The following is a 57,671-nucleotide window of genomic DNA, read 5'->3' on the forward strand; positions in this document are numbered from 1 at the left end:
AAGCGAAACCCGTTACAGCAATGTGACGGGTTTTTTGCTGTCTGGAGAAAAGCAATATTCAACATTCTCTTCTCTAAAGCGCAGCGTCTCCAAAGCGAAGCGCCTCTTTGTGAATAGTGTTTTGACTATCAAATACATTGAGCGATGGTAGTGCAACACTTTATTGTGACTCTCCACTGCTGTGGGCACCACGACATTTCTAGGCTTCAAATAAGCGAAACCCGTTAAAGCGATGTGACGGGTTTTTTGCTGTTTGGACTAAAGCAGATAGATCAAACGAAGCCATATTCGCACATCTATTTCATCATAACTACTAAATACATAACATAATTAGATGTAGAGTATTGCCCTAGTCAACTCCATATTTCTCAACTGGACTAAATGCAGCAAGGTAAAAAAGTGTATGGCATTAAAAATAGAGCGCCTGCTTTAGATGCTCTATTTTAGATTTCAACACGTTCCTTATATCTATCATCGACTCTTAATAGTTATTGATTTAAGCTAATTAAAATTTAATCGTGCGTACTACGTTTTAAGAGTATGCCTAATATAAAAATAACAAAGGCTTCAATATGGATAATTATCCACAAGGTATTTTTTGCTGGTCAGAGCTATGTACACATAATTGGAAAGAGGGTAAAGCTTTTTATACGTCTTTATTTGACTGGGGTACTGATGATCAACCTATAGGCGATGATCTATTTTATACTATGTTACAAAAAGAGAATGACGACATTGCCGCCATGTATGAAATGCCAAAAGAACAAATTCAAGAGGGTATTCCAAGCAGTTGGTTAACTTATATTGCGGTAGACGATGTGGATGAATGTGCATTAAAAGCGAAGGAACTCGGAGCAGAAATAATTGCAGGTCCTCATAATGTTATGAATGCTGGCCGGATGTTAATGCTTACTGATCCGGGTGGAGCAACAGTTGCTTTGTGGCAAGGTAGAGAACATAAAGGGTGCAAGCGTCTCTCAGAGCTATCAACGCCTTATTGGCATGAGTTAGCTACACGCAACAGTAAAATTAGTAACGAGTTTTATTGTGCTTTACTGGGATGGAAAAGTGAAATAAAACCAATGGATGGTATGGATTACACATTATTCATGGTGGATGATAAGCCTGTTGCTGGAATGCTTGAAATGAATAATGAATGGCCTGAGGAGGTTCCTCCTCATTGGATGATTTATTTTTTAGTTGATAATTGCGATTCAACAGCCAACAAGGCACAGGAACTGGGAGCTCAATTATGTGTACCTTCTACTACAGTACCTGAAGTTGGTCGGTTTGCCGTTCTTTGCGATCCTCAAGGTGCTGTTTTTTCGGTGATCCAAACGAAAGATTAAAGCGTTTACAATGTGTTGATAAGTGCATGAGAGGATTGTCTTGCACTTAGCTACTTTGGGTATTGGCATTAACGTTTTATTTTTTGTTATTTTGTTATAATGCCAGTTATATAAATTATGCATGTTGAGTAGACAATGGAATTTGAACAAGATAGCAATTTAACCCTTCCTTTATTTCTATTAAATGAGTCTTTAAGTGATAGAGATTTAGAACAGCCTGATTTTGAAATATTAATACCACTTGATGATGATTTACTTGCTCAAATTTGCCAAAACCCTTCAGAGGATAGCAGCATAGCTATTACAGTGACAGATTATGAATTATTGATTACAGACCCTGCTTATACTCCTGTGTTAGAGCAACCACACAGTGTGCAAATAACATTAATTCATGGTCCTGTTCTAAGTGTTGTGCTCAATACTGAGAACCAAGATGTATTTATATCTCCGCAAATGGATATGATGCCGACCTTTGATTTGGGTGATGAAGACGAATGAACAAACTCATAGGTATCGTTATATTAGTTATTCTCAGTGGTTGTGCGTACTTAGGTAATGCCCACTACAATGAGATATTTGGCACTGAACAACCTCAGCAGAGAATTGTTTCTCATACTACTGGCGAAGGGGCTAATTTTTTACAGAATGTAAAACCGGTGCTCGATACTCGGTGTGTTGTGTGTCATGGTTGTTACGATGCACCTTGCCAGTTAAAGCTATCCTCCCCTGAAGGGATAGATAGAGGGGTAAGCAAAGACCTTGTCTACGACGGAACTCGTTTACTTGCTACAACGCCGAGTAGATTGTTATTTGATGCTACAACGACAGAGCAATGGCGTGAAAAGAACTTCACCCCTGTTTTAAATGAGCGAATCCAAACCCAAGAAGCTAACTTGGCTGGTAGCGTGCTGTTTAATAGTTTAGTGCTAAAGCAAAGTCATGAATTACCTGCAAATGAAATATTAGGTGATGAGTTTGATTTTTCGCTGAGCCGCTCTCAAACCTGCACCACTATGGGTGAGTTTGATCAATTAGCGAGTGAGCAACCTCATGCTGGTATGCCTTATGGATTACCGGGTGTATCTCGTGATGAGTTTAATCATTTGCAGAAATGGCTCAAAGCAGGCGGAAAGATGGCGCATATCGACCCGCCAACTGAGTTTGAGCTTGAGCAGGTTAAGCGTTGGGAAGCTTTTTTAAACCAAGATGCTTTGAAGTATCAGTTATCGGCTCGCTATATATACGAGCATTGGTTTTTAGCTCACATATATTTTGACCAAAAGACCCCAGATAACTTTTTTAAGCTTGTTCGCTCGAGCACACCACCCGGTGAAAAAATAAAATTAATAAGCACACGCCGACCTTATGACGATCCTAAGGTTAACCGTGTTTACTACCGATTACTGCATGATCGCAGCACTATTTTATCTAAAACTCACTTACCGCTTAAGCTAAATGATGAAAAGTTGGCCCGTTTATACCAACAGTTCATTGCACCAGAGTATACGGTTAAAAGCATGCCAAGCTACAAGGCAGAGTCTGCATCTAATCCGTTTAAAACGTTTGAAGTGATCCCTATTGATTCTAAATATCAATTTATGCTTGATGAAGCTGAGTTAATTATTATGGGCTTTATAAAAGGGCCAGTTTGCCGTGGTCAAATTGCGTTAAATGTGATTAACGACCACTTTTGGGTTGCTTTTGCTGATCCCAAAAAAGTGGCAACCCCAGCGGTTGGACAAATGATAATGCAGCATGAGGACGCACTTGAATTACCCGCCGCAGAGGAAAGTAATGCATTTCCTATTGCTAACTGGGTTAAATACTCAGCTCTGGAGCAAAAATATTTAAAAGCAAAGGTCAATTTAGCTAATGAGATGTTTAAAGGTGGCGAGCATTTAACAACAGATCTATTGTGGAAAGGAGATGGCCACAATAAAAATGCAGCACTGACTATTTTTCGTCATTTTGACAGTGCCACTGTGGTGAAAGGTTTTATTGGTCAAGAGCCAAAAACAACTTGGATTTTAGATTATGCCTTATTTGAGCGAATTCATTATTTGCTGGTTGCTGGTTTTGATGTTTACGGCAATATTGGGCATCAACTGGTAACGCGTTTGTATATGGATTTTTTACGCTTAGAAGGAGAGCAAAACTTCTTAGCATTATTATCTGAGAGTAAACGAGATAAAATTAAAGGCCAGTGGTATCGAAAATCACCCCCAAGCCTTGCTGAGTTTTTTAAAAATAATCGTGAGTTTAGTCAGCCAAGCGGTATAACTTATAAAACAAACAATCCTCAAAAAGAGTTATATGCACTAATTAAAGAGGCGCTAAGCCCAGTGCTAAGCGAGCACTACGATTATAAACAAGTACCTAAATCACTAAGCGCCATTAATGCTATGCCTGCAAAAGCAGTAAACTTACTACCGCAGTTATCGTTTGTGTTAGTAAAGCAAGATGACGATAGCCATAAGGCTTATACGATTATTCATCATAACGCACATTACAATATTTCGAGCTTATTAAATGAAGACGGTCAACGAGCTTTTGACGAAGACACGGCAACAATCGTCCCCGGTTTTATAGGTGACTACCCAGCTTCCATTTGGTATTTGAATAATGAACAACAGGTTGAGGCTTTTGCTGAACAGTTACCTATGATGCAAGTTGAAGCTGACTACGCAGCTTTAAAAACTAAGTTTGGTATTAGACGTTCTCATCCACAGTTTTGGCAATACAGCGATATTTTGCACGCTACAGCAAAAAAATACCGTGGTATTGAATACGGGTTGTTCGATTACAATCGTTTAGAAAATAGATAGTAAATCCTCTTATATAGCCCAGCTTTGAGTTGGGCTTTTTTATATTTATAGATTAAGCATAGATATTGATGTAATTGGACTACACTTAAACCAAAAAGTTAGGCTAACTATGTTTGAAATTGTTGCAAATATTCGCCTACGTAATCGGTGGGCATTAATCGCTATTGCGCTATTAATTAGTGTTTCTGTATTACTAATGCAGTACTTTTTTTCAGTACAAAAAAATGATGCAAACATTATTAACATTGCTGGTAAACAGCGAATGCTGTCGCAAAAAATTGCATGGCATGGTGATAAGTTATTAACCTCGCAAGTACCTAGTACAGATCATCAGCAGTCTTTAGATGCATCGCTCAGCCTATTTAAAGCAAACCATCAATATTTATTGTTAAAAAACGATAATGGTCAATATAAATACCTCAGCCCTGAGCTTATCAAGTTATATATACAATCACCTATTGAGCTAGATTTGCGCGTGCAAAAATTTATCCAGCAGGTAGAAGGGCTACTGTATAAACAGGAAAAAATAGACCCCAATGTGTTTTCTGTTAAGCGAATGGAAGAGTTACTAAAGTATTTAGATCAAGCTGTTGGCTTATTTGAAAAAGAGTCCGTAAAAAAAGTGGCGTGGGTGTCTTCAGCCGAGCTATTTTTTTGGTTGCTAACTATGTTATTGCTTATTGGTGTATTGCGCTTTGTGTTCATACCGATGGAAAAGCAGATCACTAAGGCGTTATCAAAGTATCAACAGCAAAAAGATTTTGCGCAGCAAGTGAGCAAAAATAAAGAACACTTTATAGCTCGAGCAAGTCATGAGTTTAGAACGCCTCTACAAGGCTTTATTGCCTCGATTGATTCGTTAGAGGTCAGTAATAGCCAAAAATTGATTAAAACACAGGCCTCTTATTGCGCATCAAGAATAATAGCAATGCTTGACGAGCTACAAGATTTACAGGCGCTTAGTTTAGGTCGTTGGGCATTGAAACCGTCAAATGAAAACTTACTTCAGTCATTCAATAAAGTGCTTTTAGGGTATGAATTTGGCTACAGCCAAAAAGGCATTACCTTAGTTACAACTCTTGATTCGACACTTGAGCAAGCTATAAAGCTAGATCATCAACGCTTTCAGCAAGTGTTAGCTGAGTTAGTTGGCAACGCATTAAAGTTTACAGAAGAGGGGGCTGTTACTGTTAAGGCTTGTGTTAGCAATAAGCAATTAACAGTAACAATCACGGATACAGGTTCAGGATTAACCAAGCCAGTCAGCAGGTTAACCTTTGATTCATCTAATCAAAATAATCACTTTCAAGGGTTAAGAACAGGCCTTGCAAGGGTGCAGTACATTGTTGATGCTTTTGACGGAAATATTGTGTTTGAAAATACATCGCCAAATGGGGTGCGCGTTACGCTGAAAATGCCCGTTGTGATTGATGAAAGTGCACCTTCGTTAAGTGCGCTGTTACCTAAAAATCTGCATTGTTTAGTTGTTGAAGATAACCCGTTAAACATGCACTTATTAACGCGAATTCTTTCACAACTTAACTACAGCTATGAATGTGCAGAAAACGGAAAGGTCGCCTGTGAGATGGCCACTAAAAACGAATACCAGGTTATTTTTATGGATTTAAATATGCCAATAATGGATGGCTTTGAGGCTATTAAAAAAATACGCATTTTTGACGCTAATACGCCTATTATTGTGGTTACCGCTAATACATCTACAGAGGATATGAAGTTAGTATATGAGTATGGCGCCAGTGGGCATATTCATAAACCAATTGGCAAGCAAGCAATTGTCGATGCGCTAGTTAATGTATGTGTGAGCAGTGAAATAAATTAAAAATGTGTAAAATACGCTGACTTACATAATTAGCCTTATGTTAACTTGGCAGTACAGTAAGTGCTATGATGTAGGCAAATCGACACTGTTTGCAGTGCTAATTGATAAGGTTAAATTAGTACTGCAAGCATAGAAGCACCTTACCCAAATGAAGTTATTGCTACCTGAGATACAATTTTTTTAGGTTTTAGAATGTTTTTTATATTTTTTATTAATACTTTCTATTGCGTAAATAATAATTTCGATCACAAGAAGTAAAGAAGCAATGATTAACCCACCACTTGGTTTAAAGTGTCCCTCTTGATAGTAATATATTCCACTTATAAAAAGCATGGAGAGAAAAAATAAAATCTCGAATTGAATACGTTTCATAATCCACCTAAATATTATTAGCTTACGCAGGGTAACTATTTACGTAAGCTTTATTGGAGTTCTTAGTTTTAAAGACGAGTAACACTAAACCCTTTGTCTTTTAGCTGCTTAATTAAGCCATGCTGCTCTGGTAAGTGCAGTGCACCTACCGCAATAAATAGTTTTTCGTTACTTAAGCGAGGCACTAATTGCTCAACCCATTTATTATTTCGACTAACCAGCATGACTTGCTCGCTTATTTCACCGTAATTACTATCGTCAAAGCTCATATTGTAGTACTCGGTAAGCGTATCCATATCGCCATTTTTCCACGCGTTTACTAGCTTAATAAAGTAAGTATTAATGTCGGCAAGCTGCTCGAAGGTTTCTTCAATCATTTCGTTACTTAATAGCGCCATACCATCAAACATTTGTAACTGCTGCTCTAGGGTTTCTAGTTCGCTTATTTTTATATTTTGCTCTTTAGCGTAAGCAAGTACTTGCTTGTCTATGCCTGTTTGATCAGAAAATCCTGCATTTTGAAATTCAATTTGCATCATAGTTACCATTACAGCCCACGGTTTGAAGGTGTTAAACATGGCAATATCAATCGACTTTTTTGCAAAGTAATCTTTAAGCTTTTTGTAGTTTTGTTTTGATAGTTCTGTTTGTAATGTTTTGCCATTTTTAAGCATCATTAACGGCATAGAGCGCTGTTGCATCTCAAATGGAGTAAGTTTACTAATATCCACTTCCACAACCACTTCATTACTCTGTTCAATGGCTTGAGTTATATTTTCAGGTAAGCCTTTCATACTGGCATCACCTACGTGAACAGTGCCAAATAAATAAGATGTTGTGCCGTTTTTTTCTATTTTATATAAAGCCGGTTTTGCAAGGCTATTGAAGCTAAGTGCTATAAGCAGCACCATAATGAAAAAGTAACTAATACGAGGTATCGGTTTCATGGTTTGTCCTTCAAATCCTGTTGTTGAGTTAAACAAATACTAACCTAAATTTGCCTATACAGCAGTGCTAAATTCAGTATTTATCAAACGTCTTTTGTGAGGGTATTGGTACTAATGTGCGCTGAGTGGAGTGTCTGTTCTATTTACGTTTTTTGATTTTGTACAGTCGCAAGCCATAATCATTAAAACTATTCGGAAGAGCTAAATACTATCTGTATAAAAAAATTAATTTAATTTTTACTAAAACTCAAAAATTAATCAAACCATAAATGGGGAATATAAGAATAGTGAATTTCTATACTTTAAATTAAAACATAAAAATTCCTTTATGGTTGTATTTAGTGAATTTTAAAACCACTTAATTTGGGTTTTAGTGCTTTTTTTGAATTGAGTTTGGTGTTGACTTAAGCCGCTCAGCGCGGTACTAATACATAACAGAGCGAAAGATGAGCTTTCGCAACAGATTATTTAAATTTGGTGTTAATTACATGCTTACAACTGCACTTAAACTAGTCCTGATTATTATCGTGGTGATTATTCCCGCGAGGGCTTTGTAGTGCTGTAAACTTGAGCATTAAAAAGCCCTCCGCACTTAACAGTTCGGAGGGCTTTTTAGTTTTAAGGGTAAAAATTAATTAGGTTGTCACTGAAGAATGAGGATTTATTAATGACAGGCGCAGAACTCACAATCGACTTATTAGCCAAACACGGCGTAAAAGAGGTATTTGGCTACCCTGGTGGAGCCATTATGCCAATTTACGATGCTCTGTATGGTGCGCCAGTCAAGCATTACCTCACTCGCCACGAGCAAGGTGCTGGTTTTGCTGCTGTAGGTTATGCCCGCAGCACAGGTAAATTAGGCGTATGTTTAGCAACATCAGGCCCTGGGGCAACTAATCTAATAACAGCACTTGCCGATGCAATGATGGACTCAGTACCATTATTAGCAATTACTGGCCAAGTACCTACTGCAGCTATTGGCTCTGATGCATTTCAAGAAGTAGATGTGCTAGGTATGTCACTTTCGTGCACAAAACACAGTTACATGGTAGAGCGTCCAGGAGATTTAGCCGAAATACTGCAAGAGGCTATGCACTTAGCCCAAAGTGGTCGCCCAGGTCCTGTACTTGTCGATATTCCAAAAGACATTCAAATGGCGCAAGTGCCTTTTAAACCTTGGCTCGCCGCTGATGAATACTTACCACAGCTTGATTTAAACCAAGTTGCTATTGCAAATCAGTTATTAAGTGAAGCAAAGCAGCCAGTTGCATATGTTGGCGGCGGCGTGCAAGCCGCTGATGCGCAAAATGAGTTAATGCAGTTTTTAAATAAAACGCAAATGCCAGCAGTATCAACACTTAAGGCATTAGGCAGTGTATTACCAGATTACGAACATTACTTAGGTATGCTAGGTATGCACGGTACACAAGCCGCTAATATAGCCGTGCAAGAGTGCGATGTATTAGTGTGTATAGGCGCTCGTTTTGATGACCGCGTAACGGGTAACTTAGCTAAATTTGCAGCCAAAGCAAAAGTAATCCACTTAGATATAGATGCAGCTGAAGTAGGTAAACGAAAACCTGCTAAGGCCTCGTTAGTTGCAGACTTAAAAACATCATTACCGGCACTTGAGTGCTTTGTAACCCCTAAAGCATGGTGCGATACAAATAAGCAGTTAAGCGTAAAACATGCGTGGCGCTACGATTACCCAGGCGAAAAAGTATTTGCCCCGTATTTATTGAACCAATTAAGCCTGCGTATGCCAAAAACAGGCGTAGTGTGCTGTGATGTGGGTCAGCACCAAATGTGGGTAGCGCAACACATGAAATTTAGCCACCCGAGCAACCATTTAAGTAGTGGTGGTGCAGGCACAATGGGCTTTGGTTTACCAGCAGCCATAGGTGCACAAGTAGCGCGCCCGGATGATTTTGTAATAACGGTCTCGGGTGATGGTTCAATCATGATGAATATCCAAGAACTCGCCACTATTCGCCGTAACAATTTACCAGTAAAAATACTGATATTAGATAACCAACGCTTAGGTATGGTTCGCCAATGGCAGGAGCTATTTTTTGAAGGACGTTACTCTGAAACAAACCTTTCAGATAACCCTGATTTTGTTCAGTTAGCCGCTGTATTTGGTATTCCTGGGCAAACAATTACACATGCAAATCAAGTTGATGATGCAATAACCGCATTAGTTAACAGCAAAGGGCCGTACATAGTACATGCCTGCATAGACGATAAAGAAAACGTATGGCCACTTGTACCACCAGGGGCTGCAAATGACGAAATGATTACGGAGAAAGCACAATGAAACACAGCCTAACTATTGCATTAAAGAGCCAAAGTATAGCGGTCGAGCGTTTTTTGCGTGTAGTGCGTCACCGTGGTTTTGATCTTACGCATTTTCAGCTCAATATGGATGATGGCCACTATAATGTAGCGATGACAGTAGATAGTGATAAACCAATCCACCTTTTAACAAGCCAGTTAAATAAGCTGGTGGACGTTAAAGAAATCACTTTACAAAATTTACAGCAACAAGCTGTGTAATTGCTAACAACACAAATTTACGAGTAATTGAACAACAGTTACTCACCAATTTTTAGAATGAGGAATGCCCGCATACAGAGCGGCAAAACAGAGGTAACTATGGCTAAATTAAGAAGTGCAACAACAACTGAAGGACGTAAACGCGCAGGCGCACGTGCATTATGGCGCGCAACAGGCATGACCGACACAGACTTTGGTAAACCAATTATTGCTGTAGTTAACTCGTTTACGCAATTTGTACCAGGGCATGTTCACCTTAACCAGCTTAGTGAGTTAATGGCTGAAACAATCACACAAGCGGGTGGTGTACCAAAAGAATTTAATACCATCGCTATTGATGACGGCATCGCAATGGGCCACGGTGGCATGCTTTACTCACTGCCATCACGCGACCTAATTGCCGACTCGGTTGAGTACATGGTTAACGGCCACTGCGCTGATGCGATGATCTGTATTTCTAACTGTGACAAAATCACCCCAGGGATGATGCTTGCAGCGCTACGCTTAAACATACCGGTTATTTTTGTATCGGGCGGACCAATGGAAGCGGGTAAAACAAAACTTGCTAACATTGATATCAAATTAGATTTAGTAGATGCCATGGTTAAAGGCGCTGATGAGTCGGTAAGTGATGCTGATTCAGAGCAAGTAGAGCGCTCTGCATGTCCTACTTGTGGCTCGTGTTCAGGCATGTTTACTGCAAACTCAATGAACTGCTTATTAGAGGCTATTGGCCTTGCACTACCGGGTAATGGTACAACGCTTGCAACCCATAAAGACCGTAAGCAGCTATATGTAGAAGCGGGTGCTCGCATTGTTGATTTATGCCGTGAGTACTACCAAAAAGATAACCAAGACGTGTTACCTCGCGCTATTGCTAACAAAACAGCCTTTATGAACTCTATGGTTGTTGATATTGCCATGGGTGGTTCATCTAACACTGTATTGCATTTATTAGCAGCCGCACAAGAAGCCGGTGTAGACTTTGATATGTCGCACATTGATGAGTTATCTCGTAAAACTCCATTTTTATGTAAAGTAGCTCCAGCTACACCTGAGTACCACATTGAAGATGTTCACCGCGCTGGTGGCATGATGGCAATTGTACGTGAGCTAGGCAAAGCCGGTTTAGTTGATTTATCGGTAAACCACGTTGCGGGTATGACAATGGGTGAGCTTGTTAAAAAGTGGGATGCGACTGATCCAACAAACGAAGCCGCACAAAAGTTTTACCGCGCTGGCCCTGCTGGTATTCGTACTACAAAAGCAATGAGCCAAGAGTGCCGTTGGGATGAAGGCGATAACGACCGAGAGCATGGTTGTATTCGTAGTGTTGAGCACGCATTCAGACAAGATGGCGGCTTAGCTGTACTTTCAGGTAACTTAGCGGTTGACGGCTGTATTGTTAAAAGCGCAGGCGTTGTTGACGAAATGCTACATTTTGAAGGCACTGCCGTGGTGTACGAATCACAAGATGATTCCGTAGAAGGCATTTTAAACGACGAAGTAAAAGCCGGTGACATTGTTGTTATTCGTTACGAGGGCCCTAAAGGCGGCCCTGGTATGCAAGAAATGCTGTACCCAACGAGCTACTTAAAATCAAAAGGCTTAGCTGAAAAGTGTGCATTGATCACCGATGGTCGTTTCTCGGGTGGTACATCAGGCTTATCTATTGGCCACGTATCGCCAGAAGCGGCAAGCGGTGGTGCCATTGCGTATGTTGAAAATGGCGACAAAATTATTATTGATATTGCAACGCGTGAGATTACGCTTGCATTAAGCGATGAAGAACTAGAAGCGCGTAAGCAAAAGCAACTAGCACGTGGCAAGCTGGCGTACAAACCGGTTGATCGTGAGCGCTATGTATCGTCGGCATTAAAAGCGTATGCATTACTTGCAACCAGTGCAGACAAGGGTGCAGTGCGTGACTTAGAAAAGTTGGAGGAGCTTAGCTAATTATGGTTTCTCAAGAGCTCGATTATTTCCGCGCAATTATTCAAGCAAATATGGAGCCCTTGGCTAAAGTCACTGAGGTCAGCAAAATGCCTGACCTCAGTGCGAAGTTAGGTAACTATGTTTGGTTAAAGCGTGAAGATCAGCAGCCGGTGTATTCGTTTAAACTACGGGGTGCTTTCAATAAACTTAATAAGTTGCCCAAAGGCTCGGTTGTCATTACTGCATCGGCTGGTAACCATGCGCAAGGTGTGGCACTTAGTGCTTCACATCTTGGTCATAAAGCCACTATTGTTATGCCAGTTACAACGCCTGAAATAAAAGTAAGCGCAGTACGCGCGCTTGGTGGCGAAGTGGTATTACATGGCCATCATTTTGATGCGGCAAAAGCACACGCTCTAGAACTGACAGAGCAGCGAAGTGGTGTATTTGTTCCGCCGTTTGATGACCCTGACGTGATTGTTGGGCAAGGCACTGTAGCCCGCGAGTTAATGCAACAACTCAACGAGCTTGATGCGGTATTTATACCTGTTGGCGGTGGTGGTTTACTTGCTGGTATGGCTGTTTATATCAAGTCGTTACGCCCTGATATCAAAGTCATTGGCGTTGAAGCCGATGAGAGCGCATGTTTACAAGCTGCACTTAAAGCAGGAGAGCCGGTAGAGCTTGACCGAGTTGGCAGTTTTGCCGATGGTGTTGCGGTAAAGATTATCGGCAGTGAAACATTTCGCTTAGCGCAAAAATTTTGTGACGAAGTAATCACTGTGAGTAGCGATGAAATTTGTGCTGCTATGCAAGATATTTTTGTCTCTACCCGCGCAATTGCAGAGCCCTCTGGTGCCCTTGCAACGGCAGGGCTTAAAAAGTGGAGCCAACAATCGGGCTTAAAGGGGCTTCATTTAGCGGCTGTGCTTTCGGGTGCTAATTTAAACTTTGATCGTCTTCGTTATGTAGCAGAGCGCACTGCGCTAGGTGAAAAAAACGAAGCGTTATTAGCGGTTACCATTAAAGAAGAGAAGGGTAGTTTTAAGCAGTTTTGTGCGTCTTTAGGTGGCCGTGCTATTACTGAGTTCAACTACCGTTATGCAGGGCCTGGTGAAGCGCAAATTTTTGTAGGTATTGCACTGCGTCAAGGAGAGCAGGAACTCAATGAGCTTAAACAAGATCTAACTAAAAATGATTACGCGTTTTGCGACTTATCAGACAACGAGCTCGCTAAATTGCACGTACGGTATATGGTTGGTGGTAAAGCACCTGAAAAACTGCATGAACGGTTGTTACGTTTTGAGTTTCCCGAATATCCCGGTGCATTAGCGCGTTTTTTAGATACACTTGGTAACGATTGGAATATCACGTTATTTCATTATCGGAGTCAAGGTGGCTCAATGGGCTATGTTTTAGCTGGCTTTGCTATTGAGCCTGAGCAGTTTGAGACCTTTAACGAGCATCTAAATGACTTAGGTTATAGCGTGCAAGATGAAACGCATAACCCGTGTTTTACACAATTTTTAACGACGCAATCTCTCTCAGACAAAACCGCAAAGCTCGCTTCAGTTTAACAGCGACTCAACAGTAAGCCCCTTACAAGGGGGCTTGCTTTATCATTTGTTTTACATATAGTTACAGGTAACCACTATATTTTTGAGGAAACTTGGTTGCTACTTAAAGGATTAATACTTGGATTGTGTTGTTTTTGTTGCCAAATCGCGGCGCAAGAATCGGTCACTTTACAATTAAAATGGACACATCAGTTTCAGTTTGCTGGTTACTACATGGCCAAAGAAAAAGGGTTTTATAAAGATGTGGGTCTTGATGTAACCATAAAGCCCGCAGATCTAACAATACCTGATGCGTTTAGTGCTGTGGCTAATGGCAAAGCAGAGTTTGGTGTAGGTCACTCGGGTATTTTAAAAGAACGTATAAACGGCCAACCTTTCGTAGCAATGGCGCCTATCTTGCAATATTCACCTTATTGTTGGATGGTAAAAGACACTTCTGATATTTTTCATCCTCGTGATTTTGTAAATAAGCGCATTAGTAAAGTGAGCCACAACGATAGCAATGAGTTAATGGCTATGCTTACTCGCAGCGGAGTAAATACGCGCTTGCTTAGCGTATATAACGGTGACAACCCAAGCCAAGCCTGGATTGAAAATAGGCTTGATGCAATGCAAGTTTATTTATCTACTGAGCCCTACAATATGACTCAGAGAGGTATATCACATCGCCTAATATGTCCTCAGCGTTACGGCATAGACGTCTATGCAGATATCTTATACACCACCAGGAAAATGTTAAACACATCCCCAGAAACGGTCGAAAGATTTTATCAAGCCAGCCTAAAGGGGTGGCGCTACGCAATGATGAATATGGACGAGGCCATTGCGGTAACCCAAATACTTTACGCACCTAACAAAAGTTTCCATGAATTAGCATACGAGGCTGAAATGCTAAAAGAGTATATTATGCCAGCAACAACCAGTTTGGGGCATATGTCTATTCCAAAGTGGCGCCTAATTGCAGACTTGTACGGTATTCACCAAACTGAGTTTGACAAGGTTAAAGCCAGTTTTATTTATAAATATCAGCGGCCGGAACAAATGGAGCTATCATGGATGTTAATTGCAGCGATGATTGTGAGTGTTATTTCTATACCTCTGTATTTGCGTTTAATGTTTAGTAAAAAAATAACCGTTTAATGGCTGTTAATGTTACTGATACAATTGGTCGCCTTTTAATAAATTAAGCTGTTATGACGTTAGCCGAGCAATTTACTTCACTTGATTCTATTTTAAAGCGGACTCGCGCCTATTGGCAGTGCACCGCTTTTGACTTTGATGCGATCCCTTGGCCTGAACTGCAAGGCATATTAAACAGCCTAACCGATGAGCAAGTAGCGACACTTGATACCAAGCAGAATGAATTAATAGATTTTTTTAATCCGCATATTAAGTTACTTGATGAATTACAGCTATTATGTGAATTACCTCAAGCAGATACCCGCCGATATGATTACCCTTTTTGGATTAGTAATGGCATAAAAGGGCGTAAGTTCGAACAACTTCAAGACTTTGTGTCTGCGTTGCCAAACACAAAATTACCGGTATTAGAATGGTGTGCGGGTAAAGGGCATTTAGGTCGCATGCTGGCATTCAACGGTGCTACACATATTAATAGCCTTGAGCTGCAGGCAAATTTATGCGAACAGGGTCAAAAAAGCGCAAAGCAACAAGGCTTGGCGATGCAATTTAGCCAAGTAGATGTATTACATGATGACACTACATTATTCTTTAATACTGATATGCATGCTGTGGCGCTTCATGCATGCGGCGCTTTACATCAAGCTATGATACACAAAGCAATAGCTGCAAACGTAAAGCAAATTAGCTTCTCACCTTGTTGCTATCATTTATTCACACCGAACGATTACTTGCCAATGAGCGAGCTTGCCAAGCAAAGTCAGCTTAGGTTAACTCACCGTGATTTAAAACTGGCTCTGCAAGAAACAGTAACAGCACCATCTCGAGTTGATAAAATACGAAAAACAGAACTTGAGTGGCGATTGGGCTTTGATGCGCTGAGGAGGTCAATTACCAATGAGCCATACTACGTTAGTGTCCCCTCAGTTAATAAGGCGGTGTTCTCAGGTTCATTTAAATCATTTTGTGAGTGGGCGGGGGATAAAAAAGCATTAAAAATACCGCAAGGCATTGATTATGTTTGTTTTTTATCTGAGGGCGTCGCTCGAAAAAAGGTGACTGACAGAATTGAACTGGTTCGACATGTGTTCAGAAGAGCAATTGAGGTTTGGCTTGTGCTCGATCGTGCTTTATATTTGCAACAGCATGGCTATCAAGTAAGTATTAAAACCTTTTGTGAAAAGCAGTTAACGCCTCGGAATATTTTAATTCTTGCCAATAATAACCCTTCCACCCAATAAATAGTCGTTTTGGCTTAATAAGAGATGCAATGAGAAAATTAAAAAATTTGTTCGATAATAATAAAAATTGGGCTGCGCGGACAAGCGAAGCGAACCCAGAGTTTTTTAAAATTTTGTCTATGCAGCAAAACCCAGAGTACTTATGGATTGGTTGTTCAGACTCTCGTGTACCAGCTAATCAAATAGTTGATTTATTACCGGGTGAGCTATTTGTACACCGCAATGTCGCCAATGTAGTTGTACATACTGACCACAATTGCTTATCAGTGATGCAATACGCAGTCGAAGTTTTAAAAGTTAAACACATTATGGTCGTTGGCCATTATGGGTGTGGTGGTGTTCAAGCGGTCCTGAACGATGCAAAGTTTGGCTTTATTGATAATTGGCTTCGTCATGTTGGCGATGTAAAAGAAAAGCACATAGAGCAACTCAACAGTATAAATGAAGAACAGCGATTAAGCCGCTTGATAGAACTTAACGTAATAGAGCAAGTTCGTAATGTATGTCGAACCAATATTGTGCAAGATGCATGGGAGCGAGGCCAAGACTTAACGATTCATGGATGGGTTTATGGTTTAGAAAACGGCCATTTACATGACTTAGAAGCGGTTGTAACGTGTGCAGAGGAAGAGTCAGACAGTTACAAACGTGCAATACAACATGTATTTAAAAAAGCAGGTTGTGAGTAAATAAATGACGAAAACGGCGGTTGTTATTGGCGCAACAGGTTTAGTAGGATCTGAGCTTTTGACGGCATTACTCAGCTGTGCTGAGTATAGTAAAGTTGTTGCTATAACACGCCGAGCGTTACCACTTTCCGATAAAAAGTTAACTAACCATATTATTGATTTTGAAAAGCTGACTCAATACAGTGAGTTATTTAAAGGTGATGTGTTTTTTTCATGTTTAGGTACGACACTTAAACAAGCAGGCTCTGTTGAGGCACAGCGTAAAGTCGACTTTGATTATCAATTTATTGCCGCGCAACTTGCTTCATGTAATGGTATGAAACACTATTGCTTAGTGTCATCAAGTGGTGCAAATGCAAACAGCAGCAGTGCTTATTTAAAAATGAAGGGGCAGTTAGAGCAAGCGGTTATGCCTTTGGCGTTTAATAAAACGAGTGTTTTTCAACCGTCACTGTTATTAGGGGCGCGGGATCACTTTAGGCTAGCTGAAAAAATAGGCAGTGTTATTTTACCATTGCTTACAAAAGTTGGCGTTTTAAAGCGTTATAAACCCATAACAGGCAAGCAAGTTGCTGTAAAAATGTTATTGGTGAGTTTAAAGCAAGAAGAGGCGCATAAATATTATGTGCTTGATGAGCTATTTGAATAGATATTAATTTCATGTATAAACAATAATGTAAAAAAAGCAGCTCAGGCTGCTTTTTTATGCGTTAAATTAATTATTCAACGTCTGTTTTTTCGCTTAGTTGCTGTTCAAGAACTGCCACTTTAGCTTCTAGCTCAGTTAGTTTTTCGCGTGTACGGATAAGTACTTGGCTTTGAATATCAAATTCTTCTCGGCTAACAAAGTCCATCTCAGCAAGCTTGTTTTGTAAAACTTGCTTTGTTTTACCTTCTAGCGTGTCTGCTAAATTTTTTACACCTTGTGGCATATTACTCGTAATTTGCTTAGCAATTTCTTCTAGTTTTGCTGGGTTGATCATAATTGTCCCTTCGGCATTGCCTAAAATGATAATAACTAATATTACCTTATACCCACTCCATTTAACACATGATCATGTTTGCGTAATTAATTATGGCAATCGCTATGCCTGTAGTAATGGTTACGTTAAAATTGCGCGTCTTTTAAATCATTCTGGTCGTTATGAAACTTAATCCAAAACAAGATGAAGCGGTAAAATATATAAGTGGCCCATGCTTAGTTCTTGCTGGCGCTGGCTCTGGAAAAACCCGCGTTATTACAAATAAAATTGCTTATTTGGTACAAAAGTGCGAGTACAAAGCACGTAATATTGCGGCTGTTACCTTTACTAATAAAGCGGCTAAAGAAATGCGTGAGCGCGTATTACAAACGCTTGGTAAGCAAGAGGCTAAAGGGTTATGGGTATCGACGTTTCATACACTGGGTTTAGAAATAATAAAAAAAGAATTGAGTACACTCGGCTTTAAACCTGGTTTTTCGTTATTTGACGATCAAGATACTAATCAGCTGTTATCGGAACTCACCGAAGATGAATTAAAAAAAGACAAAGATTTACTTAAGCTACTAAAAATGGAAATTGGTAGCTGGAAAAACGAGTTAGTGCTGCCAGAGCAAGCAATACGTGAAGCGCGTGACGCGCAAAAAGCGTTATTTGCACAGCTTTATGCCCGTTATCAAACCCAATTGCGTGCCTATAATGCATTAGATTTTGACGATCTGATTATGATCCCCACATTACTACTTACTAGTAACGCAACATCTCGTGAGCGATGGCAGCAACGCTTTAAATACTTGCTGGTGGATGAATACCAAGATACCAATACTAGCCAGTATCAGCTTGTAAAGCTACTCGTGGGCGAGAGAGCGCGTTTTACTGTGGTGGGCGATGATGATCAATCTATTTACTCTTGGCGTGGTGCGCGTCCGCAAAATCTTGTTCTTTTAAGTAAAGATTACCCCGGACTTAGGCTTATAAAGCTTGAACAAAACTACCGAAGTGCACAGCGAATACTTAAATCTGCCAATATACTCATTGCCAATAACCCGCACGATATAGAAAAAAAGCTATTTAGTGAGTTAGGTTATGGTGAGCCGATAAAAGTGATTGGTTGTCGCGACGAAGAGCATGAGTCAGAGCGTGTAGTTGCTGAAATTATTTCGCATAAATTTATGAAGCGCACAAGCTACAAAGATTACGCTATTTTGTATCGTGGAAATCACCAAGCACGCGGCTTTGAAAAGTCATTAATGAGCAACCGTATCCCTTATAAAATAAGTGGCGGCATGTCGTTTTTCGCGCGTTCAGAAATTAAAGACATAATGGCGTACTTGCGCTTACTCGTGAATCAAGATGATGACAATGCTTTTTTAAGAATTGTGAATACCCCTCGTCGTGAAATAGGTACGGTCACGCTTGAAAAGCTTGGCACCTTAGCTAATGAAAAACATCAAAGTTTGTTTGCTACCTGTTTTGATAACGACCTAGGCTACAGATTAAAAGGGCGAGGTTTTAACGCTTTAGCTGGGTTTGCTCGATGGATTGTCGAATTGTCAGACAACGCGGTACGCAGTGATACGTTAGAGGCGGTGAAAGATTTAGTGCGTAATATTAATTACGAAGCTTACCTTTACGAAACATCGCCTAGTGCTAAAGCAGCCGAAATGAGAATGAAAAATGTCTCTGAATTGTATCGTTGGATCACAGACATGCTAACTGGAGACGCTGATAACGAGCCGATGACGCTTGCCGAAGTGGTTAGTAAACTGACACTGCGCGATATGTTAGAGCGTAATGAGGAAGAAGATGAATCCGATGCTGTTCAGTTACTTACATTGCATGCCTCTAAAGGTTTAGAGTATCCGTATGTGTTTATGGTTGGTATGGAAGAGGGGTTGCTACCTCACCAGGTTAGTATTGACGAGGATAACGTAGACGAAGAGCGTCGACTCGCTTACGTTGGTATTACTCGTGCGCAGCAAGAGTTAACACTTACATACGCAAAGATACGCCGTCAGTTTGGTGAAACCTCTGAAACAGAGTTAAGTCGATTTGTGCAAGAGTTGCCGCAAGATGATTTGGCATTTGAAAACAAAAAAGCGCCAAGTTCTCAGGCAGAGCGAATGGAAAAAGGGCAGGCCAGAGTCGCAAATTTACGAGCTATGTTTAAAAAACCTGAGTGAAATCAGGCTTTTTTATAACCAAAGCTGGGCTTAAACTGATTGACTGACGTGTTCTGGCTGTGACTCAGGGCAAGCTAATGTGTGTTGTTTACCAACAAAAAATGACAAACCATGTTTATCTAATAAAGCTCTAAAATTAAGTATAGAAGGCCCTTTCGCTATTACCTTTATTTTTTTGAGCTTAGTGATAGGAAGCACACCTTGCAGTTGCAGATCGTAGCTTTCTTGCTGCAGTATACGTTTACTGAAGGTGGAGCTAAGTAGTAGATAGTCAAAGTTAACATCGGTTAATAAATTCAGTTCACATCTGTCTTTAGCAAAATTATTTAGGCCGACTGAGTACCCTAACAACGATAATTGCTTAAGGTTTTCTAGCTGGGTAGCACATGCATGGCGAATCTCTTGCTCATCAAAAAGTAAACAAAGCTGGCTTGGGCCACGTTGTTTGTTTAATACATCAATAAATAAAGTAAATTCGTGTTTTTCGAGTAATAAGGCAGAGCAGGGTACTAGTGCCATTGCCACATTGGCGTTTATGGCCTGCGCATAAGCACACTCTAGCAGTTGTAACTCGACTTTGAGGTGCTGCTCTTTGTCGGTGGCAAATTTTTTCAAAACCTCAAAACTGGTAAACCCTAAAATAGGGTGTTCACCAAATGCTTCAAATAGCGATTCAGATTGTTGTTGCTCATTTAAAGTAATAATTTCTGAGCTTCTAAAACTCATCGGCATTACATCAAGATGATGCAATGCTTTTTGCCCTACATCAGCAATCGATTGAGTGAGTAGCGGATGAAATAACTCGTAACGATTTTTCCCTGAATTTTTTGCATGGTACATTGCGGCATCGGCATCACGAATAATTTCATCTGTGTGTTTATAGCTTTGTTTAGAGTAATTTATACCAATGCTCGCACCGCTTTGCAGTAAAGTACCTTTAATATTAAAAGGCTTTTTCATTAAATCGATAATGCGATTAGCCACATCTTCGGCTTGTTGTGGTTCGGTTAAATGCGTTAGTAAAATAACGAATTCATCTCCACCCAAACGGGCTAATAAATCGTGCTCACGAATACATTGTGAAAAAAGTTCACTCACATTAATTAAGAACTGATCGCCAGCCTGATGGCCGAGTTGGTCGTTAATATCTTTAAACTTATCCAAGTCGATAAATAGCACAGCAAAGTGGCGGTCTGGGAAACGTTGAAAGTGCTGAAGTGTTTTTTCTAACTGAGTTAAAAATAAACTACGGTTTGGCAAGCTTGTTAACGAGTCGTGATGAGCGTCGTGATAAAGCTGTTGCTCTATTTTTTTACGTTCTTCAATTTGCATTTGCAAATGCATATTGGTTTGTTGCAGTTCTTTTGTTTTTTCGTTTACTCTAAACTCAAGCTCTTGATGGCTTTTTGCAATGGCCTGATTAGCTAGTTTAGTTTGCAAAACAGCCGCTATTTGGTGCGATACAAAGGTAATTAATTCGTTATCGTCTTGACTGAAAATATGCTTATTATTATATGCCTGGCACACAATAAGACCAATAACACCCTGCGATGTTTTTAAAGGTGCGCCTAGCCAGCTTGTGGCTTTTTGTTTGTTAGGAACGGGGGCTGAACGTTGTACTACGCCACTGTTTAATAGCGCTTGTGCCTTATCAGGATTTATAAGCTGCGTTTCTTCTGTGCTTATAACTAATTCGCTATAGCCTTTGGCAAATTGACGGGGCTCAGTGTTTTCTTTGTATTCGTCAACACAGTAAGGGAATGTTATCCAACCTGAGTCTCTATCATATAAAGCAATATAGAGGTTTTCTGCGTAGGTAATTGTTTTTATTATGTCATGTATTTTAACGTAAGCGTCATCAAGGTTTTTAGCTTGGGTAGCAATTTCAGATACTTTAAATAAAATTTGCTGACGTTGAAGTGCACGTTTGCGATTGGCAACTTCAAGATTAAGAGCATCGTTACTTTGAGTGAGTGCGCGTGTACGAATTTTTACTTCTGACTCTAAATACTCACGTTTTTTTACACGCTCTATTGCCGTCGCTAAATAAAGCGACATAACTTCAAGAAGTTGTATTTGCTGAGAGTTATAACTTTGATTTACATCATAGCTTTGCGCGGCTAACACACCAATAATATTTTTTTCTTGGTACACAGGTACCCCCACCCAATGCTCAGCGGGTGTCCCTAAAGCTTTGAATAAACCATCAGCGGCTGCGTCTTGCATTTGTTGTTTTGTAAAGTAAGTGGTTTTACCTTCTTTAAAAACGTAACCGGTGGCGCCTTCATCAAAGCTATTAGAGTGATTTAGTGGTACTGCAATGCCATCTTTTTCGTCTGAAAAATAAGAAAGCTCTAACGATTGGCATTGTTGGTTTTGTAAAACAACATAAAAGCTTTTACTAGGCACATACTTTTGTAAAATATCGTGTATAGCGGGATATAATAAGGTTAGCTCTGCAACGGTGCTCGCGCGCTCAGATAATTGGATAAGCGCATTTTGCAAATGGTGTGATTGCTTGTACTTTTCGAGTAGCGTTTTGAGGCGTTTATTTTGGTACGCTAATTTACTCAATGCAGGGAGTTTATCTTCCAATGATGTAACCGATATTATTATTGTATAGTTATTAGACTTATACTTTCACTTTTAGTGCTTAGCGTCAAGCTGATATTCCAATAAAAATAATGGTTAAAGCCGTATTTTAGGTATAAAAAAAGGCTTAACAAGTTAAGCCTTTTTTTATGTACAACGGATAATTATTCTGCTGTCATGAAATCGATTGCTGCGCTTATTTCATCGTCAGAACAATCCATACATGTGCCTTTAGCAGGCATTGCATTAAAGCCGTTAATAGCATGCTCAAGTAGTGTATCTTTGCCTTTGGCAATACGCGGTGCCCAATCGTCTGCAGATTTAGGTGCTCCTAAAGCTCCTGTACCATGACATGCAAAGCACGCAGCCTGATAAACTTGCTCGCCAGAACGAGGCCCTGTAGGCGCAGCAGCTACTGCAGCTTTATCACCTTCAAGGTATACAGCACCAACGGGTGCGAGACGTTTTTTGATTGCATCTTCAGTCATAGAGTTATCATATGGCTGTGCGTATGCTGTAGTTGCTAACACTAATAATGCTAATGCTGTTAATTTTTTCATTTTGCCTTGCTCACTTCGATTTGAACGTGATCAATCACGATATAGATGACGGAAATTACGCCGATTATAACTCTCTGAGGCAATTTATAAAATGCTAAGAGGTATTTTTATTACTAAAAACTGACTACTTTTTGCGTTAGCTCAATAAATACCAGTGGCTTAGCGCAATTTTATTACCCATTGAGCTTGTTCAAATAGTAAGTAAATGCCCATCACGACTATAGTCAGTTTATTTCTAATACGCGATTAACGAGCTTAGCGATCCCGGCATCGGCTTCAATAATTGATTGAGCAAGCATATAAGCAGGTGTAGTCACAATTTTATTGTGCTGGTCAATCACAACGTCATCAACGTCACAGTTTAAATGTGTTGCGCCAAGCGAAGTGAGTGCGGCAGCCGTGTCATTATCATTGCCAATAGTGAGCTTTGCATTATCGTAAATAAATGGAATTAACGCAGGCGCAATACACATATAGCCAGCTGGTTTATTAGCAGTAGCGAATTTTTTACACGCGTTTAATACGTCACTATTAATAGTCGCTTGCGCACCTTTTACAGCAAAGTCACACAAGTTTTTTGCAGCGCCAAAACCACCTGGAACTATTAACGCATCAAACTCATCAATATTGAGGTGGTTAAGCGCTTTTATATCGCCTCGGGCAATACGTGCGGCCTCAACTAATACGTTGCGTTTTTCACTCATTTCCTCACCCGTTAGGTGATTAATAGTGTGAAGTTGCTCTACATCTGGAGCAAAACACTGGTAGGTTGCGCCGTTTTTAGCTATGTGTAAAAGCGTTAAAATAGCTTCATTAATTTCAGCACCATCGTAAACACCATTTCCAGCTAATAACACTGCTACTTTTTTCATGCTTTTGTGCTCCTTGATTAAATTTATTCAGCCTATAGTTTGAAGTTTAACACGAGTTAAATTGTCTCTTTAAATTAATTTTTGTGTGAAAATTATCCGCGAAGTAAGTTGCAATGCGGTATATGCCATTTCACAATTAACACCAATAAAAAAAAGTATAAAGGATCGCTATGATCTTCGATCCATTATGCTAGAATACTCCTCCGGTTATTTAAATGGACGAGAATAACTAAAGTAGGTGATGGCATCAGCAGCCATAAAAAACCTTTTTCCACATTGGTTTAAAAATAATAAAAAAAGAACTTCGTATTATCTTTTTTAAATTAAAACATATAGTTAATTATTTTTCTAGGCGTTTAAATATGCTTTGGGAGAATTGTTTGTGTCTGTTATCTACATACTTATCCACAGCTTGCTCTTATTTAAATAAAATACCTATCATTAATTGATAGTCGTTTTATTTTAACCCTTGTGGCATGCTTACAATTATCATAATTTTTAGCATTTAGGATCCAATTTCACCATGGCTCAGATCCCCGAAAACCCACTTATTTTAGTTGATGGTTCGTCGTATTTATTCCGTGCTTATCATTCTCCTCCGCATCTAACTAATTCTAAGGGTGAGGCTACGGGCGCTATTTATGGCGTTATTAATATGCTTAAAAGCCTGATCAGACAATATGATCCTTCGCATATGGTGGTTGTGTTTGACGCGAAAGGTAAAACATTCCGTAATGACATGTACAGCGAATACAAGGCTAATCGTCCTCCTATGCCTGACGATTTACGCACGCAAATAGCACCTATTCACAGTATTATTAAAGCAATGGGTTTTCCGCTTATTAGTATTGAAGGGGTTGAAGCCGACGATGTCATTGGGACCTTTGCGCGAATTGCATCTGAACAAAAACGCCATGTACTGGTTTCGACCGGTGATAAAGACATGGCTCAGCTTGTGAATGAGCATGTGACACTTATTAATACCATGACTGACAGTATTTCAGATCCTGACACTGTGGTTGAAAAGTTTGGTGTTGGTCCTGAACTGATCATTGATTACCTGGCTCTTATGGGCGATAAAGTTGATAACATTCCAGGCGTTGAAGGCTGTGGCCCCAAAACAGCCGTAAAATGGTTGCAAAAATATGGATCTCTGCAAGGTGTAATGGATAACGCAGGCGAAATTAAAGGCAAAATTGGTGAAAAATTAGCAAATGCATTAGATCATTTACCTTTAAGTTATGAGTTGGCGACCATTAAGTGTGACGTTGAGGTTGAATCAGATCTTGATACGTTTAAATTACAAGAGCCAAATAAAGACGAGTTAATTGCATTATATGGTGAATGCGAATTTCGTCGTTGGTTAGCTGAGCTGCTAGATAACCCAAGTGATGCAAAAACCCATTTAGCGGTTCCATCTGATGAGACAGAATTACCAAAAGTTGAAGAGGCTCATTACGAGACTATTTTAACAGAGGCGCAGTTTGATACGCTAATAGAGCAGCTCAATAGCGCTGAGCTTTTTGCATTTGATACAGAAACAACTAGCCTCGATTACATGCAAGCTCAACTAGTAGGTATGAGCTTTAGCGTTAAAGCAGGCGAGGCGGCATATTTACCGGTCGCGCACGATTATCCTGATGCACCAGAACAACTAAGCCTTGAATTTGTGATGCAAAAGCTTGGACCAATTTTAGCTGACCCTAATAAAGCAAAAGTAGGACAGAATCTTAAATACGACAAAAGCGTATTAGCCAATGCTGGCTATGAACTTAATGGTATTAAATTTGACACTATGCTTGAGTCTTATGTTTTTAACAGTGTAGGTACGCGTCATGATATGGATTCGTTGGCACTAAAATACCTAGGCCATAAAAATATTAGCTTTGAAGATATTGCAGGCAAGGGTAAAAAGCAGCTAACGTTTAATCAAATTGAACTCGAAAAAGCAGCGCCTTATGCAGCTGAAGACGCAGACATAACACTTCGCTTACACGAAGTACTATGGCCTAAAATTGAGGCGGATGAAAAGCTTAAATCAGTATTTGAAGATATTGAAATGCCATTGGTAAGCGTCATTTCAGATATTGAGCGCACAGGGGTTGCGATTGATAGCAACATGCTTGGCGCGCATAGCCAACGCTTAGGTGAGCGCTTAATTGAACTTGAAAAAGAGGCGTTTGAAATTGCAGGTGAACCTTTCAATTTGAGTTCACCAAAACAGTTACAAGTATTATTGTTTGAAAAGCTAGAGCTGCCAATAATTAAAAAAACGCCTAAAGGTGCACCTTCAACAGCTGAAGAAGTACTTCAAGAGCTCGCTCATGATTATCCGTTACCTAAAGTGATAATTGAGCACCGTGGTTTATCAAAACTTAAATCAACATATACCGATAAACTACCCCTTATGGTTAATGAAAAAACGCAACGTGTGCATACGTCATATCATCAGGCTGTAACAGCGACAGGGCGTTTAAGTTCTACCGATCCTAACCTGCAAAATATTCCAATTCGTTCAGAAGAAGGTCGCCGTATTCGAGAAGCCTTTATTGCAGCCGATGGGTATAAGATAGTTGCAGCAGATTATAGCCAAATTGAACTGCGTATAATGGCGCATCTTTCACAAGATAAAGGTTTACTTAATGCTTTTGCGAATGGCCTAGATGTTCATAGTGCGACCGCCGCAGAAGTGTTTGGTGTTGATTTAGATGACGTAACAACAGATATGCGCCGTAAAGCAAAAGCCGTAAACTTTGGTCTTATTTATGGTATGTCGGCTTTTGGTTTAGCCCGTCAGTTAGATGTTCCACGCCATGAAGCTCAACATTATATTGATAAATACTTTGAACGCTTTCCTGGCGTATTAGAGTACATGGAAACAACACGCGAAAAAGCAGCAGAAAATGGTTATGTTGAAACAATATTTGGACGTCGACTACATTTACCTGAAATAAATGCGCGTAACGGAGCCCGTCGTAAAGGTGCAGAGCGCGCAGCTATTAATGCGCCAATGCAAGGCACCGCTGCTGATATAATTAAAAAGGCCATGTTAAGTGTTAATCAGTGGGTGTATGAGCAAGCTCCAAATACTGTTAAGTTACTCATGCAAGTGCATGATGAATTGGTATTTGAAATCAAAACTGATTGTGCAGAGACTTATACTGCTAAAATTTGTGAGCTAATGTCACAAGCTGCTTCACTCGATGTACCGCTAATAGTAGAGGCTGACGAAGGTGAAAATTGGGAACAAGCCCACTAAATTCTATAAACAATAAAAGCGCCGATAGGCGCTTTTTTTATGTGTATTAAAAATATGAGTAACTTATTCTTCAATTTTTTATAAACAGAATTTAGTTAAAAATAGGTTAAAATAGGTAATTATTTATGCTAAATGGTTACATGTTCGTCAATTCTAACTATTAATGCAGAATATGATTGTATTTTTATGCGTGCTTTTGTTAAAGTCCCGCCCGTCCTACTCTGTAGGACATCCTGTTGATGATGCGTCTGTAAAGATGCAACAAATTGTTAGCAACTCCCCAGCTTGCTATATCGGCCTAATAACCTTTTATTAGGCCGTTTTTTATTATGCGCTTTTCAGTTTTCTTGCTTCATTCTAATGTGATCATTCTTATGCTCAAATGTCGTAGTTATATCGGGTATTAATTGCGATATTGTAATCTCATGTTTTAGTATGGTTTAAGCTATTTCTAAATGATAGTATCCAATGAGATTTCTCTTGATTTATATATTTAAAGGAGTGCGTTATGTTTAAAGCGTTAGCTATTACAGGCCTTTCGTTATCAAGTTTATTTATGTCTAATTTTACCTGTGCCAATTGGCAGTTAGACAACGATAAAAGCCAGATAAGCTTTGTTTCTATAAAAAAAGACACCATTGCTGAAGCTCATCACTTCACTGCGATCGAAGGCAAGCTTAGCGATGAGGGTGAGTTTAATATTCATATAGATTTAGCATCGGCAGAAACGTTTATACCTATCCGTAATCAACGGCTTACAAGCCTGTTATTTGAAGTAAATACTTTCCCAAAGGCCGTGCTAACAGCTAAGTTGAAACCGTCGTTATCAACAATTAAAAAACCGGGCAGCTACGTGCTAAAAGGAATTAGTGCTGAGCTTGATTTTCATGGCAACAAAAAATCACTCGTAATTGATGTGCTCGTAAATAGCAATAAAAGTGGTGATTTGACGCTGGCTTCATTTACGCCAGTTATTATAAATAGTGGCGACTTTGGTGTGACAGAGGGAGTTAAGCAATTACAAGAACTTGCTGGGTTACCTTCTATTGCAACCGCTATCCCCGTTACATTTGCATTAACACTTAAAAAACAGTGATTTCGCTTAATGAGCTCAGTAAACAGTTAAGTGAGCCGAGTAAGCCCTTTGATAGCTGGCAACCCTCGCATTGTGGTGAGTTGCCAATAGTTATTAACGACCAAGGTGAGTGGTTTTACGGTGGTAGTAAAATAACAAGGGCGGCTATGGTTAAGTTGTTTGCTTCTGTGTTGTGCAAAGAAGATGAATATTTTTATTTAAAAACACCTATCGAAAAAATTAAAATTACAGTAGTAGATGCGCCATTTATTATTGTTGACTGGTTTTTAGAACAGACATCTGAAGGCGAGGCATTATGTTGTATTGATAATTTAGCCAGGCAGTGGGTTGTTAGTCAGCAGCAGCCTATGCAGGTAAAAAGTTATAAAGGCGCTAAAGTGCCTTATTTAATTTTACCTTTTGGCTGTAGTGCACGCATTTCAAGAAGTGTATTTTATCAGTGGGCTGAAAAAGCCGAGTCTGATGAGCTCGGCTATTTTATTCGATCTTCGGGTGAGGCGTTTTACTTAACTTAGCTTGCAGTACGGGTGTCTGAACTACTTTCGTCAGATGCTTTGTCTGCTGGCGGTACTGCGATCACGGGGCCTAAAAACCACTCGTCTAGTTTTTTCGCAACTTCTGGTAATCCAGTGCCTTTTAAAGATGAAAAAGCATGAACAGTAATATCGCCATCAAGTGCGCTTAGTTCACGTCGTACCTGAAGTACTTGGGCTTTGCGCGCACCTTGTTTTAGTTTGTCTGCTTTAGTCAATAAGGCTAATACAGGAATCTCACTGCCTATTGCCCAGTTAATTAAGTCTCGGTCTAAATCTTTTAACGGATGACGAATATCCATTAAAACAACAATCCCTTTTAAGCTTTGGCGCTTTTGAAGATATTCACCTAGTGACTTTTGCCACTTTTTTTTCATTTCAATTGGTACTTTAGCAAAGCCGTAACCGGGTAAATCTATTAGCCGCATGTTATCAACGTCGGCTAACTCAAACGTATTAATTAATTGAGTTCGGCCAGGGGTTTTACTTGTACGTGCTAATTTTTGATCGGTTAATGCATTTAGCGCACTTGATTTACCTGCATTAGAACGACCCGCAAACGCAACTTCAATTCCCGTATCAGCAGGTAATTTAGTGATGTCTGGAGCGCTTGTAACGAAAGACGCGGTATTATATTTGATACGAGATTTGAGCACAGGCTCTCCTAAAACTTTAAAAGTAACGTTAAGTAAACCAAATTTACTTAGGGTGCGTATTTTATACTATAAAGTATGTATTAAAAAGCGTATTTGAGTACCTAAAAGCACTGGCTGTGGTACATTTAAAGCTTATTAAAGCTTCACCTTAGTCAAAACCCTGTAAATTATAAGCTTAATATGTGTAGAAAACGTGCCAGAGAATTTATTATCGTGTAGAATATATGTATTGCAACATCATGATTGTAGATGATACAGGGTCGGGAACAGAGAATTCACCATGAAAAAAATAGCACTATCTTTAACAATACTGCTTGGTGCGTTGTCAGCAAGCAACGCAACAGCATTTGATGGCGATGTAAACGCAGGTAAACAAAAATCAGCAACGTGTGCGGCATGTCACGGCCCAGACGGCAATGCGCCGGTTAATATTTACCCTAAAATTGCAGGCCAACACCCAGATTATATCCTCAAGCAATTGCAGGAATTTAAACTAGGTATGACTTCAGGCGGAAAAGAGGGCCGTATGGATCCTGTTATGAGCGCAATGGCAATGCCATTAAGCGAACAAGACATGAAAGATCTGTCAGCTTATTTTTCGTCATTAAACATGTCAGAAGGTTCAACACCTAAAGACGTCGTTGAAGTAGGCGCAATGCTTTACAAAGCGGGTGATGCAGAGCGAGGAATTCCTTCATGTGCTTCATGTCATGGTCCTCGTGGTAACGGTTCATCGTTAGCTAAGTTCCCAAAAGTATCTTTTCAGCATCCAGAGTACATCAAGTCTCAGCTTGAAAAGTTTCGTAATGGTACTCGTAATAATGACCTTAACGGTATGATGGGTGACATAGCTAAAAAGCTAACAGACAAAGACATTGAAGTGCTTTCTAAGTACTTAGGTGGTTTACACTAAAGTCGTATTTATCTAAATTTAGATACCAACTACAATGTATTATTGAAAAAAAGCAACCTCGGTTGCTTTTTTTGTGTCTGAAATTGGCGATATTGTCTTTTACTTTGTGAGACATTGACCATGCCAATGTATGGTAAAAGTCTTATTTTAAACGTCTTTTTTTTGTTAAGTTATTGTTATTTAAATAGGCTTTTATTTGAACATAGGTGCAATGTAAGAAAAAAGATATAAACCAGTTGTAACAAAATTATTAACGAGTAAATTAACACCTGTCGCAAAAACAATAAAAAAATGGAAACAGCTATAAGGACAGTAGCGCGGCACGACTACATAGCACAATGATAGTGTTACTAAAGGAAATACTACAAAAGTGTCAGGATGACCGAAAATAATAAAATAACTCATGGAAGTTTAATAATAAAAACAAAATGGAATGAAACAAGGAACGTAAAAATAATAACAATACGGACTGATAATAATAAAAATAACAAAGACTAAAAAGTCGAAGGGAGAAGTGTCCATTCAATGGCGCTCAGATTAGTAGGCGGTAGAGATGTTTTCTCTACCGCCTTTTTATTTGTCCTGTTACAATACCCACCGTTTAGCAATTTGCTAGTGCGTAATTTTAAAGAGTAGCCCAACCTCTTAAGCGCAAACTGAATTCTTCTGGCTTTGCCAGCATTGCGATGCCTATTAATTTGCGCCTCGCTCAAAACCTCTTAAGTGAGATGATCAAGATATGAGTAGAAAGAAAAAGTCACGTAAAATCCCATCAAATGGACCTGTTCGCTTAAGCCAAGATAAGCTTAAAGAAATGCGTGCGTTAAAAGAGCAGCGTGTTAAAAAAACCAAAGGTGCTAAGCCTGGTTCGCGTAATGCGCCAGATTTGCTTGAAGAACAAAGCCAAGCATCTCATTCAAGTTCAAGAGATAAGCGCATTGGTAGTAAAAAGCCGGTGTCTTTAGTGCCTGTTGCTGCTGAACCAAAAGTAGAAATGAAACGTAACTTAAAACCAGCTGTTGAACTTAAGAAAGTTATTCAACCAGAGCTTTCGCCAGAGAAAGAGCTTGAAGAGCTTGAAAATGATGTGCGTTTACTCAAGCTAGTGGAGCGTCATGAAGGCGGTGAGATGCTGACTGGTAAAGATGCGAAGTACTTCAATAGCCGCATTGCTCGTCATCAGGTTCTATGTAAGTTATTGGGTCTTGAAGACGAAGATGAGTTTGATGATGAAGATGATTTTGGCGAAGAGAGTAATTCAGACTTCGACCAGTATTTATCAAATGATCTTGCCAGTGAATGGTTAGACGATGATGAAGACGAAGATAAGTAATTAAGGGTATTTAATGAGTACTGCAGTTATCGTGGCTTTATGTTTAGGCGCTATCATTATAGCTGGTTTGGCATTTTATGCGGGTCAGTTGTTATATAAGTTAAGTGCGCAAAAAAAGTTAATAGCTAAAACACAAGCTGAGCAAAAGCAAAAGCTTGCAGCGTCTCGTTTAAAGCGAAATGCTAAGCTTGCCGACAGTATTCATTTAATCGCACGTGCAATGAATGAAGAGCAGTGTGAGTTTTCAGAGGGATGTTTGCGCGTTTGGGTGCTTATGTCGCAATACGGTTTTGAAGACGAACGAGATTTAACCACACAGTATCCTGGTATTTATAAAATGTACCAAGTGGTAAAAGAAATGCCGACACACGACGCACGTAAAAAATATTCTAAAAAAGAAATTTTTAAGCAAGACACTGCGCGCTGGCGTGCAGAGGAAAGCTACAGTGATGAGATTAAGGCCGATTGCGTTAAAATTATTTCTGAGTTCAAAGCTGCCCCAGGTAGTGAAAACGTGGTATTTAATTAAAGTAGCGTAGAAAACATAAAAAAGCATACCTAGGTATGCTTTTTTTGTGCCCAAATATTATACCAATCCGCAATTATCCTTAATCACTTTACGGGGCTAAACGTGTCGTTACCTGCGTTAAAGAATTCTCTTTAGAACAACTAAATAGCGAGTTTTTTGCCTAGCTATCAACACGTTTTTCCAGCCTCAAAATAGATCGCTTAATTAAGCGAATTAGTATCATTTGATGAGTGGATTAAATCACCCGGGAAAAACGCGTTGCGTTGATTTGATTTTGTAAGTGAGCATCAAAGCACATGCAAATGATACGAATAAATAAGTTCCCCCGTGGTGTGACACGTATGTGGTTGTTTTCAATAATCACCATTTTATCGTCTATAAGTGGTTTAAGTGAAGTCAATGCGCCTGCAAAGTAGCTATCAAACTCAATATGATACTTCTTAGCAAACTCATCTATATTTAGTTCAAACTGACAAATAAGCTGCTTAATAGCATCAGCTCGAATAACATCATCATGGATTAAATGCATGCCTTTACTAAGTGCGCAGCCGCTTTGCGTTTCAATACTATGGTAGTAATGCTTCAGCTCCTTTTTATTTTGCAAAATAGCCGTGCCAATTTGTGAAATAGACGATGCACCTAACCCTAATAAATCACAATTACCATGTGTGGTATAACCTTGAAAATTTCGATGCAATTTGCCTTCATTTTGTGCGACAGCCAGCTCATTGTCTACTTTCGCGAAGTGATCCATACCAATAAACTGATAACCCGCTTTTGTCATCTGCTCTAAGGTATTTTTAAACATAGTTAGCTTATCGTGCGCATCTGGTAAGTCATGCTCTTTAATTTTGCGTTGTGCGGCAAATCGCTCTGGTAAGTGAGCATAATTAAATACCGACACACGATCAGGATTAAGCTCAATGAGTTGCTCTATTGTTTGTTTAAAGCTGTCGGGTGTTTGCAGTGGTAAGCCGTAAATCATATCGGCGTTAATTGATTTAAAGCCCAATTCACGTGCCTGAGTAATTAACTGTTTAACGTTATCTGCATCTTGAGGACGATTAACTGCAAGCTGCACGTCGTCATTAAAGTCTTGAATCCCAAACGACACTCGGTTAAAGCCTAGCATTCTTAAATCAACCAGCATATTTTCAGCAAGCGAGCGTGGGTCGACTTCAATACCGCGCTCAGTTGTGCTGGTAAAGTTAAAATGCTGTTCAAGTAGCGTAATTAAGCGCTTCATTTGTTGGGGTGTTAAAAAGGTCGGGGTACCTCCACCTAAATGCAGTTGCTCAACGCTGTAGTGCTTAAATAAAGGTGCGTGTGCGGCAATTTCTTTTGCTAAAAAGTCTATATAAGTATCGGCTTTTGATTGGTGGCGAGTGATAATTTTATTACAACCACAGTAGTAACAAAGCTGACTGCAAAATGGAATATGGATATATAAAGAAAGCGAACGAGATTGAGATGACTTTATGGCGCTGATTAAATCGTGTTTATCGTATCCTTCACTCAAAGATAAAGCGGTAGGGTAGGATGTATACCGCGGACCAGATACATTGTATTTATTAATGAGAGCTTGGTCCCATTGAGGAAGTTTTATCATCACGCACACCTGAGTTTTAAGTAGAGCCGTGATTATAAAAAAGTAACTGAGAGGGGATGTTGATCTATAACAAAAAAGGTGCCAAAGCACCTTTCAATCACAACGGATTACACTTTAATACGTGACAGTATGCGCATCTTTTAAATATTGAAAAAGCTCTTTATAGCCTTTACCTGGTTTTTCAGCTTTTACTTCTTTTGCAGCATTGCGCACTAATTGACGCATTTTTTGACGATCTAGCGAAGGAAACTGCTCAATAGTTTCGTTTATCAGGCTGTCGCCTTGTTCTATTAGGTCTGAGCGCAGTTGCTCTATTTTTTTAACCAATACTTCAGCTTGGTTATTTTTATTAAGCATTACATCGATAATAGCTTTTATATCTTCAATGTTTTCTACTGTGCGAAGCGTTTTTGCGATGTAATTTAAGTGACGGCGGTATGCATCGCTTTTATTGCTAATTTTATCAGCAACAACCATCGCTTCTTTTAAATCGTCATTTAATGGTAGGCGCTCACGCTGCTTTTTACCCATTTTGGCAATTTCAGAACCTAACTGATGAAACTCTTGCGCTTCGCGCTTGAGCTCTGTTCTTGATACGTATTCAATTTCTTCTTCAATTTCAGCAGGCTTGCCTTTTTTCTTCGCCATGGGGTGCTCTTAAATAAAAATAACTAGCACCATTATACGCGATTCTTTTAGTGATTAATATTAGCTGATGTGGTGCAGTGAGTGTGTTAGCATTTAACTATAAGAAATGCATGCATTATGCCTCTAAGGCTCAGGACTTAATTTATGAAAAGCCAACAAAACGATCCAATTTATTCTCAAATATCGCAGGTTAAAGATGCGGTAGCCGAAGTACTCGAACATGCTAAAAAATTAGGTGCTACAGCAGCTGAAGCTGCAATGTCTAGCACGTCGGGTTTATCGGTGAGTACACGAATGGGCGAAGTAGAAACCATTGAGTTTAACCAAGATGGTGGCCTGGGCATTAGTGTTTATGTTGGCAATAATAAAGGCTCTGCTTCAACGGCTGATTTAAATCCTAAAACATTGCGCACAGTAGTAGAAAAGGCCATTGATATTGCAAAGTTCACATCAGACGATCCATTTAATGGGGTTGCCGATAAAGAGCTACTTGAGTTTAATCCACAAGATCTTGATTTATACCATCCGTGGGATGTCAGCCCAGAACAAGGTATTGATCTTTGCCATACTGCCGAGCAAGCTGCTTTAAATGCTGATGAACGTATTGTAAATTCTGATGGCGCCAGTTTTTCATCGCATCAAGGGCTTCGTGTTTATGGAAACAGCCATGGTTTAATTGCTGGCTTTCCTCGCACTCGCCATAGCATCAGCACCATGGTAATTGGTAAAGATGGCGAACAAATGCAACGCGATTCAGCATACACGGTTGCCCGCGATCAAGCAGGTTTAACTGATGCTGCGGCAGTCGGGCTTGAAGCTGCATCAGAAACATTGGCTAAACTAAATAGCCAAAAATTAGGAACAATGAAAGTCCCTGTTGTATTTAGGGCTGATATTGCAAACTCATTATTTGGCCATTTAGTGTCAGCGATTGGTGGGGGCGCACTTTATCGTAAGTCGAGCTTTTTACTCGATAGTTTAGGAACACACGTATTTAGTCATTGTGTAAATATTGCTGAACGCCCACACATGTTAAAAGGGTTAGCTTCATCACCGTTTGACAGCGAAGGTGTTAAAACGGTTGATCGTGAAATAATCCAAGGTGGTGAGCTAAAAACTTATTTATTAGCAAGTTACGCCGCGCGTAAAATGAACATGACCCCTACAGGTCATGCAGGCGGAATTCATAATTGGTTAGTAGAACAAACGCATAACGATTTAAAAGCAGTGTTAAAAACAATGGGTACCGGCTTGTTAGTTACCGAGCTTATGGGGCAAGGTGTAAACACAGTAACAGGTGATTACTCTCGCGGTGCTGGCGGTTTTTGGGTTGAAAACGGAGAGATTCAATATCCCGTTAGTGAAATTACGATTGCCGGCAATTTAAAAGATATGTTTAAAGGTATTTCTGCTATTGGTGGCGACATTGAGCGCAGAGGCGGTATTCAAACTGGCTCTGTTTTAATTGAGCAAATGCAAATAGCAGGTGCTTAATACCTAATTTACGCTTACTTATGGGCACACTTATATTTACTGCAATGCCGCTAAATTTAAGTGTGTGAATAAGTACGATTTGAGATGTTTAATGGCCAAAGATAGATACGCACCAAAACCACTCACTGATATTATGGCGGGCCTAAACAATCGGTTGTCGGCTTATGCTGGTAAAAGCCAAGCTCTCGATACTCAGCAAACTTTACTTAAAGACTTTTTAGGCCCTAAATTAGGAGATAAATGTCGCGTAAGTAATTATCGCGATGGCACGTTGATGATTGAAGCGGTATCGGCCTCGATAGCGCTTAGGCTTAATTATTTAAAAATGGATATGTTATCGCATTTTAGGGCCGCAGGTATGGCTGAACTGGGGCAAATTAAAATTACAGCTAATCCTCAGGCCACTCAGCGATTAAGTACGGCAAACAAAACAGCTTCAGCCGCCGTCACTAACTCGCGTAAAATGAGCGAACAAACAGCCGATTATTTAAATGCGATTGCCGACTCAGCACCTCCTTCATTAAAAGAGAAGTTACAACGTTTGGCCTTACACGGTAAAAATAAGAGCTAATTACCAACTGCTTTATTAAGCTATTAATAGGGTAATTTAGAGTGCTCATCTCATTCAAAATACTTTGTTACATATTCTATTTCAATGTTCTCAAAATCAGGTTTATTATAGCGCTATTGCACTCAATGATAAGTGTAAGTTGATGCCCATTCCATTAAGTAAAAGCTGACTGCTATCTTGTTAAAGAGCTTAATGGAGTTGGTATGAGCAATTTATAAAATTGACTAACAAATGGATTAATTATGAATAAAGTAACAATGGCCGCTGCGAGTATTGCACTTGCGCTTGGCTTAGTAGGTTGTGGCGAAAAACAACAAGAAACTCAAGTAGCCGACACTCAAGCAGCAACAACACCAGCAGAGAAACCGTTAGAGCTAGGTATTGAATTGGCTAATATGGACAGCTCAGTTCGTCCGCAGGATGACTTTTACTATCATGTAAATGGAACTTGGTTAGCAACAACTGAAATCCCAGGTGATAAGTCTAACTATGGGTCTTTTTCGCAATTATACGATGAGTCGCAAAAAGCGATGAAAACGGCGCTTGAAAACGCAGCGGCCAATAAGTCGGCTGAAAAAGGCAGCGACGAGTATAAAATTGGCGCATTTTATAAAAGTTATATGAATAAAAATGCCCGTAATGAGCTTGGAATTACCCCGTTACAACCGTCGCTAGATAGTATTGATAGCATTGAGTCTAAATCTGACTTAGTTGGCCTTATGGCGTCTATTCAGCAGCAAGGTGGCACTTTACCGTTTGGTTGGTTTATTAACAACGATGCTAAAAATTCAAGCGAATATGCTTTGTATTTATCTCAATCTGGCTTGGGTTTACCTGATCGCGATTACTACTTAAAAGACGATGAGAAGTTTACTAAAATTCGCGCCTCTTACGAGCAATACATAACTGATGTATTGGCTAAAGCGGGTGTCAAAGAGGCTGCACAAGCAGCAGCAAGCGTACTTGCTTTTGAAAAAACCATTGCTGATGCGCAGTGGAGCCGTGTACAAAGCCGTGATGCAACTAAGTCGTATAATAAAATGACTGTAGCCGAGGCGAATAAATTAGCCGGTGAGCTTGATTTAGCTGCGTTCTTTAAAAATGCAGGTGTAAACACCGCTGATATTATTGTGCGCCAACCAAGCTTTTTAGAAGCGCTGGGTGGTATTTACCAAAACACGGACTTAGAAACGTGGAAAAACTACCTTAAGTTTCATTTTGTAAGTGGCTATGCTCAGTTGCTAAATGATGATTTAGTTGATCTTAAATTTAACTTTTATAGCACCACTTTACGTGGCGTAGAAGAGCAAGCGCCACTTTGGAAAAAAGCCGTTGATGCCTCTAATAGTGTGCTAGGTGAAATTTTAGGTAAAGTATACGTTAAAGACAACTTTCCGCCTGAAGCTAAAGCGCGTATGGAAGAGCTGGTTGATAACGTAATTAAAGGTTACAGCGTTGCAATTGAAGGTCTTGAGTGGATGGGACCTGAAACAAAAATTGCAGCACAAGAAAAACTAGACAAATTTATTCCTAAAATTGGTTACCCTGATAAGTGGAAAGACTACTCTGAACTAGAAATTAATTCAGACGAACTGGTAGGTAACTACATTCGTTACAGTCAATGGGCATATAAAGATATGATTGCCAAATTAGGCAAACCTGTTGACCGTTCAGAATGGTACATGACACCGCAAACAGTGAATGCCTACTACAACCCGGTAAACAACGAAATTGTATTCCCTGCTGCCATTTTACAACCGCCATTCTTTAATTTAGAAGCGGATGATGCTGTCAATTACGGTGCAATTGGCGCCGTGATCGGCCACGAGCTTGGCCATGGTTTTGACGACCAAGGTTCTAAATACGACGGCGATGGTAACTTGCGTAACTGGTGGACTGAAAGCGACCTTAAGCAGTTTGAAGAGCGTTCAGGTGCGTTAGTTGATCAATTTAACAAGTACAAGCCGTTTGACGATGCGAATGTAAACGGCGAGCTTACGCTTGGCGAAAATATCGGTGATTTAGGTGGGTTAACTGTAGCGTATAAAGCATATCAGCTATCATTAGGTGACACTAAAGCACCAGTTATTGATGGTTACACTGGTGATCAACGCTTCTTTATGGGGTGGTCGCAAATTTGGCGTCGTAACTACCGCGATGAAGAATTACGTAACCGCTTAATGACCGACTCGCATTCACCAAGTCATTACCGTGTAATTGGTATTTTGTCTAATATGCCAGAGTTTTACGAAGCGTTTGATGTAAAAGAAGGCGACAAAATGTATATCAAACCAGAAGACCGCGTAAAAATTTGGTAATTGATATTCTTTTTGGCTAACTTAGTAAAAACCAGCAAGTGTTTAGCTTGCTGGTTTTTTATACTAATAACATTGCTGCTATTGCATGAGGATTTTATACATCCAGCTTTCATTACTTAAAATGTTTTTATATAAAGCCAGTTGGTTTTGAGCCCGCTCTAAATTATGCTCTGCATGAGTGGTTTTAAAGTACACATCGTTATTTAAGTAATCAGTTAAAAAACGCACGCTAAGCATTAAAGGCATAATTTTAGCACCAAGCAACAAGCTTGATTGCTCTGTATTACTCATAAGAGGCTGAAGGGGAGCGAGGTAACCCTTAACGAGCGCCTCAAAAATCTCTTTTCGAATAATAACCTTGTCAATGTTCGTCGAATCCTCTGCTTCTGCAGAGCAAAATGTACGTACCATATCGCCAAAATCATACAGTAAAAAACCAGGCATGCAGGTGTCTAAATCAATAACAGCTTTCGCTTTATGGGTTTTACTGCAGTACAGCATATTATTTATTTTAGTGTCGTTGTGGCAAACGCGAACGGGTAAATGTTGAGTTATGGTTTTAAGTTCGTTCACTAAGTGCTGCTGCGATAAGCAATATTCTATGTCGTTTTTACAGCGGTTAAGCCTGCTTTTATTACTATTCGTCATTGCTGTATTTAGCTGCTCAAAGCGCATAGTCAGATTATGAAAATCATCAATAACAGTATGTAGTGTGGCTGTATCAAAGTCGTGTAAGGCGCTTGCAAAAGTACCAAAGGCTAAAGCGGCTTGATGTGCTTGCGCTGGATTTTTAACCACATCTTCACTGTAACTGTGCTCAATAAAGTTAAGTACACGATACGGCTCTTCATTAAGCATGGTTAAATATTCGTTGTTGCATGTATTGATGTGCTTAACAATATCGAGTGGATAGTTATTTTGCTGCTGCTTTGTATTCAGATGTTGCTCAATAAGTTGTGCGTTACTGACAAGTTGAGCAGGGTGTTTAAATACATGGGTGTTAAGCTTTTGCACAATAAATCGCTGATCAAAATGTGTTAGTAGCCATGTGCTGTTGATATGGCCGCTACTTATGGTACTCAACTGAGTTGATTCAGGGTTGAGTTTTAGCAGTTTACTTAACGTATTTTGTACAGTGGTATTCATTGTAACTCACTTAATCAGGCGTATCGAGATTGCAGTTTTTCAATTATTTCAGCATTAGCTGCGGGGAAGTCATAGTTAGTTAACTCACTAATATTTACCCATTCACTAGGTTGCCCTTCAGCGCCATGTGCTTGACCGCTAAAGTTACTGACAACGTGGATATCGAGTCTCACGCATTTGTCGCCATAATCGTGTTCAATTACCATGAGTTTGCTAGAGCTGTGGATAGTAATACCTACTTCTTCAATTAACTCACGTTTTAGCGCTGCAAATACACTTTCACTTGCTTCAACTTTACCACCAGGAAACTCCCATAAGCCACCTTGATGCTGCTCGTTTGCACGTTTACAGATAAATATTGCATTATTTTTTTTAATTACACCAACGGCTACATTTACTATTTTTGTTGTCATATTTTTACCCCATAAAAAAAGCGACGCAAGCGCCGCTTTTTAATTACTTACAATGCGTCGTTATTTTAATTTACCACAACATTGCTTGAATTTTTGACCCGAACCACAAGGACACGGATCGTTGCGGCCAACTTTTGGCTCTGTTCTTGCCATAACCGTAGCACTTGGAGGTGCTTCGCCGCCTACGTGCTCAGCTTCTTCGTGTTGGTACTCGCGAGGTGCATTTTCACTCTTACGGTGTTGCTCTTCTACTTTTTCAACATCTTCTTCAGCGCGCACTTGTACTTTACTTAAAATACTCACTACATCAACTTTTAAGTTTTCAAGCATTTCAGAGAACAGTTCAAACGATTCGCGCTTGTATTCTTGCTTAGGGTTCTTTTGTGCGTAACCACGTAAGTGAATACCTTGACGTAAGTGATCCATCGCCGCAAGGTGATCTTTCCAGTGTTGGTCAAGACTTTGCAGCATAATTGCTTTTTCGAATTGACGTAGAACTGAGTCACCAACCTGCTGCTCTTTTTGCTTGTAAGCTTGATCAACGGCTTCTTCAATACGCTCACGAAGCTTTTCTTCGTATAGCTTATTGTCGTCTGCTAACCATTGAGTGATAGGCAGCTCAATTAAGAAATCTTGTTTTAAACGCTCTTCAAGACCCGGTACATCCCACATTTCAGCAAGGCTTTGTGGAGCAATGTATTGATCTATTGTATTGCTCAGTACGTCACCACGAATTGCAGTGATAGTTTCTGAAATATCACCTTCTTCAAGTAACTCGTTACGCTGAGAGTAAACAACACGACGTTGATCGTTTGCTACGTCATCGTACTCAAGTAGTTGCTTACGAACATCAAAGTTACGTGCTTCTACTTTACGCTGTGCGTTTTCAATTGCGCGGTTAACCCATGGGTGTTCAATTGCTTCACCGCGTTGCATGCCTAGTTTACGCATCATGTTAGTCATGCGTTCGCCGGCAAATATACGCATTAGCGCATCGTCCATCGATAGGTAAAAACGGCTAGAGCCTGCATCACCTTGACGACCAGAACGACCACGTAATTGGTTATCTATACGGCGCGATTCATGGCGCTCAGTGCCAATAATATGCAAACCGCCAGCGTCAATAACAGCATCATGACGAAGTTTCCATGCTGCTTTAATTTCAGCAATTTTTTCATCAGTTGGGTTATCAAGTTTTTCAACTTCGCTATTCCAGTTACCACCAAGCACAATATCGGTACCACGACCGGCCATGTTAGTTGCAATAGTTACTGTACCAGGTAGGCCAGCATCTGAAACGATATCGGCTTCTTGTGCGTGGAATTTAGCATTAAGCACGTTATGCTTAATTTTCTCTTTGCGTAAAAACTGCGATAAGTACTCAGAGCTTTCGATTGATATAGTACCTACAAGTACAGGCTGCCCGCGTTCTTGGCAGTCTTTGATATCAACTAAAATAGCTTCGTATTTTTCTTCTTGTGTTAGGTACACTAAATCAGCGCGATCATCACGGATCATTGGCTTATTAGTTGGCATAACAACGGTATCTAAGCCGTATATTGACTGAAATTCAAATGCTTCAGTGTCGGCCGTACCAGTCATACCCGCTAATGTTTCGTACAAACGGAAATAGTTTTGGAATGTAATAGAGGCCAATGTTTGGTTTTCGTTTTGAATTTTTACACCTTCTTTAGCTTCAACAGCTTGGTGTAAACCTTCAGACCAACGACGACCTTCCATTGAGCGACCGGTATGTTCGTCAATGATGATAACTTCGTTTTCTTTAACAACGTAATCAACATCTTTTTGATATAATTTGTGCGCGCGAAGGGCAGCGTAAACATGGCTTAATAACGTGATGCTGGCGGCAGAATAAAGCGAATCGCCTTCTTCAATTAAACCACGTTCGCTAAGTAGTTCTTCTACTTTAACTTGGCCACGTTCAGTTAAGTGAACTTGCTTAGATTTTTCATCAATGGTGTAGTCGCCATCGCCTTCTATACCTTCCTCGTCTTCTTTATCTTGTAGTTCAAGTAAAGGAACGATGGTATTTATTTCAGTGTATAGTTCTGAACTGTCTTCAGCAGGGCCTGAAATAATAAGCGGCGTACGAGCTTCATCAATTAGGATTGAATCTACTTCATCGACGACGGCGTAAAATAATGGACGCTGAACGCGCTCATCAATACTAAATGCCATGTTGTCGCGAAGGTAATCAAAACCAAACTCGTTGTTTGTACCGTAGGTAATGTCAGCAGCATACGCTTGCTTTTTTTGTTGTGGCATCATGCCAGGAACATTACAGCCCACCGTGAGGCCTAAAAATTCAAATAACGGACGGTTAGTTTCAGCATCACGCTTTGCAAGGTAATCATTCACGGTAATAACGTGAACCCCTTTGCCTGTTAAGCCGTTTAAATAAGCGGGAAGGGTTGCTGTGAGTGTTTTACCTTCACCGGTGCGCATTTCTGCAATACGGCCTTCGTGTAAAACCATGCCGCCTAGTAGCTGTACGTCAAAGTGGCGCATGCCATTAACACGCTTAGATGCTTCACGAACTACTGCAAATGCTTCAGGTAGAATATCGTCAAGGCTTTGTCCGTTATCGTAACGTTCTCTGAATTCTGCTGTTTTAGCGCGTAAGTCTTCATCAGAAAGCGCTTCTAGCTGCGTTTCAAGCGCATTGATTAGCGCGACCGTCTTTCTAAAGTTTTTAATAGTGCGGTCATTGCGACTACCAAAAATCTTGGTAAATAAATTAGATATCATGATAAAACCGTTACAATCAATTCTTTGTTAGCCGCGTATCGGCTAACCCATTTTTAACAATTGGTAATTAATATGTGCTTTTAAGTAACACTTAGTACATATTAATTAGCAATTTTGTATTAAACCGTTCAAAAAGCACTGTTTATTACGTGCGCTACTATACCAGACTCTGCCAAACAACAAACTACCTCAGCCAAAAGATCTGTATATAAAATAGAAAAATTTGATCTGCATTCTAAAAAAGCTGTGGTACTGACTGGTTGCTACAAAATTAGTAGCAAGCTGTAGATATATGGTGCTTAAAAAATTAAAAACAAGGGGGGCGTTACATTTGTGAACTTTGGCTATTTATGCTCAGATAATAACATTGAGTAACGATGTGTTTAACATGAAGGTGTGTGTCAACATGCAAAATAAAGTGAATAAATTAGTGGTATTAGGTGCTGGTTGGTTAGGTCATGCGCTATGTGTGAATGCACTGCAGGCAGGTTGGCAGGTGCAAGGCACTCGTCGGTCCGATACGCAGGAGTTTGATTTTGAACGCCAGTTTATAGTAGAGAATAATCAGCTAACCCATCAGCTTGATTTAGAGGGAGCGTATTGGGTGTGTGCCATTCCACCACGAAGTAGGCACAGTGAAAGCAACTACCCAGAAACACTTACCGCGGCCTTGACGTTGTCTAAAAAGTTAAATGCAAAAGGATTTGTATTGTGTTCATCTACAGGGGTTTATGACCAAGAACCCGGTGTATACAGTGAAAGTAGCGATATTGCTTGCGCCAACCCAAGGCAAACAAAGTTGTATCAGGCTGAAGAGCAGGTTCTTGAGCAAAATGGTAAAGTACTTCGTTTAGCAGGATTACTTGGCCCAAATAGAGAGCCAGGTAAGTTTGTTGCGGGAAAAGAGCTAAACACTTCAAGCCAGCAAGTAGTTAATATGGTGCACCAGCAAGATGTAATAAATGCTATTTTTGCGGTAATAGCACATTGGCAAGTTGGACAAAATATTTACAATGTAGTCAACCCTGACCACCCAACAAAAGCCGATTACTATGCGTTAAAGTGTAAGCAGCATGGTGGTGAAATGCCAAAATTTACAAGTGATGAAAAAGCTGAGCGCAAGGTTATTGGCTCAGCTATAGAGGCGTTAGGCTTTACTTACCAATACGGTATTTAAGGCATGTTTTTAATAAGATGGTAGAGGGTTGCGCTCAATAAAGTTGCACAATTTACCTTCGCTCAATAGCGCGTTAGTTTGCTCTATATCGGGGGCAAAATAGCGATCTTTATCGTAATAGGTTACGTGTTCGCGTAATAAATTTTTTGCCTTTAAGACTTTTTCACACGGGTTTAGCGGTTTTCTAAACTCTAAGCCCTGTACCGATGCAAGCCACTCTATAGCCAAAACACCTTGTGTATTATCGGCCATTTCTTGTAATCGCCTCGCAGCGAACGTGGCCATTGAAACGTGATCTTCTTGGTTGGCAGATGTTGGTAAGCTATCTACAGACGCGGGATGTGCAAGCGACTTATTTTCAGATGCCAATGCAGCTGCTGTCACTTGAGCAATCATAAAGCCAGAGTTTACTCCACCATTTTCCACCAAAAAGGGTGGTAATTTTGATAAGTTAGAATCAATAAGCAGGGCTATTCTGCGCTCTGCTAAAGCGCCAATTTCTGCAATTGCAATAGCGAGGTTGTCGGCCGCCATAGCGACAGGCTCAGCGTGAAAGTTTCCGCCAGAAATAATATCGCCCACATCGGCAAATACGAGTGGGTTGTCGGTTACCCCATTTGATTCGCACAGTAATACTTCTGCTGCTTGACGTATTTGTGTTAAACACGCGCCCAATACCTGAGGTTGGCAGCGCAAGCAATAAGGGTCTTGTACTTTTTCACAGTTAACATGAGAGTCGCTAATTTGTGATTGAGTATCAAGTAAATCTCTAAACACTTGCGCGGTATCTATTTGACCACGTTGTCCACGAATTTCGTGAATACGTGAGTCAAAAGGTGCGCGGCTGCCCATTGCTGCCTCAATACTTACCGCGCCAATTACACAGCTTTGTGCATATAAATCTTCTGCTCTGAATAATCCCTGTAGTGCAAAAGCGGTAGACGCTTGGGTACCGTTAAGCAATGCTAAACCTTCTTTTGCTGCTAGCGTAAGCGGTTCAAGCCCTGCTACTTTTAAGCCTTCAGCCGCACTGATTATTTTACCCTGATGACGCATTTGGCCTTCACTCAGTAAGGGTAAGCACATATGTGCAAGTGGGGCTAAGTCACCCGAAGCACCAACAGAGCCTTTTTTAGGAACGCATGGGTATACTTCACTATTGAGCAAGTGCATAAAAAACTCGATAACTTGTAAACGAATGCCTGAAAAACCACGAGAAAGCGAGTTGATTTTTAGTGTAATCATCAGTCTTACTGTGCTGTCGTCCATGTATTCGCCAATGCCAGCGGCATGAGAAAGTACAATTGAACGCTGAAGTAGTTCAAGCTCGTCATCGGCAATTTTGGTATTAGCGAGCAGGCCAAATCCGGTGTTAATCCCGTACACTGTGCGTTGCTCATTAATAACATTTTGAACGGTTTGTGCGCTGGCAGCGATTTGTGATTCGGCATTTTTTTCAAGGTTTATTTTTACACTTGATGCATTAATCTTTCTTAATATGTTTAAATCAAGCGAGCCGGGTGTGAGAGTTAGTTCGACCATGATTATTCCTCGTTCAGCATTGGTAAGTCTAAGTTTTGCTCTTTGGCACAATTTTTTGCGATGTCGTAACCGGCATCTGCATGGCGCATCACACCGGTAGCAGGGTCATTCCAAAGCACGCGACCAACACGTGCTTTTGCTTCGTCTGTACCATCGGCAACAATAACAACACCTGAGTGTTGGCTAAAGCCCATTCCTACACCCCCTCCATGGTGAAGTGATACCCACGTAGCGCCGCTTGCTGTGTTAAGCAGGGCGTTAAGTAACGGCCAATCAGAGACGGCATCTGAACCATCTTGCATGCTTTCTGTTTCACGATTAGGACTTGCTACTGAGCCAGAATCAAGATGATCACGGCCAATAACAATGGGGGCTTTAAGCTCGCCATTTTTTACCATTTCATTAAATGCGAGTGCTAAACGTGCTCTATCTTTTAACCCTACCCAGCATATGCGAGCCGGCAAACCTTGAAATTGAATGCGTTCGCGCGCCATATCAAGCCAGTTGTGCAAATGTGCATCATCAGGAATTAACTCTTTTACTTTAGCATCTGTTTTGTATATATCTTCTGGATCGCCGGATAAAGCGACCCATCTAAACGGACCAATACCTTGGCAAAATAATGGACGAATATAAGCAGGAACAAACCCAGGGAAATCAAATGCGTTTGTAACACCTTCTTCAAATGCCATTTGGCGAATATTATTACCGTAGTCAGTGGTTGCCGCGCCGGCTTTTTGTAATGCCAGCATGGCATTAACTTGCACAGCCATTGATTGCTTGGCTGCTTTTACAACCGCTTTTGGGTCTTGTTCACGCATTTTTGCGGCGTGTTCCATAGTCCAACCTTGTGGCAAGTAACCATTAAGTGGATCGTGTGCTGAAGTTTGATCGGTCACTACATCGGGTGTAATACCGCTGTTTACAAGTGTGCTAAATATATCTGCGGCGTTGCCCAGCAATCCAACTGAAATTGCTTTTTCGTTAACGCATGCGTCAGTAATTAATTGCAATGCATGTTCAAGGTTTGTGGCTTTAACATCAACGTAGCCCGTTTTAATGCGAAAATCGATGCGGCTTTCGTCACACTCTACAACTAAGGCACAAAAGCCCGCCATAGTTGCCGCAAGTGGCTGCGCGCCACCCATGCCACCAAGGCCACCGGTTAATACCCATTTACCTTTGGCTTGACCATTAAAGTGTTGTTTAGCCATGGCTACAAATGTTTCGTATGTGCCTTGTACAATTCCTTGAGAGCCAATATAAATCCAAGAGCCAGCCGTCATTTGGCCGTACATCATTAACCCTTTTTTATCCAGCTCGTTAAAGTGCTCCCAGTTAGCCCAATGGGGTACCAAGTTTGAATTTGCAATTAAAACGCGAGGAGCATTACTGTGTGTTTTAAATACGCCAACAGGTTTACCCGACTGAACTAACAATGTTTCATCATCATCTAATCGGTCGAGGGTTTCTATAATTTTATCGAAACTTGGCCAATCACGTGCTGCTCTGCCAATGCCACCATAAACAACTAATGCGTGTGGGTGTTCTGCAACCTCAGGGTCTAAATTGTTCATTAGCATGCGTTTTGCCGCTTCAGTTTGCCAGCTTTTAGCGCTTATCATATCGCCATGCGGTGCACGTATTACGCGACTTGTGTCGAGTCGATTTGTCATGTGTTTCTCCTGTTGTATATACAAGGTGATTCGTCACAAAAAAAGCGCATTATGCGCAATTTTGTTTATCTTATTTTTTAAACGTTAAGTGCCCGCCTAAGCGGTATTTGCTGCCAGGTGATACAAGGCGTGCAAAACTTACAATACCGTTAACAGACCATGTTCTGCGAATGACTTGCAGGCAAGGCTCTTCGTTGTATAGGTTTAACCATTGGCACATTTCGCTGTTGGGCATAATGGCTTCTACTGTGTGTCTCGCTTGAGTGAGAGGTGCAACACTTGAAAGATACTCATGAGGAGTCGTTGCACTAAAATTTTGTTGCAAATAGCCGCTGGCAAGCGCTGGGTTTACAAAACGTTCTTCAAGCTGCAATGGGCTGTCGTTTTCGTTATGAACCAGTACGCTTCGGTACACGACGCTATCTACTTCTACTCCTAATGCGATAGCAATGGGGGCAACCGCGTTTATTGATTCAAGTATAAGCACGCTACAGGTGTAATTACCGTTGCGCTCTTTAACCTCATCGGCAATATTTTTAATTTCAAGCAATGAAGACTGTGACTTAAAAGAGGCAACAAACGTTCCTAGGCCTTGGCTACGCGTTAGTATTCCTGCTTCTGTTAATTCGCTAAGTGCACGGCGAGCGGTCATTCTGCTAACGCTAAATTGTGTGCTGAGCTCGTTTTCAGAGGGAACGCGTTGGTTTTCTTGCCACATACCGCTGCGAATTTTATCGACTATAAATTGTTTTATTTGCGCAAATTTAGGTGTTGTCATTAACTAGATAGCTGCGTTAGGAGTCATTTATATTAAATAAGATGACATAATCCTCTTGTATATACAAGGTGTGTTGTTAGACTATATTTCAATCATGTCAGGGTATTTATGGACTGTAAAATGCAAAACGCTCAGCAAAATAATAACTTAGAAAATATTGATTTACTTTTAACGGATGCAAATATTGCCACAATGGATCCCACTAGGGATACACCTTATGGGATCATCGAAAATGCAGCCTTAGCGATTAAAAACGGAGAAATCGCGTGGCTGGGTGAGCAAGCATCGCTGCCGTCATTTGACGCTTTCGCAACGCCAACCTTGAGCATAAAAGGCCAATGGTTAACACCTGGGTTGATAGATTGTCATACCCATTTGGTGTTTGCAGGGTCTCGTGCGCAAGAATTTGAGCAGCGTTTACAAGGCGTAAGCTATGAACAAATTGCAGCCCAAGGTGGGGGGATTGCAAGCACAGTAAAAGCAACCAGAGCCGCAGATAGAGAACAACTATTTGTTGATGCCAAAGACAGGCTAAATACACTGTTAAAAGAAGGCGTAACAACGGTTGAAATTAAGTCGGGTTATGGGCTCGATACCGAGAACGAAATTAAAATATTAGAAGTGGCACGATTGCTGGGTAAACATCATCCCATTGATATTAAAACAACATTTTTAGGCGCTCATGCATTACCTAATGAATACAAAGGCCGTGCAGATGAATATATTGATTTAGTGTGCAACGAGATGCTTGAACAAGTCGTTGCTGGCGACCTTGCCGATGCCGTTGATGTGTTTTGTGAAAATGTAGGGTTCAGTTATGAGCAAACTAAACGTGTATTCACTGCGGCAACAAAACATAATTTACCAATAAAGTGCCATGCAGAGCAGTTATCTAATCAGTATGGTGCTGAGCTGGTGGCCGAATTTAATGGATTATCGGCAGATCATATAGAATACCTTGATGAGCAAGGTGTAAAAGCCATGGCAAAGGCTGGCACTGTGGCTGTGCTGTTACCGGGGGCATTTTATTTTTTAAGAGAGACAAAACAGCCACCTATCGCGCTATTAAACCAACACAAAGTGCCAATAGCCATTGCTAGCGACTTCAATCCGGGTACTTCACCGCTGTGCTCGGTACAATTAATGATGAATATGGCGTGTACTCTATTTAGGTTAACACCAGAACAAGCGTTAGCAGGTGTTACCAGCAACGCAGCTCAGGCTCTGGGTTTAAACGATAGAGGGGTGTTAAAAGTGGGAGCCAGAGCCGACATTGCACATTGGCAAATAAGCCATCCATCGCAATTAAGTTACCAATTCGGCGTAAATAAACTGTCAAATTTATGGATTTTGGGTAGACTTAATTAGTTTGTATTATTTTTGTTCATATTTAACAAGTTGTTGTTAAAGTTTTTTTACGAATACGAGTGCCGTTAACTTGAATATATTAACCGACAGTAATTTTCCGATTTTTTTCAGTGGTGCGCTTTTAATGGCGATGATCACTACTTTATTTTCGGTTAAAAATACCAATATTAAATTTAGTTATTTATGCACAGGTGTTGTAGGTTTAGCTATTTTAAGTAGCGGTGAAGCATGGCTAGCTATTTTATTGGCGTTTGGTTTTTGCTTTCATTTATGGCAATCATTTGAGCGTAATAATTGGAGTATGATTATTATCAGCTCCGCTGCTGGGTTGTTATTTGTGGTGCTGTTTTCAGCGCATCTATTATTAGACGTACCGTTATTTTGGGTTGTATTAGCTATATTGTTATGCGCAGTTGTGGGGTTGTTAAACGATGAAAGCGACGATCCCAAAGTGACCATAGAGCCCAAACAGCTTGATGACGCGTTTGTTGAAGAGTCACCGCTTTCGGTATTTGCCAGCAAAAAAGAGTTACGCCAAGGGTATTACACATGGTGTGATAATACCCAAGTTGAAGCCGTGCTCATCATTATTAGGCTTGAAGGTTTTGAGCAAGTGAATCAGCATATTGGCCGTGGGTTTGGTGATGTTTTATTAGCGCAATCAGCAAATAGAATACAAGAACAATTAGAAAGCGAAGAAGTGGTTACTATAGTTGGCCACGAAAAGCTTGCTCATTTAGGCGGGTTAAATTTTGCATTTATTTGCAGCTTAGCCAATCACAAGCACTTACATGAACAAATTATTGATAAAATACTCGGAGCAACACTTAAGCCCTTTAATGTGGCTAATTGCACTGTAGAGGTAAAAGCGCGAGCAAGCTATGTGGCATGTGATGAGCAAGAAACTAATTTTGATGATTTAATTTCGTATGCCTATTTAGCGCTTGATAGCCAACCAAAGCAAAGAGTTGTGCCTTATCATCAGCAAATGATGGTTGAACAGCTAGAGCAGCAAGCGCGTTTAAAAGAGCTTGCTAATATTGACTTTGCAAGTGAACTCGAACTGTATTTTCAACCTATTATTTGTAACAAAAATGGTCAAATTGAGTTTTTAGAATTATTACTTCGTTGGCAGCACCCTAAGCAGGGAATTTTGTCTGCTAATCGTTTTATTGATGATATTAGAATTGCAGGGCTTGGTTATCCGTTGGCTAAGTTTGTTATAGAACGTGCTGCCGAACTTGCTATGGCGCTAAGAATAGAAGGTATAGCCATACCGCTGAGTATTAACGTTTTTGGTCCAGAAATGCTTAATGAGGAGTTTGTGGAATTTGTTGATAGTGTAATCACAGAGCATAATCTTCAAGTGGGCGATTTAATTGTTGAGTGCCCTCTGCACATATTTACGGGGCTTGATGATAAAGGCAGAGCAATGATTGCCAGACTTAATAATATTGGCTTAAAGTTATGTGTTGATGGTTTAGGTGATAACCCTGTATTGCTTTCAAAGTTACCTAGCTTAGCGGTGGAATATATAAAAGTAGCGCCGTCATTAACTGCTGATTTTAGCAACCAAAATAATATTCGTAGCTTAGTTGGCGGTATGGTTGAAATGCATAACCAGCAAAAAACAAAAGTTATTTTTGAAGGGGTAGAAACCCTTGAGCAACTTAAATTTGTTAAAAGTTTAAATGCGTATGCCGCACAAGGTTATTATTTTGGGCATCCGCTGAGCAGTATCGGTTTAATGAGCTGGTTAAAAGAGTGGCGACAAGCGCAAGAATAATCAAAACAAAAATTGAGTAAGTAAGCTTTGCCCGACCTTTCACCACTCTTAAATGACTTTAAGTTATAAAAAGAACGCAAGGGCGTTTTTAACTCAGAGTATAAACTAGCCTACAATTTTATTGCCTCTAAAATAAACCTCAACATGAAAGGCTAAGGTGCCTTCGCTTCTCTTGCGAGTATAAAACTATTTACCAATGCGCTGATCACTTGTCCTACATGCGCAGCTCCTGTTATGGGGCCGTTTGGATGTTGGCTTGGTGATGCTTCACATAAATGTAGGTATTTAGCGTTTCGGTTGCTGGCTGCTGTATATACAAAATGCTCAGTGTCGCCGACACTAAACCCGCAGCATGTATAAGCACTTACAGGCATAAACGTAATGCTATCTAAGTCTACCTCAACACCAAGCGGTAATGAGTCAAAACTATTAATTGCGTTATTTATAGATTGAGTAAGGTTTATATCGCGTTTTACATTGAGAGACTGATAACTATCAAACGTAAAGTTTGCTTGTGTCATTGCATCAACAATTGCTTGGTTATTTTTTTGTTCGTGTAGACCAATAACATGGTAATTATTGAGAAGCGTCTCGTTATAAGCATATCGAAAGCCATTACCACTGTGACGCCCTTCGCATTCTCTAAAATCAGCATGAGGGTCAAAGTTTATGGCATTAACAGGCGTGTGCTGTGTTTTACTGAGCGCTCGAATAATTCCTAAGCAGTTATTGTGCCCACCGCCAATCACTATGGGTTCAAGACCGGCTTTAAATATTAGGTTTAATGCGCTTTCTACGCGCTCGTCCAACTGTTGGCATAGCAAACGCAATTGCTGAAGTTGTTCAGGGTTTTTGTTGTTTAATTGGCTACTTTGCGCCATTAAATCATCAACGTTTACTTCGCCAAGTAATAACACTTTTTGAGTTGCGATAAATTGGTTATGAGGTTGGTTTATAAACTTTGCTAAAAAAGCATGCCAGGCTTCATTTGCTCCGCCATTCCCCAAATTTGCTTTGGGGCCAATGTCTTCACATATACCTAGTAGTACATAGCGCATACCAAACTCAGCGGCATCAACTAGGGCTTGTTGAACATCTACGTGAGTATCAAGCAAAGACATAGCTTGCCATGCTTTTTTTTCGTTTGCGCGGGTAAAGCACAAAGCTTTAACCGCACTTTCATCATATACTTTTAAATGATTGGACACGTTATACTTCTACAACTTCCAACTCAAGTTCTTCAGCAGATAACACAATACCCGTGCTGTCGGCATAGATAAAGTCGTCGTCAAAAAACGACACACCCGCAAAGTTAACACCAATGCCATTTTCGCCAGCACCTTCGCTGTCGGCAGCCACAGGAATTGAGGCTATGGCTTGAATGCCCACATCAAGTTCTTCTAGCTCATCTACATGGCGGACAGCACCGTATACAACAATGCCATTCCAGTTGTTTTCAAAAGCAAGTTCAGCAAGTTCAATATCAATAAGTGCACGGCGAGTAGAGCCACCACCGTCAATTAATAGCACCTGGTCTGTACCGTCTTGAGATAGTATTTCGCGGATCAGTTCATTATTTTCAAAACATTTAACCGTTTTAATGCGGCCACCAAAACTGTGTCGACCACCAAAGTTGATGAACATTGGCTCTAGCACGTCAACCACATCAGCAAAGTGGTCACATAAATCAGAAGTGCTGTAATCCATTATTTTATCCTCAAAAGGTACATTAATTTATAACTCAGTATACCTGCCTTATATCCAATAACAACGACTTAATAGTAGTAAATTTAAGCAAAACAAGGAGTAAATCAATAATAGCAACAATAGTGTCTTAAAAGCGTCACTCAATTGTTATTTACACCACCTAAGCTAATTCAGTGTTCATATATTATGCAATGGGGAATAAGCAATGAGTGATTATAATATACTAAAAAAAGTAGCGCAGTTTGATGAGCGACTATTTTTAACGTTGTTTAATTGCAACTCACCTAAATGGCTAAAAAAATTGGCGTTTGGGTTATCTAAAAGTGGCGATGGCGGATTGTATTTAGTTATCTGTGCAGGCGTGTGGTGGCTTAGTAAAAACGAGCAGTACCAGTTACTCCCTATTGCCATAATGCTTGGGTTTATTATTGAACGCCCCATTTACTTTCTAGCTAAAAAATATTTTGCACGAATAAGACCATGCGATTGTTTAGTAACCAATGCCTACATAGTACCGAGTGACAAATTTAGCTTACCTTCAGGTCACAGTGCTGCCGCTTTTTTAGTTGCTATTATTCTGTGCCATTTTTTCCCTCAATATGTATGGATATTCTTAGCATGGGCTGTTGGCGTGGCAATATCGAGGGTGGTATTGGGGGTCCATTATCCGGCTGATATTATCATTGGTGCGCTCATAGGCAGTTCATGTGGTTTATTTGCGTTAGCGGTGGTGGTGCCAGCATGAAAATATTATATGGTATTCAAGGCACAGGAAATGGCCACATAACACGAGCCCGTGTAATGGCAAGTTGCTTTAAAAAGTTGAATATTGAAGTGGATTATGTTTTTTCAGGACGTGCAAATAAAGACTACTTTGATATGCAAGACTTTGCGAACTACACAAGCTTTAGAGGGCTGTCGTTTAATACTAAAAATGGACAAGTGAAAAGCCTGCAAACAGTAAAAAATGCACGTATTTGTAGATTAATAAAAGACATAAAAACACTCGATGTTAAACAGTATGATTTTGTACTTAACGACTTTGAGCCTATTACGGCTTGGGCGGCTAAACGCGCCGCTATACCGGTGGTTGGTATTAGTCACCAGGCGGCATTTTTATCAAGCAGTGTGCCTATGTTTAGCCGGGGAATTTTACGTAAATCATTAATTAAAAATTACGCCCCTGCCGATACCTATTTAGGGGTTCATTGGCAGCCGTTTGCTGAAAATATCATTCCGCCTTTTATTGCCCACCATGACCACGGCAACCCTGTTGCAGTTATGAACAAAGTGTTGGTGTATTTACCGTTTGAGAGTCTAGAGAGTATTGTTGACTATTTAAAAGATTTTCCTGAAAAAGAGTTTTATTGCTATCACCCAAATGCAAAAAATAAGTCGATGGGAAATATACATTTACGGCCACCATCGAGAACGCACTTCTTAAATGACTTAGCCAACACCAGTGGTGTGATTGGTAATGCAGGGTTTGAGCTTGCCAGTGAGGCGCTTAAATTAGGAAAAAAATTATTACTTAAACCTTTAAATGGGCAGTTTGAGCAGGGTGAGAACGCACAAACTTTACGCTCTATGGGAATGGCCCATGTAATGAATTATTTAAACCCTCAAGCATTAGATGATTGGAATAATGCCCCTCAAAATAAGCAAATTAATTTTCCAAGTGACCCAGAACCGCTTGTGAATTGGTTATTACAAAAGCAATGGCACAAAACGCAATTACTTCACAAGGGGTTATGGGGAGGTGTTAACTTATAATATTAGGTTCTGGTCAGGTATGACCAGTTTGTCAAAAGCTAAAAAAACTGAAGCAGTTTAAGACATTAGTCTATAATAAGATTGCATATTAACCAAAGGTGTTTGAAATGAGTTTTTTAGAAAATTTAACGATTAAGAGGCGACTGCAACTTAATGCTTTGGTAGTTGGTTTAGCAATGGTTATTCTATTATGTGTAATTATTTTTGAGGGAAGGGAAAATCTTAAGTTAAATCAAACTATACAGTTAGCGAAAGAGCTGAACATTCAGCAATTAGAATTGAGAAAGCACGAGAAAAACTTTTTGTTTTACAAAACTGAGAGTTCTTTAGAATTGTTCGAAAAAGAGTATGCAGTATTGGATACAAAGCTAGCTGAATTACAGACTTTAATGGCCAGTTTAAATATTGATACTCAAAAAGCAGCGCAGTTAAAAAGCTTAGTAGCTAAGTATAATAGCGATTTTAATAACGTAGTCTCTCTTCAAAGAAAAATAGGCTTAAATCCCAAAGACGCCCTTTATGGTGAACTAAGAAGTGCAGTGCATAAAGTAGAAACATTGCTTAACGAGCAAGAAAGCGATGAGTTGCTGGTGCTTATGTTGCAATTAAGACGTGCTGAAAAAGATTTTATGCTGCGCTTAGATACCAAGTATCTCCCCCGTTTTGACGACACTATTACGAAGCTTGAACAAAGCCTTTCTCGTTCAACAATAAACTCAAGCACCAAATCAGAACTCAATAGTTTAATTGCTACTTATCAAAATTCTTTTCAGGCGCTGGTAAAAGCTCAAGTTGAATTAGGCGTTAACTTAGAGTCAGGAGCCCTTGGTAAAATGCGGGAAAGTGTGTCGAAAAGTGACACAGTGGTTGGCCAAATTGTTGAAGAAACAGTGATTCATGTTAAAAACAGCGTGAGTGAGGCACAGTTTTTGGCAATTACTATTTTTGTTATTGCTGGTGTTATTGTTTTATTACTTGTTTACTTTACTAGCCATTCAATCATTGTTCCTATTGAACGCGTTTATCACAGCATAAATGATATAAGACGCAATAACGACTTAAGCGTAATGATAGAGCAAACGGGTAAAGATGAAATTACTATCATGACGACAGACTTTAATAGCTTAATAGGTGACTTTAAAAACCTGATTTACGAAGTTAATGGCGCATTAAATACGCTCAATGTGGCAACAGATCATTTATCTGAAAGCACGGCAGCAACAAGCTCCGGTATGCAAGAGCAATTACACGAAGCTGACATGGTTGCTACGGCTGCGACAGAAATGCAAGCCACGATTCAAGATATTTCGCACAACACTGAGGCGGCAGCTAAAAAAGCGGAGTCTACAAACTTGAGCGCTCAACAAGGCCGTAGCGAAGTTGAATCAACCGTTAACCATATCAGGGAGTTGTCAGGCTCTTTAGGGAGTGCATCTGATGTGGTGTCTCAACTAGAAAAAGACGGTGAAACGATTGGCTCGGTACTTGACGTTATTCGTGGTATTGCTGAACAAACTAATTTACTTGCGCTTAATGCTGCAATTGAAGCAGCTCGTGCTGGTGAGCAAGGCCGCGGCTTTGCGGTGGTTGCTGATGAAGTGCGCTCGTTAGCTCAGCGTACGCAAGAATCGACAAGTGAAATTGAAGGGATTATTAATACCCTGCAGCAACGCACTCAAGAAGTAGTAAGTATTATGCACCAATGTCGTTCACAAGGTGATGAAAGTGCATCTCAAGCTATTAAAGCCGGTGAGTTGTTAGGTGCTATTACTGAAGATGTACAAACCATTATGGAAATGAGCACGCAAATAGCCGTTGCCATCGATGAGCAAAGCCAGGTTGCATCAGAGGTTAATAAAAACGTGGTACGTATTAGAGATATAGCGCAAGATGCATCAGAGCATGCATCACGCAACGCGCAGACCAGTGAAGAGGTATCGGAGCAAGGTCGCGTACTATACGCCGCAATTGATAAATTTAAAGTGTAAATTTATTAGGGGCGGTTTAATCGCGGTTCGAGGTTTATAACCTAGTGGGCTCGATAACTGCTCCTGCTTTATTCTACTGGCTTACATCCATGTAAGAATAAGTTAAAACTGAATAAAGCGTCCGCGGCTTGCTCACGGCCTTGGTTAAATATCAAATAGGCGGCTGCAAATTTAACCTTGAATGGTTAACACACCCTAAAGAGCCAATAAGGTTTAAGGAATAAACTTTATTGGTACAGTGTCTTTGTTTTTTGTATTTTCGCTTACACGCTCTAAATACTCATCCCATAACTGAGTCTGCTGTTCTTGCAGCTTAGCTAAATAGTTCCAACTAAATAATCCGCTATTATGGCCATCGTCAAACTCTAGGCGTAATGCATAATGGCCCACTGGGACTATATTTTTTATTGCAACAGACTCTTTGTTTAAAACAAGCTTCATAGGACCAGAGCCATGACCTTGCACTTCTGCAGATGGAGAATGAACACGTAAAAACTCACAGCTAAATACGGCTTTACTATCATCGTCAAAGTACACGTCTAAGTTTTTACTCACACTATGGTAATGCACTTTTGTTACGTGTTTCATGTTTTATATCCCATTAAAAAGCCCCCAATATGGAGGCTTTTAGTATAACTACTTATAGTGCCAATTAAAGAATAAAGCGGCTTAAATCTTCATCTTCAACCAGTGCGCCTAAATGTTTTTCAACATAATCAGCATCAATTACAACCGATGATCCAGCTTGCTCAGATGCATCGTATGAAATTTCTTCCATTAGCTTCTCCATCACGGTATGAAGACGACGTGCACCGATGTTTTCGGTTTTCTCGTTAACTTGCCATGCCGCTTTTGCAATGCGCTCGATAGCATCATCACTGTATTGAACATCAACTTGCTCTGTTTTAAGTAGCTCGCGCTGTTGTTCTGT

At 40.1% G+C, this 57,671-nt stretch carries 47 protein-coding genes (1 of these 47 running past the window's edge); 28 read left to right on the forward strand and 19 right to left on the reverse strand.

Annotated features, from left to right (window positions below):
• Positions 1-572 precede the first annotated feature (572 nt).
• The 4 genes from AC27I2_RS00005 (at position 573) to AC27I2_RS00020 (ending at position 6,014) form a co-directional block, all read left to right on the forward strand.
• The gene (locus AC27I2_RS00005; protein WP_487203160.1) at positions 573-1,349 is read left to right on the forward strand and encodes a VOC family protein; all 777 of its coding nucleotides are present in this window, start codon (positions 573-575) and stop codon (positions 1,347-1,349) included.
• 135 nt (positions 1,350-1,484) lie between these two features.
• A complete protein-coding gene (locus AC27I2_RS00010) occupies positions 1,485-1,847 on the forward strand; it encodes a hypothetical protein (RefSeq protein ID WP_487203161.1) in 363 nt (120 codons plus the stop codon).
• Positions 1,844-4,174 (forward strand): fatty acid cis/trans isomerase, encoded by a 2,331-nt coding sequence (locus AC27I2_RS00015; protein WP_487203162.1) that lies wholly within the window; start codon positions 1,844-1,846, stop codon positions 4,172-4,174. The genes AC27I2_RS00010 and AC27I2_RS00015 overlap by 4 nt, the downstream gene beginning before the upstream one ends.
• A 109-nt stretch (positions 4,175-4,283) precedes the next feature.
• Positions 4,284-6,014, forward strand: coding sequence for a response regulator (locus tag AC27I2_RS00020; RefSeq protein ID WP_487203163.1), 1,731 nt, complete (start codon positions 4,284-4,286; stop codon positions 6,012-6,014).
• A gap of 180 nt (positions 6,015-6,194) precedes the next feature.
• Here the strand turns inward: AC27I2_RS00020 and AC27I2_RS00025 are convergent, their stop codons facing one another.
• Both AC27I2_RS00025 and AC27I2_RS00030 read right to left on the reverse strand, forming a co-directional pair.
• Positions 6,195-6,386, reverse strand: coding sequence for a hypothetical protein (locus AC27I2_RS00025; protein ID WP_058403897.1), 192 nt, complete (start codon positions 6,384-6,386; stop codon positions 6,195-6,197).
• Between the two features lie 68 nt (positions 6,387-6,454).
• Positions 6,455-7,333 (reverse strand): TraB/GumN family protein, encoded by an 879-nt coding sequence (locus AC27I2_RS00030; RefSeq protein ID WP_487203164.1) that lies wholly within the window; start codon positions 7,331-7,333, stop codon positions 6,455-6,457.
• Positions 7,334-8,000: 667 nt separating this feature from the next.
• Here AC27I2_RS00030 and ilvG point away from each other — a divergent pair.
• From ilvG to AC27I2_RS00070, 8 genes are all read left to right on the forward strand, one after another.
• Positions 8,001-9,650 (forward strand): acetolactate synthase 2 catalytic subunit, encoded by a 1,650-nt coding sequence (gene ilvG, locus AC27I2_RS00035; protein ID WP_487203165.1) that lies wholly within the window; start codon positions 8,001-8,003, stop codon positions 9,648-9,650.
• Positions 9,647-9,889, forward strand: a complete 243-nt coding sequence (gene ilvM, locus AC27I2_RS00040) for an acetolactate synthase 2 small subunit (RefSeq protein ID WP_006793049.1) — start codon at positions 9,647-9,649, stop codon at positions 9,887-9,889. The genes ilvG and ilvM overlap by 4 nt, the downstream gene beginning before the upstream one ends.
• Before the next feature lie 99 nt (positions 9,890-9,988).
• On the forward strand, positions 9,989-11,845 hold the full coding sequence (gene ilvD / locus AC27I2_RS00045; protein ID WP_487203166.1) for a dihydroxy-acid dehydratase: 1,857 nt from the start codon (positions 9,989-9,991) through the stop codon (positions 11,843-11,845).
• A gap of 2 nt (positions 11,846-11,847) precedes the next feature.
• The gene (gene ilvA, locus AC27I2_RS00050) at positions 11,848-13,401 is read left to right on the forward strand and encodes a threonine ammonia-lyase, biosynthetic (RefSeq protein WP_487203167.1); all 1,554 of its coding nucleotides are present in this window, start codon (positions 11,848-11,850) and stop codon (positions 13,399-13,401) included.
• 96 nt (positions 13,402-13,497) lie between these two features.
• Complete coding sequence (locus AC27I2_RS00055) at positions 13,498-14,541, forward strand: ABC transporter substrate-binding protein (protein WP_487203168.1); 1,044 nt, start codon at positions 13,498-13,500, stop codon at positions 14,539-14,541.
• 53 nt (positions 14,542-14,594) lie between these two features.
• A complete protein-coding gene (locus tag AC27I2_RS00060) occupies positions 14,595-15,782 on the forward strand; it encodes a methyltransferase (RefSeq protein ID WP_487203169.1) in 1,188 nt (395 codons plus the stop codon).
• A 29-nt stretch (positions 15,783-15,811) separates the two neighbouring features.
• The gene (gene can, locus AC27I2_RS00065; RefSeq protein ID WP_058403890.1) at positions 15,812-16,471 is read left to right on the forward strand and encodes a carbonate dehydratase; all 660 of its coding nucleotides are present in this window, start codon (positions 15,812-15,814) and stop codon (positions 16,469-16,471) included.
• Between the two features lie 4 nt (positions 16,472-16,475).
• Positions 16,476-17,120, forward strand: a complete 645-nt coding sequence (locus AC27I2_RS00070; RefSeq protein WP_138530832.1) for a Rossmann-fold NAD(P)-binding domain-containing protein — start codon at positions 16,476-16,478, stop codon at positions 17,118-17,120.
• Between the two features lie 70 nt (positions 17,121-17,190).
• Here the strand turns inward: AC27I2_RS00070 and ubiK are convergent, their stop codons facing one another.
• Positions 17,191-17,454, reverse strand: a complete 264-nt coding sequence (ubiK, locus tag AC27I2_RS00075; protein WP_058403888.1) for a ubiquinone biosynthesis accessory factor UbiK — start codon at positions 17,452-17,454, stop codon at positions 17,191-17,193.
• A 161-nt stretch (positions 17,455-17,615) separates the two neighbouring features.
• Here ubiK and rep point away from each other — a divergent pair, with 161 nt between their 5' ends.
• Positions 17,616-19,634 carry a DNA helicase Rep gene (rep, locus tag AC27I2_RS00080; protein ID WP_487203170.1) on the forward strand — a complete coding sequence of 673 codons (2,019 nt, stop codon included), beginning with the start codon at positions 17,616-17,618 and terminating at the stop codon, positions 19,632-19,634.
• Positions 19,635-19,664: 30 nt separating this feature from the next.
• Here the strand turns inward: rep and AC27I2_RS00085 are convergent, their stop codons facing one another.
• From AC27I2_RS00085 to elbB, 3 genes are all read right to left on the reverse strand, one after another.
• Positions 19,665-22,229 (reverse strand): bifunctional diguanylate cyclase/phosphodiesterase, encoded by a 2,565-nt coding sequence (locus AC27I2_RS00085; RefSeq protein WP_058403886.1) that lies wholly within the window; start codon positions 22,227-22,229, stop codon positions 19,665-19,667.
• Positions 22,230-22,390: 161 nt separating this feature from the next.
• The gene (locus AC27I2_RS00090; RefSeq protein WP_058550559.1) at positions 22,391-22,786 is read right to left on the reverse strand and encodes a c-type cytochrome; all 396 of its coding nucleotides are present in this window, start codon (positions 22,784-22,786) and stop codon (positions 22,391-22,393) included.
• A gap of 224 nt (positions 22,787-23,010) precedes the next feature.
• Positions 23,011-23,658 carry an isoprenoid biosynthesis glyoxalase ElbB gene (gene elbB / locus AC27I2_RS00095; protein WP_058403884.1) on the reverse strand — a complete coding sequence of 216 codons (648 nt, stop codon included), beginning with the start codon at positions 23,656-23,658 and terminating at the stop codon, positions 23,011-23,013.
• A 523-nt stretch (positions 23,659-24,181) separates the two neighbouring features.
• Between elbB and polA the strand changes: the two genes are divergently transcribed.
• The 3 genes from polA (at position 24,182) to AC27I2_RS00110 (ending at position 28,528) form a co-directional block, all read left to right on the forward strand.
• The gene (gene polA, locus AC27I2_RS00100) at positions 24,182-26,917 is read left to right on the forward strand and encodes a DNA polymerase I (RefSeq protein ID WP_487203171.1); all 2,736 of its coding nucleotides are present in this window, start codon (positions 24,182-24,184) and stop codon (positions 26,915-26,917) included.
• A gap of 508 nt (positions 26,918-27,425) precedes the next feature.
• On the forward strand, positions 27,426-28,013 hold the full coding sequence (locus tag AC27I2_RS00105) for a YceI family protein (RefSeq protein ID WP_487203172.1): 588 nt from the start codon (positions 27,426-27,428) through the stop codon (positions 28,011-28,013).
• Entirely contained in the window at positions 28,010-28,528 is a 519-nt protein-coding gene (locus tag AC27I2_RS00110) for a DUF1285 domain-containing protein (RefSeq protein WP_487203173.1), read from the forward strand. Before AC27I2_RS00105 ends, AC27I2_RS00110 begins: the two co-directional genes overlap by 4 nt.
• On the opposite strand, the gene yihA is transcribed toward AC27I2_RS00110, so the two are convergent.
• Complete coding sequence (gene yihA, locus AC27I2_RS00115; protein ID WP_058403880.1) at positions 28,525-29,202, reverse strand: ribosome biogenesis GTP-binding protein YihA/YsxC; 678 nt, start codon at positions 29,200-29,202, stop codon at positions 28,525-28,527. The genes AC27I2_RS00110 and yihA overlap by 4 nt on opposite strands.
• A gap of 280 nt (positions 29,203-29,482) precedes the next feature.
• On the opposite strand from yihA, the gene AC27I2_RS00120 reads away from it, so the two are divergent.
• The 3 genes from AC27I2_RS00120 to AC27I2_RS00130 all read left to right on the forward strand — a co-directional run bounded on the left by AC27I2_RS00120 (position 29,483) and on the right by AC27I2_RS00130 (position 31,977).
• Complete coding sequence (locus AC27I2_RS00120; protein ID WP_058403879.1) at positions 29,483-30,115, forward strand: c-type cytochrome; 633 nt, start codon at positions 29,483-29,485, stop codon at positions 30,113-30,115.
• Between the two features lie 739 nt (positions 30,116-30,854).
• Entirely contained in the window at positions 30,855-31,448 is a 594-nt protein-coding gene (gene yihI / locus AC27I2_RS00125; protein ID WP_487203174.1) for a Der GTPase-activating protein YihI, read from the forward strand.
• A gap of 13 nt (positions 31,449-31,461) precedes the next feature.
• Positions 31,462-31,977, forward strand: a complete 516-nt coding sequence (locus AC27I2_RS00130) for a DUF2489 domain-containing protein (RefSeq protein WP_058403877.1) — start codon at positions 31,462-31,464, stop codon at positions 31,975-31,977.
• A 235-nt stretch (positions 31,978-32,212) separates the two neighbouring features.
• On the opposite strand, the gene hemN is transcribed toward AC27I2_RS00130, so the two are convergent.
• Together hemN and yjgA are read right to left on the reverse strand one after the other, a co-directional pair.
• A complete protein-coding gene (gene hemN / locus AC27I2_RS00135) occupies positions 32,213-33,586 on the reverse strand; it encodes an oxygen-independent coproporphyrinogen III oxidase (protein ID WP_487203175.1) in 1,374 nt (457 codons plus the stop codon).
• A 114-nt stretch (positions 33,587-33,700) separates the two neighbouring features.
• Positions 33,701-34,234, reverse strand: coding sequence for a ribosome biogenesis factor YjgA (gene yjgA / locus AC27I2_RS00140; protein WP_006793069.1), 534 nt, complete (start codon positions 34,232-34,234; stop codon positions 33,701-33,703).
• Between the two features lie 144 nt (positions 34,235-34,378).
• On the opposite strand from yjgA, the gene pmbA reads away from it, so the two are divergent.
• From pmbA to AC27I2_RS00155, 3 genes are all read left to right on the forward strand, one after another.
• The gene (pmbA, locus tag AC27I2_RS00145) at positions 34,379-35,728 is read left to right on the forward strand and encodes a metalloprotease PmbA (protein ID WP_487203176.1); all 1,350 of its coding nucleotides are present in this window, start codon (positions 34,379-34,381) and stop codon (positions 35,726-35,728) included.
• 91 nt (positions 35,729-35,819) lie between these two features.
• Complete coding sequence (locus AC27I2_RS00150) at positions 35,820-36,299, forward strand: DUF721 domain-containing protein (RefSeq protein WP_487203177.1); 480 nt, start codon at positions 35,820-35,822, stop codon at positions 36,297-36,299.
• A 242-nt stretch (positions 36,300-36,541) separates the two neighbouring features.
• The gene (locus tag AC27I2_RS00155) at positions 36,542-38,617 is read left to right on the forward strand and encodes a M13 family metallopeptidase (RefSeq protein ID WP_487203178.1); all 2,076 of its coding nucleotides are present in this window, start codon (positions 36,542-36,544) and stop codon (positions 38,615-38,617) included.
• Between the two features lie 78 nt (positions 38,618-38,695).
• Here the strand turns inward: AC27I2_RS00155 and AC27I2_RS00160 are convergent, their stop codons facing one another.
• Genes AC27I2_RS00160 through secA form a run of 3 tightly spaced genes read right to left on the reverse strand, consistent with a single transcriptional unit; the run spans position 38,696 to position 42,945 of the window.
• A complete protein-coding gene (locus AC27I2_RS00160) occupies positions 38,696-39,763 on the reverse strand; it encodes a phosphotransferase enzyme family protein (protein ID WP_487203179.1) in 1,068 nt (355 codons plus the stop codon).
• Positions 39,764-39,777: 14 nt separating this feature from the next.
• The gene (gene mutT, locus AC27I2_RS00165) at positions 39,778-40,176 is read right to left on the reverse strand and encodes an 8-oxo-dGTP diphosphatase MutT (protein WP_487203180.1); all 399 of its coding nucleotides are present in this window, start codon (positions 40,174-40,176) and stop codon (positions 39,778-39,780) included.
• Between the two features lie 60 nt (positions 40,177-40,236).
• On the reverse strand, positions 40,237-42,945 hold the full coding sequence (gene secA / locus AC27I2_RS00170) for a preprotein translocase subunit SecA (protein ID WP_058403870.1): 2,709 nt from the start codon (positions 42,943-42,945) through the stop codon (positions 40,237-40,239).
• A gap of 406 nt (positions 42,946-43,351) precedes the next feature.
• Between secA and AC27I2_RS00175 the strand changes: the two genes are divergently transcribed.
• Positions 43,352-44,122, forward strand: a complete 771-nt coding sequence (locus tag AC27I2_RS00175) for a Rossmann-fold NAD(P)-binding domain-containing protein (protein ID WP_219422815.1) — start codon at positions 43,352-43,354, stop codon at positions 44,120-44,122.
• 9 nt (positions 44,123-44,131) lie between these two features.
• Here AC27I2_RS00175 and hutH read toward each other — a convergent pair whose 3' ends face one another.
• From hutH to hutC, 3 genes are all read right to left on the reverse strand, one after another.
• A complete protein-coding gene (gene hutH / locus AC27I2_RS00180; protein WP_138530804.1) occupies positions 44,132-45,664 on the reverse strand; it encodes a histidine ammonia-lyase in 1,533 nt (510 codons plus the stop codon).
• A gap of 2 nt (positions 45,665-45,666) precedes the next feature.
• A complete protein-coding gene (hutU, locus tag AC27I2_RS00185; protein ID WP_487203181.1) occupies positions 45,667-47,340 on the reverse strand; it encodes a urocanate hydratase in 1,674 nt (557 codons plus the stop codon).
• Between the two features lie 70 nt (positions 47,341-47,410).
• The gene (gene hutC / locus AC27I2_RS00190; RefSeq protein ID WP_058403867.1) at positions 47,411-48,118 is read right to left on the reverse strand and encodes a histidine utilization transcriptional repressor HutC; all 708 of its coding nucleotides are present in this window, start codon (positions 48,116-48,118) and stop codon (positions 47,411-47,413) included.
• 120 nt (positions 48,119-48,238) lie between these two features.
• Here hutC and hutI point away from each other — a divergent pair, with 120 nt between their 5' ends.
• Entirely contained in the window at positions 48,239-49,486 is a 1,248-nt protein-coding gene (hutI, locus tag AC27I2_RS00195; protein ID WP_487203182.1) for an imidazolonepropionase, read from the forward strand.
• Positions 49,487-49,610: 124 nt separating this feature from the next.
• The gene (locus tag AC27I2_RS00200) at positions 49,611-51,272 is read left to right on the forward strand and encodes a GGDEF domain-containing phosphodiesterase (protein ID WP_138530854.1); all 1,662 of its coding nucleotides are present in this window, start codon (positions 49,611-49,613) and stop codon (positions 51,270-51,272) included.
• A gap of 152 nt (positions 51,273-51,424) precedes the next feature.
• Here AC27I2_RS00200 and AC27I2_RS00205 read toward each other — a convergent pair whose 3' ends face one another.
• Positions 51,425-52,480 carry a formimidoylglutamase gene (locus AC27I2_RS00205; RefSeq protein WP_487203183.1) on the reverse strand — a complete coding sequence of 352 codons (1,056 nt, stop codon included), beginning with the start codon at positions 52,478-52,480 and terminating at the stop codon, positions 51,425-51,427.
• A gap of 1 nt (position 52,481) precedes the next feature.
• The gene (rraA, locus tag AC27I2_RS00210; protein ID WP_058403865.1) at positions 52,482-52,979 is read right to left on the reverse strand and encodes a ribonuclease E activity regulator RraA; all 498 of its coding nucleotides are present in this window, start codon (positions 52,977-52,979) and stop codon (positions 52,482-52,484) included.
• Positions 52,980-53,184: 205 nt separating this feature from the next.
• On the opposite strand from rraA, the gene AC27I2_RS00215 reads away from it, so the two are divergent.
• The 3 genes from AC27I2_RS00215 (at position 53,185) to AC27I2_RS00225 (ending at position 56,740) form a co-directional block, all read left to right on the forward strand.
• Positions 53,185-53,724: a phosphatase PAP2 family protein gene (locus AC27I2_RS00215; protein ID WP_487203184.1), complete on the forward strand. Its 540-nt coding sequence runs from the start codon at positions 53,185-53,187 to the stop codon at positions 53,722-53,724.
• On the forward strand, positions 53,721-54,752 hold the full coding sequence (locus AC27I2_RS00220; protein WP_487203185.1) for an MJ1255/VC2487 family glycosyltransferase: 1,032 nt from the start codon (positions 53,721-53,723) through the stop codon (positions 54,750-54,752). The genes AC27I2_RS00215 and AC27I2_RS00220 overlap by 4 nt, the downstream gene beginning before the upstream one ends.
• Positions 54,753-54,859: 107 nt before the next feature.
• Positions 54,860-56,740, forward strand: a complete 1,881-nt coding sequence (locus AC27I2_RS00225) for a methyl-accepting chemotaxis protein (protein WP_487203186.1) — start codon at positions 54,860-54,862, stop codon at positions 56,738-56,740.
• A gap of 213 nt (positions 56,741-56,953) precedes the next feature.
• On the opposite strand, the gene AC27I2_RS00230 is transcribed toward AC27I2_RS00225, so the two are convergent.
• Both AC27I2_RS00230 and hslU read right to left on the reverse strand, forming a co-directional pair.
• The gene (locus AC27I2_RS00230; protein ID WP_487203187.1) at positions 56,954-57,328 is read right to left on the reverse strand and encodes a gamma-butyrobetaine hydroxylase family protein; all 375 of its coding nucleotides are present in this window, start codon (positions 57,326-57,328) and stop codon (positions 56,954-56,956) included.
• 64 nt (positions 57,329-57,392) lie between these two features.
• A protein-coding gene (hslU, locus tag AC27I2_RS00235) for an ATP-dependent protease ATPase subunit HslU (protein WP_138530790.1) crosses the window boundary here: on the reverse strand, positions 57,393-57,671 show its final stretch. 1,050 nt of this gene lie beyond the right edge of the window; only the last 279 of its 1,329 coding nucleotides appear in the window; its start codon lies off the right edge, out of view; its stop codon occupies positions 57,393-57,395.

The organism is Pseudoalteromonas sp. NH0006-46, assembly GCF_057547735.1.

What these genes read in the sequence shown, in the direction of transcription:
- AC27I2_RS00005 (WP_487203160.1), top strand. Translation starts at nt 573, where the DNA reads ATGGATAATTATCCACAAGGTATTTTTTGCTGGTCAGAGCTATGTACA.
- AC27I2_RS00010 (WP_487203161.1), top strand. Translation starts at nt 1,485, where the DNA reads ATGGAATTTGAACAAGATAGCAATTTAACCCTTCCTTTATTTCTATTA.
- AC27I2_RS00015 (WP_487203162.1), top strand. Translation starts at nt 1,844, where the DNA reads ATGAACAAACTCATAGGTATCGTTATATTAGTTATTCTCAGTGGTTGT.
- AC27I2_RS00020 (WP_487203163.1), top strand. Translation starts at nt 4,284, where the DNA reads ATGTTTGAAATTGTTGCAAATATTCGCCTACGTAATCGGTGGGCATTA.
- AC27I2_RS00025 (WP_058403897.1), bottom strand. Translation starts at nt 6,386, where the DNA reads ATGAAACGTATTCAATTCGAGATTTTATTTTTTCTCTCCATGCTTTTT.
- AC27I2_RS00030 (WP_487203164.1), bottom strand. Translation starts at nt 7,333, where the DNA reads ATGAAACCGATACCTCGTATTAGTTACTTTTTCATTATGGTGCTGCTT.
- ilvG (WP_487203165.1), top strand. Translation starts at nt 8,001, where the DNA reads ATGACAGGCGCAGAACTCACAATCGACTTATTAGCCAAACACGGCGTA.
- ilvM (WP_006793049.1), top strand. Translation starts at nt 9,647, where the DNA reads ATGAAACACAGCCTAACTATTGCATTAAAGAGCCAAAGTATAGCGGTC.
- ilvD (WP_487203166.1), top strand. Translation starts at nt 9,989, where the DNA reads ATGGCTAAATTAAGAAGTGCAACAACAACTGAAGGACGTAAACGCGCA.
- ilvA (WP_487203167.1), top strand. Translation starts at nt 11,848, where the DNA reads ATGGTTTCTCAAGAGCTCGATTATTTCCGCGCAATTATTCAAGCAAAT.
- AC27I2_RS00060 (WP_487203169.1), top strand. Translation starts at nt 14,595, where the DNA reads ATGACGTTAGCCGAGCAATTTACTTCACTTGATTCTATTTTAAAGCGG.
- can (WP_058403890.1), top strand. Translation starts at nt 15,812, where the DNA reads ATGAGAAAATTAAAAAATTTGTTCGATAATAATAAAAATTGGGCTGCG.
- AC27I2_RS00070 (WP_138530832.1), top strand. Translation starts at nt 16,476, where the DNA reads ATGACGAAAACGGCGGTTGTTATTGGCGCAACAGGTTTAGTAGGATCT.
- ubiK (WP_058403888.1), bottom strand. Translation starts at nt 17,454, where the DNA reads ATGATCAACCCAGCAAAACTAGAAGAAATTGCTAAGCAAATTACGAGT.
- rep (WP_487203170.1), top strand. Translation starts at nt 17,616, where the DNA reads ATGAAACTTAATCCAAAACAAGATGAAGCGGTAAAATATATAAGTGGC.
- AC27I2_RS00090 (WP_058550559.1), bottom strand. Translation starts at nt 22,786, where the DNA reads ATGAAAAAATTAACAGCATTAGCATTATTAGTGTTAGCAACTACAGCA.
- elbB (WP_058403884.1), bottom strand. Translation starts at nt 23,658, where the DNA reads ATGAAAAAAGTAGCAGTGTTATTAGCTGGAAATGGTGTTTACGATGGT.
- polA (WP_487203171.1), top strand. Translation starts at nt 24,182, where the DNA reads ATGGCTCAGATCCCCGAAAACCCACTTATTTTAGTTGATGGTTCGTCG.
- AC27I2_RS00105 (WP_487203172.1), top strand. Translation starts at nt 27,426, where the DNA reads ATGTTTAAAGCGTTAGCTATTACAGGCCTTTCGTTATCAAGTTTATTT.
- AC27I2_RS00120 (WP_058403879.1), top strand. Translation starts at nt 29,483, where the DNA reads ATGAAAAAAATAGCACTATCTTTAACAATACTGCTTGGTGCGTTGTCA.
- yihI (WP_487203174.1), top strand. Translation starts at nt 30,855, where the DNA reads ATGAGTAGAAAGAAAAAGTCACGTAAAATCCCATCAAATGGACCTGTT.
- AC27I2_RS00130 (WP_058403877.1), top strand. Translation starts at nt 31,462, where the DNA reads ATGAGTACTGCAGTTATCGTGGCTTTATGTTTAGGCGCTATCATTATA.
- hemN (WP_487203175.1), bottom strand. Translation starts at nt 33,586, where the DNA reads ATGATAAAACTTCCTCAATGGGACCAAGCTCTCATTAATAAATACAAT.
- yjgA (WP_006793069.1), bottom strand. Translation starts at nt 34,234, where the DNA reads ATGGCGAAGAAAAAAGGCAAGCCTGCTGAAATTGAAGAAGAAATTGAA.
- pmbA (WP_487203176.1), top strand. Translation starts at nt 34,379, where the DNA reads ATGAAAAGCCAACAAAACGATCCAATTTATTCTCAAATATCGCAGGTT.
- AC27I2_RS00150 (WP_487203177.1), top strand. Translation starts at nt 35,820, where the DNA reads ATGGCCAAAGATAGATACGCACCAAAACCACTCACTGATATTATGGCG.
- AC27I2_RS00155 (WP_487203178.1), top strand. Translation starts at nt 36,542, where the DNA reads ATGAATAAAGTAACAATGGCCGCTGCGAGTATTGCACTTGCGCTTGGC.
- AC27I2_RS00160 (WP_487203179.1), bottom strand. Translation starts at nt 39,763, where the DNA reads ATGAATACCACTGTACAAAATACGTTAAGTAAACTGCTAAAACTCAAC.
- mutT (WP_487203180.1), bottom strand. Translation starts at nt 40,176, where the DNA reads ATGACAACAAAAATAGTAAATGTAGCCGTTGGTGTAATTAAAAAAAAT.
- secA (WP_058403870.1), bottom strand. Translation starts at nt 42,945, where the DNA reads ATGATATCTAATTTATTTACCAAGATTTTTGGTAGTCGCAATGACCGC.
- AC27I2_RS00175 (WP_219422815.1), top strand. Translation starts at nt 43,352, where the DNA reads ATGCAAAATAAAGTGAATAAATTAGTGGTATTAGGTGCTGGTTGGTTA.
- hutH (WP_138530804.1), bottom strand. Translation starts at nt 45,664, where the DNA reads ATGGTCGAACTAACTCTCACACCCGGCTCGCTTGATTTAAACATATTA.
- hutU (WP_487203181.1), bottom strand. Translation starts at nt 47,340, where the DNA reads ATGACAAATCGACTCGACACAAGTCGCGTAATACGTGCACCGCATGGC.
- hutC (WP_058403867.1), bottom strand. Translation starts at nt 48,118, where the DNA reads ATGACAACACCTAAATTTGCGCAAATAAAACAATTTATAGTCGATAAA.
- hutI (WP_487203182.1), top strand. Translation starts at nt 48,239, where the DNA reads ATGCAAAACGCTCAGCAAAATAATAACTTAGAAAATATTGATTTACTT.
- AC27I2_RS00200 (WP_138530854.1), top strand. Translation starts at nt 49,611, where the DNA reads ATGGCGATGATCACTACTTTATTTTCGGTTAAAAATACCAATATTAAA.
- rraA (WP_058403865.1), bottom strand. Translation starts at nt 52,979, where the DNA reads ATGGATTACAGCACTTCTGATTTATGTGACCACTTTGCTGATGTGGTT.
- AC27I2_RS00215 (WP_487203184.1), top strand. Translation starts at nt 53,185, where the DNA reads ATGAGTGATTATAATATACTAAAAAAAGTAGCGCAGTTTGATGAGCGA.
- AC27I2_RS00220 (WP_487203185.1), top strand. Translation starts at nt 53,721, where the DNA reads ATGAAAATATTATATGGTATTCAAGGCACAGGAAATGGCCACATAACA.
- AC27I2_RS00225 (WP_487203186.1), top strand. Translation starts at nt 54,860, where the DNA reads ATGAGTTTTTTAGAAAATTTAACGATTAAGAGGCGACTGCAACTTAAT.
- AC27I2_RS00230 (WP_487203187.1), bottom strand. Translation starts at nt 57,328, where the DNA reads ATGAAACACGTAACAAAAGTGCATTACCATAGTGTGAGTAAAAACTTA.